General features: G+C 46.8%; 43 protein-coding genes, 1 pseudogene, 2 riboswitches and 1 other annotated feature (1 of these 47 cut by a window edge). Of the genes and pseudogenes, 30 read left to right on the top strand and 14 right to left on the bottom strand.

Going from position 1 to position 47,103, the window contains the following annotated elements:
* Nucleotides 1-8 precede the first annotated feature (8 nt).
* From arsC to GBH70_RS03165, 3 genes are read left to right on the top strand one after another with little or no spacing between them, the layout of a single operon-like run.
* Nucleotides 9-428, top strand: a complete 420-nt coding sequence (gene arsC / locus GBH70_RS03175) for an arsenate reductase (thioredoxin) (protein WP_151679676.1) — start codon at nt 9-11, stop codon at nt 426-428.
* 48 nt (nt 429-476) lie between these two features.
* Nucleotides 477-1,283 (top strand): arsenite methyltransferase, encoded by an 807-nt coding sequence (locus tag GBH70_RS03170; protein WP_151679668.1) that lies wholly within the window; start codon nt 477-479, stop codon nt 1,281-1,283.
* Nucleotides 1,284-1,333: 50 nt separating this feature from the next.
* Nucleotides 1,334-1,831 (top strand): arsinothricin resistance N-acetyltransferase ArsN1 family A, encoded by a 498-nt coding sequence (locus GBH70_RS03165; protein WP_151679667.1) that lies wholly within the window; start codon nt 1,334-1,336, stop codon nt 1,829-1,831.
* 302 nt (nt 1,832-2,133) lie between these two features.
* Here GBH70_RS03165 and GBH70_RS03160 read toward each other — a convergent pair whose 3' ends face one another.
* The 3 genes from GBH70_RS03160 to GBH70_RS03150 form a co-directional block, all read right to left on the bottom strand.
* Nucleotides 2,134-2,541: an SRPBCC family protein gene (locus GBH70_RS03160; protein WP_151679666.1), complete on the bottom strand. Its 408-nt coding sequence runs from the start codon at nt 2,539-2,541 to the stop codon at nt 2,134-2,136.
* Between the two features lie 79 nt (nt 2,542-2,620).
* Nucleotides 2,621-3,304 carry a DUF1129 family protein gene (locus tag GBH70_RS03155; protein ID WP_151679665.1) on the bottom strand — a complete coding sequence of 228 codons (684 nt, stop codon included), beginning with the start codon at nt 3,302-3,304 and terminating at the stop codon, nt 2,621-2,623.
* Nucleotides 3,279-3,629, bottom strand: a complete 351-nt coding sequence (locus GBH70_RS03150; RefSeq protein WP_151679664.1) for a PadR family transcriptional regulator — start codon at nt 3,627-3,629, stop codon at nt 3,279-3,281. Before GBH70_RS03150 ends, GBH70_RS03155 begins: the two co-directional genes overlap by 26 nt.
* Nucleotides 3,630-3,776: 147 nt before the next feature.
* Between GBH70_RS03150 and GBH70_RS16620 the strand changes: the two genes are divergently transcribed.
* The 10 genes from GBH70_RS16620 (at nt 3,777) to GBH70_RS03100 (ending at nt 17,485) form a co-directional block, all read left to right on the top strand.
* Nucleotides 3,777-4,070, top strand: coding sequence for a hypothetical protein (locus tag GBH70_RS16620; protein ID WP_172967544.1), 294 nt, complete (start codon nt 3,777-3,779; stop codon nt 4,068-4,070).
* 344 nt (nt 4,071-4,414) lie between these two features.
* A riboswitch (PreQ1 riboswitch) is annotated at nt 4,415-4,458 on the top strand.
* Between the two features lie 48 nt (nt 4,459-4,506).
* Nucleotides 4,507-5,178, top strand: coding sequence for a 7-cyano-7-deazaguanine synthase QueC (gene queC / locus GBH70_RS03140; protein ID WP_151679662.1), 672 nt, complete (start codon nt 4,507-4,509; stop codon nt 5,176-5,178).
* Between the two features lie 62 nt (nt 5,179-5,240).
* Nucleotides 5,241-6,173 carry a ketopantoate reductase family protein gene (locus tag GBH70_RS03135; protein ID WP_151679661.1) on the top strand — a complete coding sequence of 311 codons (933 nt, stop codon included), beginning with the start codon at nt 5,241-5,243 and terminating at the stop codon, nt 6,171-6,173.
* 247 nt (nt 6,174-6,420) lie between these two features.
* Complete coding sequence (locus GBH70_RS03130; protein WP_503827267.1) at nt 6,421-7,149, top strand: amino acid ABC transporter substrate-binding protein; 729 nt, start codon at nt 6,421-6,423, stop codon at nt 7,147-7,149.
* Between the two features lie 60 nt (nt 7,150-7,209).
* Nucleotides 7,210-7,869, top strand: coding sequence for an amino acid ABC transporter permease (locus tag GBH70_RS03125; protein WP_151679659.1), 660 nt, complete (start codon nt 7,210-7,212; stop codon nt 7,867-7,869).
* A gap of 56 nt (nt 7,870-7,925) precedes the next feature.
* The gene (locus tag GBH70_RS03120) at nt 7,926-8,672 is read left to right on the top strand and encodes an amino acid ABC transporter ATP-binding protein (protein WP_151679658.1); all 747 of its coding nucleotides are present in this window, start codon (nt 7,926-7,928) and stop codon (nt 8,670-8,672) included.
* A gap of 501 nt (nt 8,673-9,173) precedes the next feature.
* Nucleotides 9,174-10,664, top strand: coding sequence for a TIGR02677 family protein (locus tag GBH70_RS03115; protein WP_151679657.1), 1,491 nt, complete (start codon nt 9,174-9,176; stop codon nt 10,662-10,664).
* Nucleotides 10,664-11,827: a TIGR02678 family protein gene (locus tag GBH70_RS03110; RefSeq protein WP_151679656.1), complete on the top strand. Its 1,164-nt coding sequence runs from the start codon at nt 10,664-10,666 to the stop codon at nt 11,825-11,827. The genes GBH70_RS03115 and GBH70_RS03110 overlap by 1 nt, the downstream gene beginning before the upstream one ends.
* Nucleotides 11,824-15,930, top strand: a complete 4,107-nt coding sequence (locus tag GBH70_RS03105) for a TIGR02680 family protein (RefSeq protein ID WP_151679655.1) — start codon at nt 11,824-11,826, stop codon at nt 15,928-15,930. Before GBH70_RS03110 ends, GBH70_RS03105 begins: the two co-directional genes overlap by 4 nt.
* A 259-nt stretch (nt 15,931-16,189) precedes the next feature.
* Nucleotides 16,190-17,485, top strand: coding sequence for a TIGR02679 family protein (locus tag GBH70_RS03100; RefSeq protein ID WP_151679654.1), 1,296 nt, complete (start codon nt 16,190-16,192; stop codon nt 17,483-17,485).
* 505 nt (nt 17,486-17,990) lie between these two features.
* Here GBH70_RS03100 and GBH70_RS17070 read toward each other — a convergent pair.
* The 5 genes from GBH70_RS17070 to GBH70_RS03085 form a co-directional block, all read right to left on the bottom strand.
* On the bottom strand, nt 17,991-18,824 hold the full coding sequence (locus GBH70_RS17070) for a YhgE/Pip family protein (protein ID WP_371862193.1): 834 nt from the start codon (nt 18,822-18,824) through the stop codon (nt 17,991-17,993).
* Nucleotides 18,716-19,693 (bottom strand): hypothetical protein, encoded by a 978-nt coding sequence (locus GBH70_RS17065; RefSeq protein ID WP_253693397.1) that lies wholly within the window; start codon nt 19,691-19,693, stop codon nt 18,716-18,718. The genes GBH70_RS17070 and GBH70_RS17065 overlap by 109 nt, the downstream gene beginning before the upstream one ends.
* A gap of 8 nt (nt 19,694-19,701) precedes the next feature.
* Complete coding sequence (locus GBH70_RS17060; RefSeq protein WP_253693393.1) at nt 19,702-20,916, bottom strand: YhgE/Pip domain-containing protein; 1,215 nt, start codon at nt 20,914-20,916, stop codon at nt 19,702-19,704.
* Nucleotides 20,917-20,994: 78 nt separating this feature from the next.
* Nucleotides 20,995-21,570: a TetR/AcrR family transcriptional regulator gene (locus tag GBH70_RS03090; RefSeq protein WP_151679653.1), complete on the bottom strand. Its 576-nt coding sequence runs from the start codon at nt 21,568-21,570 to the stop codon at nt 20,995-20,997.
* 193 nt (nt 21,571-21,763) lie between these two features.
* Complete coding sequence (locus tag GBH70_RS03085; protein WP_151679652.1) at nt 21,764-23,311, bottom strand: multicopper oxidase family protein; 1,548 nt, start codon at nt 23,309-23,311, stop codon at nt 21,764-21,766.
* 120 nt (nt 23,312-23,431) lie between these two features.
* On the opposite strand from GBH70_RS03085, the gene GBH70_RS17765 reads away from it, so the two are divergent.
* The 4 genes and pseudogenes from GBH70_RS17765 (at nt 23,432) to GBH70_RS03065 (ending at nt 26,376) form a co-directional block, all read left to right on the top strand.
* A complete protein-coding gene (locus GBH70_RS17765; RefSeq protein ID WP_151679675.1) occupies nt 23,432-23,512 on the top strand; it encodes a hypothetical protein in 81 nt (26 codons plus the stop codon).
* 130 nt (nt 23,513-23,642) lie between these two features.
* A complete protein-coding gene (locus GBH70_RS03075; protein ID WP_151679651.1) occupies nt 23,643-23,897 on the top strand; it encodes a hypothetical protein in 255 nt (84 codons plus the stop codon).
* Nucleotides 23,898-23,998: 101 nt separating this feature from the next.
* Nucleotides 23,999-24,309: pseudogene (locus GBH70_RS17955) on the top strand (IS1380 family transposase); the annotation flags it as partial.
* A 1,047-nt stretch (nt 24,310-25,356) separates the two neighbouring features.
* Nucleotides 25,357-26,376 (top strand): asparaginase, encoded by a 1,020-nt coding sequence (locus tag GBH70_RS03065; RefSeq protein WP_151679649.1) that lies wholly within the window; start codon nt 25,357-25,359, stop codon nt 26,374-26,376.
* A 190-nt stretch (nt 26,377-26,566) separates the two neighbouring features.
* On the opposite strand, the gene GBH70_RS03060 is transcribed toward GBH70_RS03065, so the two are convergent.
* The 3 genes from GBH70_RS03060 to GBH70_RS03050 form a co-directional block, all read right to left on the bottom strand.
* Nucleotides 26,567-26,725, bottom strand: coding sequence for a PTS lactose/cellobiose transporter subunit IIA (locus GBH70_RS03060; RefSeq protein WP_216643734.1), 159 nt, complete (start codon nt 26,723-26,725; stop codon nt 26,567-26,569).
* Nucleotides 26,726-26,918: 193 nt separating this feature from the next.
* A complete protein-coding gene (locus tag GBH70_RS03055) occupies nt 26,919-27,884 on the bottom strand; it encodes a 2-hydroxyacid dehydrogenase (RefSeq protein ID WP_151679648.1) in 966 nt (321 codons plus the stop codon).
* 92 nt (nt 27,885-27,976) lie between these two features.
* Nucleotides 27,977-29,083, bottom strand: coding sequence for a 5-methyltetrahydropteroyltriglutamate--homocysteine S-methyltransferase (locus tag GBH70_RS03050; protein ID WP_151679647.1), 1,107 nt, complete (start codon nt 29,081-29,083; stop codon nt 27,977-27,979).
* Between the two features lie 137 nt (nt 29,084-29,220).
* Nucleotides 29,221-29,323, bottom strand: a riboswitch (SAM riboswitch).
* Nucleotides 29,324-29,491: 168 nt separating this feature from the next.
* Between GBH70_RS03050 and GBH70_RS03045 the strand changes: the two genes are divergently transcribed.
* The gene (locus GBH70_RS03045; RefSeq protein WP_151679646.1) at nt 29,492-30,133 is read left to right on the top strand and encodes a Bax inhibitor-1/YccA family protein; all 642 of its coding nucleotides are present in this window, start codon (nt 29,492-29,494) and stop codon (nt 30,131-30,133) included.
* A gap of 30 nt (nt 30,134-30,163) precedes the next feature.
* Here GBH70_RS03045 and cypC read toward each other — a convergent pair whose 3' ends face one another.
* Nucleotides 30,164-31,426, bottom strand: a complete 1,263-nt coding sequence (cypC, locus tag GBH70_RS03040) for a CYP152 family fatty-acid peroxygenase CypC (RefSeq protein WP_151679645.1) — start codon at nt 31,424-31,426, stop codon at nt 30,164-30,166.
* Between the two features lie 172 nt (nt 31,427-31,598).
* Here cypC and GBH70_RS03035 point away from each other — a divergent pair, with 172 nt between their 5' ends.
* Nucleotides 31,599-32,858: a hypothetical protein gene (locus GBH70_RS03035; RefSeq protein ID WP_151679644.1), complete on the top strand. Its 1,260-nt coding sequence runs from the start codon at nt 31,599-31,601 to the stop codon at nt 32,856-32,858.
* A gap of 31 nt (nt 32,859-32,889) precedes the next feature.
* Here the strand turns inward: GBH70_RS03035 and GBH70_RS03030 are convergent, their stop codons facing one another.
* Nucleotides 32,890-33,180 carry a hypothetical protein gene (locus GBH70_RS03030; protein ID WP_151679643.1) on the bottom strand — a complete coding sequence of 97 codons (291 nt, stop codon included), beginning with the start codon at nt 33,178-33,180 and terminating at the stop codon, nt 32,890-32,892.
* A 175-nt stretch (nt 33,181-33,355) separates the two neighbouring features.
* Here GBH70_RS03030 and GBH70_RS03025 point away from each other — a divergent pair, with 175 nt between their 5' ends.
* Together GBH70_RS03025 and GBH70_RS17055 are read left to right on the top strand one after the other, a co-directional pair.
* Complete coding sequence (locus tag GBH70_RS03025; RefSeq protein WP_151679642.1) at nt 33,356-33,784, top strand: DUF4395 domain-containing protein; 429 nt, start codon at nt 33,356-33,358, stop codon at nt 33,782-33,784.
* A 29-nt stretch (nt 33,785-33,813) separates the two neighbouring features.
* Nucleotides 33,814-33,984 carry an STAS domain-containing protein gene (locus tag GBH70_RS17055; RefSeq protein WP_253693388.1) on the top strand — a complete coding sequence of 57 codons (171 nt, stop codon included), beginning with the start codon at nt 33,814-33,816 and terminating at the stop codon, nt 33,982-33,984.
* 221 nt (nt 33,985-34,205) lie between these two features.
* On the opposite strand, the gene brnQ is transcribed toward GBH70_RS17055, so the two are convergent.
* The gene (brnQ, locus tag GBH70_RS03015) at nt 34,206-35,558 is read right to left on the bottom strand and encodes a branched-chain amino acid transport system II carrier protein (RefSeq protein ID WP_151679641.1); all 1,353 of its coding nucleotides are present in this window, start codon (nt 35,556-35,558) and stop codon (nt 34,206-34,208) included.
* 56 nt (nt 35,559-35,614) lie between these two features.
* Nucleotides 35,615-35,854 (bottom strand) — a binding site (T-box leader).
* Nucleotides 35,855-36,219: 365 nt separating this feature from the next.
* Here brnQ and ilvD point away from each other — a divergent pair.
* The 9 genes from ilvD to ilvA all read left to right on the top strand — a co-directional run.
* Nucleotides 36,220-37,920 (top strand): dihydroxy-acid dehydratase, encoded by a 1,701-nt coding sequence (ilvD, locus tag GBH70_RS03010; protein WP_151679640.1) that lies wholly within the window; start codon nt 36,220-36,222, stop codon nt 37,918-37,920.
* A 352-nt stretch (nt 37,921-38,272) separates the two neighbouring features.
* On the top strand, nt 38,273-39,988 hold the full coding sequence (gene ilvB, locus GBH70_RS03005) for an acetolactate synthase large subunit (RefSeq protein WP_151679639.1): 1,716 nt from the start codon (nt 38,273-38,275) through the stop codon (nt 39,986-39,988).
* Complete coding sequence (ilvN, locus tag GBH70_RS03000) at nt 39,985-40,506, top strand: acetolactate synthase small subunit (protein WP_151679638.1); 522 nt, start codon at nt 39,985-39,987, stop codon at nt 40,504-40,506. The genes ilvB and ilvN overlap by 4 nt, the downstream gene beginning before the upstream one ends.
* 27 nt (nt 40,507-40,533) lie before the next feature.
* Nucleotides 40,534-41,562 (top strand): ketol-acid reductoisomerase, encoded by a 1,029-nt coding sequence (ilvC, locus tag GBH70_RS02995; RefSeq protein WP_151679637.1) that lies wholly within the window; start codon nt 40,534-40,536, stop codon nt 41,560-41,562.
* Nucleotides 41,549-43,090 (top strand): 2-isopropylmalate synthase, encoded by a 1,542-nt coding sequence (locus GBH70_RS02990; protein WP_151679636.1) that lies wholly within the window; start codon nt 41,549-41,551, stop codon nt 43,088-43,090. The genes ilvC and GBH70_RS02990 overlap by 14 nt, the downstream gene beginning before the upstream one ends.
* A gap of 20 nt (nt 43,091-43,110) precedes the next feature.
* On the top strand, nt 43,111-44,211 hold the full coding sequence (gene leuB, locus GBH70_RS02985; protein ID WP_151679635.1) for a 3-isopropylmalate dehydrogenase: 1,101 nt from the start codon (nt 43,111-43,113) through the stop codon (nt 44,209-44,211).
* Between the two features lie 75 nt (nt 44,212-44,286).
* On the top strand, nt 44,287-45,705 hold the full coding sequence (gene leuC / locus GBH70_RS02980) for a 3-isopropylmalate dehydratase large subunit (protein ID WP_151679634.1): 1,419 nt from the start codon (nt 44,287-44,289) through the stop codon (nt 45,703-45,705).
* A gap of 15 nt (nt 45,706-45,720) precedes the next feature.
* Complete coding sequence (leuD, locus tag GBH70_RS02975) at nt 45,721-46,311, top strand: 3-isopropylmalate dehydratase small subunit (RefSeq protein ID WP_151679633.1); 591 nt, start codon at nt 45,721-45,723, stop codon at nt 46,309-46,311.
* Nucleotides 46,312-46,348: 37 nt separating this feature from the next.
* Nucleotides 46,349-47,103, top strand: the 5' portion of a protein-coding gene (ilvA, locus tag GBH70_RS02970; RefSeq protein WP_371862166.1) for a threonine ammonia-lyase. The gene runs 217 nt beyond the window's last position; 755 of the gene's 972 nt are visible here — the first part of the coding sequence; its start codon is at nt 46,349-46,351; its stop codon lies beyond the right edge, outside the window.

The following is a 47,103-nucleotide window of genomic DNA, read 5'->3' as shown; positions in this document are numbered from 1 at the left end:
TTTTGTTTATGACAAAGAAAAAAATTTACTTTTTATGCACGGGAAATTCATGCAGAAGCCAAATGGCAGAAGGATGGGCAAAAAAATATCTCGGGGATCAGTGGGAAGTTCGGAGTGCGGGCATTGAAGCACACGGTTTAAATCCGAATGCCGTCAAAGTAATGGAAGAAGTGGGCATTGATATTTCAAACCACAAGTCAAAACTGATTGATCCGGACTATTTGAACCATGCCGATCTTGTTGTTACGCTTTGCGGGGATGCAGATGAGAGATGCCCAATGACGCCTCCCGAGGTAAAACGGGTCCACTGGGGTTTTGACGATCCGGCAAAGGCTGAAGGGACGCCTGAAGAAGTTTGGAATGTATTCCGGCGAGTCCGTGATGAAATTGGCGAAAGAATTAAACGTTTTGCGGAAACCGGGAAATGAGAGCTATTCGTTTTCGGTTTTATATTGAAGTTGGAGTGAAGTTTAGATATGTGTGAAGTAAATGATGACCAAATTAGAAATCATGTTCGAAATCACTATCAAAAGATTGCTTTAAGCGTTGTAGGTTCTAATAGCTGTTGCGGTGGAGCCAATTGTTGTTCCCCTGAAGGAAATGGCCAACCTTTTGCAGAAGAAATTTCGCAAAAAATGGGCTACTCTCTTGAAGAATTAAAAAATATTCCCAATGGAGCAAATATGGGTCTGGGCTGCGGAAATCCACAAGCAATCGCCGATTTAAAAGAGGGAGAAACAGTCCTTGATCTTGGAAGCGGGGGAGGATTTGACTGTTTTCTGGCTTCCAAAAAAGTGGGGAGTAACGGAAAAGTGATCGGAGTTGATATGACGCCCGAAATGATTAGCAAAGCACGGAGTCTTGCCGAAAAGAATGATTACCGTAATGTAGAATTCCGTTTGGGTGAAATTGAAAATTTGCCGGTAGCAGATGGTATCGTTGATGTCATTATCTCAAACTGCGTGATTAACTTGTCTCCAAACAAAAAGAGAGTCTTTGAAGAAGCATATCGTGTATTGAAAAGTGGGGGAAGACTGGCGATTTCCGATATTGTATTGACAGCAGGCTTGCCGGAAGAGTTTAAATCAGACATGCAATTATACTCCGGCTGTGTTTCGGGTGCTTCCACCATAGAACAATTATATAAGCTGATGGAGCAAGCCGGGTTTAAAAATATAATCATTGTCTCGAAAGATGAGTCAAAAGAATTTATTAAAGAATGGGACTCTGAACGCAGACTGGAAGAATACATTGTTTCAGCAATCATTCGGGCAGAGAAGTGAAATCGGCCGTAGTACCGGGGTAGCTAAATATTGAACGTGGAGGAATAAGGATGAAAACAGGGTACAAAATAAGGCCGGCTGTAACGGGCGACCTCGAATCGATTTTATTGATTTACAATCAAGGGATCGAAGACAGGATTGCAACATTGGAAGAAGAGAAAAAGGATCTTGAATATATGAGAGCGTGGTTCAACAGCCACACCGGGCGTTTTGCCGTCATGGTTGCTGAAAAGGATGATGAAGTAGTCGGATGGGCGTCACTAAACCCATATTCAAGCCGTTGTGCTTATGCCGGGGTAGCAGAATTATCCATTTATATCAGAAGAGACCAACGGGGCAAAGGAATTGGCACCTTATTATTACAGGAAATTGAGCAAGTTGCAATTCATCATGCTTTCAATAAAATTGTTTTATTTACATTTCCTTTTAACCAGTTGGGGCAAGGGCTTTATAGAAAAAACGGATACCGGGAAGTTGGAGTATTTAAGAACCAAGGGAAATTAGATGGTAAATTTGTAGATGTAATGATAATGGAAAAGGTTTTTTGATGTTAAACTTCCATTACAATCACATCCTTCTGATTACGAAAAGTTAAAACGATATTAAACAGGCACATTATTCCAGGTACCTTTTTTCAAATGAATTCAGGTACATCTCCGGAATAATGTGCTTATTTTATTTCCTTATTGTTCACGGGCCCTTTGTCCGATTTGGACCGGCCTTTGAGATGCTGCGCCGCGAATCGAAGACAAAATGATGAGGATCGGGATACGATCACTATGCTCGTGAAAAAAACGGAAGCATGAACAACAAAAATCAAAGGCTCCTTGCCAAGAGGAGCCATACCGTTTTATACGAATAATTTTTTCAGGCGCGTGTTCACAATATTCATCCAGCCTTGTTCCATGCGTGCGCGGATGACGGAAGTTTTTTCACGGGCTTTTTCGATGATGTGGTCCGGTTCTTTCCAGCCCCCGTGTGTTAGTGTGAATTCAGTCTGATCATCGGCGCCTTTTAATGCGATCGGCAAAAACCAGCCGTCTTCATCCCATGCAAATGAAAGGAACCGCGGGGGATCCGCTTCCAGCACCTTGCAGGTTGATGGGCCAAAAGGCGACTGCAAAGAAAATTCGTATCCAGGTTCTGCTTTTAAATTGTTTGGCATAAACCATGCTGAAAGCCCTTCTGGTGTGGAGACGGTTTCCCACACTTGTTCGATCGGGGCAGGTAAGGTGGCAGTCACAATAATATCTTCCATACGTAAACCTCATTTCATTTATGTTGTCCGTTTTGACTGTATTAAAATTTTACCGCGTATTCAAGTGGTCTCACACATATCAAGTTTTCGCAGCTTTTCCCCATAAATAATAAATGCCCAAGCACAAAACGCCGGAAATGAGCGGCAGCCACCACGGGTAAGAGAAGGACGGTCCGATTTTCGGCATAAATTTATCGGTTAATATGGAGATTGCAAGAAAAAGGCATACGCCCAGATAAATTTTTAAGTAAAAAATGATATTGTTTCTTTTCGTATCCCCGGAGAATAAAGTTTTTTTCAAAGACAGGAGAACATACCACATAGCAAAGGCAATATACAGCAAAGAAATGCAAAAATTGATGGCAGCAGTTACCGGGTAAAAGTCTGGAATTGGTTTTTGAAAATGGATCCATAATGGTAAACCAATACCGTTGATAACAAGTTGAATCCCCGCCAGCATGATAACAATCCTGGTGATAAATGGAATCATATTGCGTTTTTCTTCTTTTGGCAATTGCCGGATGATTTCATCGGCAAAGGCTTTCGGGTCGCCGCCGAACATTTCTTCTGCCGTCTTGTTTTCTTTTTGTCCCTCCAGTAAATGGTCGAGCAGTTCCATCAGTACTTCCTCAGACTGCTGTTCGGATAACGTCAACTGCAAGCGGATGTAAATGAGTAGGTCCCCATAATATTTTTCGTTTTCCGGCGTTAATTCTTCCCGCTTGCGATTATTTTCTTCAATTAGCTGTTTCGCGGATACCATCCGAATTCCTTCCTTTCAATAAAAGATTGACAGGCTCAGAGATTTGCTGCCACTCGGCTGTGATCTCGTCCAGTGCGGCTTTTCCGGTTTCGGTTAGTTCGTAATATTTTCGGCTCGGGCCGGTATCGGACGGCCGCATCTCACCGCGTATCCAGCCATTTTTCTGCAGCCGTAACAGCACCGGGTAAAGCGTGCCTTCGCTGATATCCAGCAGGCCGGTTTCCTGGAGTTTTTTCGAAAGGATATAGCCGTATACCGGTTCTTTTTCTATCACAGCCAACACGCAGCCGTCCAAGATGCCTTTTAACAGTTGGCTTCGCGACATATGCATTTCTCCGTTTCAACTACTTTGTTATACAAGATAGTTTAGCAAAGAATCGGCTATTTTGCAATACAAAGTAGTAAGCAATCAATAGATCTGTGCGTTTTTCAAAGGAAAAAATAAAAACAACCAAAATGAGAGGTTTTTCATATGAAAAATTCGCAGGACGGCTACCGCTTAAACAACAGCGTTGAAATTCCCGGATTGCTGGGAGTGGACGTGCAGGCGGAACAATCCATCAGTTTTGCGATCATTATGAAAAAAAACAGCGGCTGGATGGGCAGACCGCTGGTTTTGCTTAAGATTGCTTTTTGCGTTTTGAAAAATAATGGAGGAAGAAGGACAGAATCATGTAGGCAAGAATCAAAAATACAAAATAGTTCGCCCAGAAGTTATCAAGATTTAGAAGTTCAAGTGTGCTTAACCCTTTTTGGATCCCCATGACAATCAGCACTGTTGCGGCAAACATAAAGAAAAGTTGGATATACCGTTTCACTTTTACACCTCCCCGATTGTTTTATGAGGGCAGCATCAGATAACCACTATATTTATCTTAAAAAGTGTTTTTTGAGAATACTGTGATGTAGATCATAAAAAATACATCATTTTGTGTCGGATTTGTGAAAGTTTTCAGGCGTGAAAACAAAGTTATCCATAGGTGTGGAAAAGGTTGTGTATAAATATATGAATTTTTCAACTTTTCCACAAGATAGCAGTTAGCTTGGCGCCCGCTTATCCACAGCCGCGGACAGTTTCATGCTATAATCAAATATAAATTCGGAAGCTATCCGGTGGAGGTTCTTAGCAACCCTCCCAAAAAAACTAAGAAAACAGCGGCTGCTTTTTTAGGTTGCTGTTTTTGATTGAAAGGAAGATCCCATTGAAAAAAGAAAAAGCACTCGTCGTTTTCAGCGGCGGCCAGGACAGTACGACCTGCTTGTTTTGGGCGAGGAAACAATTTTCGGAAGTGGAGACGGTGACATTCGATTACCGCCAGCGGCACCGTTTGGAGATTGATTGTGCGAAAAATATTGCGGCTGAGCTTGGCGTGAAGCATCATGTCTTCGATATGCGTTTGTTGAACCAGTTGGCCCCGAATGCACTGACAAGGGATGATATTGCGGTGAAAGAAGGGGAAAACGGGGAACTGCCGAATACGTTCGTGCCGGGGCGCAATTTGCTGTTTCTGTCTTTTGCCGGGGTGCTCGCAAGCCAAATCGGCGCCAAACATATCGTCACCGGCGTTTGCGAAACGGATTTCAGCGGCTATCCGGACTGCCGTGATATGTTTGTCAAGTCATTGAATGTGACGCTGAATCTTTCAATGGACCAGCAGTTTGTCATTCATACGCCGTTGATGTGGCTTAACAAAGCGGAAACATGGCGGCTTGCAGATGAACTCGGTGCATTTGATTTTGTCCGTGAAAAAACCTTGACATGCTATAACGGCATCATTGCGGACGGCTGTGGTGAATGCCCGGCCTGCAAATTGCGGAAAAAAGGGTTGGAAGAATATTTGGCCATCAGAAATGGGGAAAAGCAGCCATATTGATGCGGCTGCTTTTTTTATCCGAATTGTGGTAAAATAATGGAAAAAGAAAGGAGCAGGGGGATATGGCGGAAATCAAAACGGTATCCATCATTGGCCTCGGTGCACTTGGTATTTTATTTGGGAACCATTTATCAAAAAAGATGCCGGAGGGAAATTTGAGGATCATTGCAGACCGCAAGCGGATTGAAAGGTATGAGAAGAATGGCGTTTACTGCAACGGAGAGCGCTGCAGCTTCCATTATGTTACGCCGGAAGAAATAGTCGAACCTGCGGATTTGTTAATCTTTACCGTAAAATTTAACGGTTTGGAAGATGCGATTCAGGCGGTGAAACATCATGTCGGGCCGAATACGATTATTTTGTCGGCTTTAAACGGCATCTCAAGCGAAGAAATCATCGGCAGTACATACGGAATGGACAAAATATTATTCTGTGTCGCCCAAGGGATGGATGCCGTAAAGGCCGGAAACCGCCTGACATACGATCATATGGGCATGCTTTGTTTCGGTGAAAAAGAACCAGGGCTTTTTTCTGAAAAAATGAAAAGGGTTGCGCGATTTTTTGACAAAGCAGGTTTTCCGTATGAAGCCGACACCAATATGATGAAAAGGCTTTGGGGCAAGTTCATGCTCAATGTCGGCGTCAATCAAACCGTCGCTGTATATAAAAGCAATTACGGTGAAATCCAGAAAGAAGGGCCGGCCAGGGAGATGATGATTGCCGCCATGCGTGAAGTCATGGCCTTATCCGAGAAAGAAGGGTTCCCGCTGGGGGAGGAGGATCTCCGGTACTGGCTCAAAGTAGTCGGAGCGTTAAGTCCGGGCGGCAAGCCGTCGATGGTGCAGGATGTCGAAGCCAAACGGTATAGCGAAGTCGGTCTGTTTTCAGGTACGGTTATCGAACTCGGCAAAAAATACGGTGTCCCGGTACCTGTCAACGAAGAATTGTACAGGCGGATCCGGGAAATCGAAAGCACATATGCCGTAGCGGATTGATGTAAGTAAAGCTGTGGAATCAACCGGATTTCATGGCTTTTTTTCATGCGTATGGACTGTAAAATCTTAACAGCCCATTTTCAACAAAAAATTTCATTTCCCATCTTGTCTTTTATGCTCTTTCAGTATTATAATTTGGTAGTACGATAATATGGTAACGTACTAAAGTAAATTGATAAAAGGCAGGTTATTTTCTATGAAACGCTTTGTATCCGTGATGATCATCATTGCGGCAGTCCTTTCCGTCATGGCAGGATGTTCTTCGGGCAAATCTCCGGAGAAAAAAAACGATACGCTTGTAATCGGCATTGATGACAAATTCGCCCCAATGGGTTTCCGGGATAAAAATAACAACATTGTCGGATTTGATATTGATATGGCAAAAGCAGCCGCAAAGAAAATGGGGAAAAAAGTAAAATTCCAGCCGATTGACTGGAGCACGAAAGAACAGGAATTAAACAGCGGCCGCATTGACCTGATTTGGAACGGCTATACTATTACGCCGGAGCGGAAGAAAAAAGTGCTGTTCACGAAACCTTATTTGAAAAATTCCCAGGTTGTCGTCACACTTGCTGATTCGAAAATCACGAAGCTTAGTGATTTGCAAGGCAAGGTGGTCGGCCTGCAGTCACTTTCTTCGGCAGCCGATGCTTTAGACGCCAACCCGATCAAATCAAAAATCAAAAAAGTAACAGAGTACTCCGATAATGTCCAAGCCTTAAACGATTTAAAAACGGGCCGTCTCGATGCGGTTGTCATTGATGAAGTTGTGATCAATTATTATATGACGAAAGAGAAAAATACGTTTAAAGTCCTGAAAGAATCGCTTGCGCCGGAAAAATACGGGGTCGGCGTGAAGAAAGGCAATACAGAACTTTTGAAAGAACTGCAAAAAGCAATGGATGAAATGAACAAAGATGGTACATCCGCCAAAATTTCGAAAAAATGGTTCGGCGCAAATAAAGTATTGGATTAAAATGGGGGCAAAACAGGATTTCCGCGGGAAACCCTGTTTTGCTGTTGGAGGATATGCAACATGTCAACCGATTATATGCAAACGATCCTAAAGCCGATGCTCTCCGGCGCGCAAATGACGGTGCTTTTGTTTTTCATCGCCATCATTGCATCGCTTCCGCTTGGTTTTTTGCTGACATTGGCGGTGAGAAGCCGGTTTAAGCCGTTGTCATGGCTTGCACAGGCTTATATTTATGTGATGCGGGGCACACCGCTCCTGCTGCAGCTGATGTTTATTTGTTTCGGGCTCCCGCTGTTGCCGGTTATCGGGCAGTATTTGGTTCTGGACCGGTTTATTGCCGCAAGTTTAGGGTTCATTTTAAATTACGCCGCGTATTTTGCGGAAATTTTCCGCGGCGGGCTTTTGGCGATTGACAGAGGCCAGTACGAGGCGGCCCAGGTGCTCGGCTTAAACAAATGGCAAACAACAACGAAAGTCATTTTGCCGCAAATGTTCCGCATCGCGATACCGGCTGTGGCGAATGAATCGGTTACGCTTGTAAAAGACACGGCGCTGCTATACGCCGTCGCAGTTCCGGAACTGCTCCACTATGCCGAAACAGCCGTGAACCGTGATTTTACAGTAGTGCCGTTCTTCGTGGCGGCTGTGATTTACTTGCTGATGACGATGGTTTTAACGTTGTTTTTCAAATGGCTGGAGCGCAGGTTTACGTTTGAATAGGTTTGGCGGGGAATATCAGGAAGAATGAAAGCCTTTGAGAAGAGGAGGCGGACGAAGTGGCTGTCATTGAAATTTCAAATTTGAGGAAATCTTTCGGTAAATTGGAAGTATTGAAACAAATTACATTTGATGTTCATAAAAATGATGTTGTTGCCGTGATCGGCCCGTCCGGATCGGGAAAAAGCACAATGCTGCGCAGCCTTGTCCACCTTGAGGAAGTGGACGGTGGCACAATCCGGGTGCTCGGCAGCCGGCTCGTGGAGGACGGGGTGTATGCCAAACCGCAGGACATTAAGAAAATTACAATGAAAATGGGCATGGTGTTTCAGCATTATAATCTTTTTCCGCATTTGACGGTCCGGGAAAATCTCGAACTGGCGCCGAAAATGGTAAAGAAGGAGCCGGCTGATGCACTTCGCCAAAGAAGCAGCGAACTTTTGACGAAAATCGGGCTGGCTGATCGTGCGGACGCTTATCCTGCAAATTTGTCGGGCGGGCAGAAGCAGCGTGTGGCCATTGCGCGTGCCCTGATGATGAATCCGGAAATTATGCTGTTTGACGAACCGACTTCGGCACTCGATCCGGAACTGACAGGCGAAGTGCTGAAAGTTATGAAGGATTTAGCGGAAGAAAATATGACAATGATTGTCGTAACGCACGAAATGGGATTTGCTAAAGAGGCCGCCAACCGGGTGATTTTTATGGATAATGGCGAAATTATTGAGATGGGGTCGCCGGCTGAGGTTTTTGAAAATCCCCGAAACGAACGGACAAAGGCGTTTTTGAATAGGAGTTACAAATAGAATGATGGGTGCATGAATATGGTGCCCCCTTTTTTATTGTCTGTCAAATGATTGACAAATTTTGATATGAGTAAAATGTTTACGGGGAGCGGATAGTGATAATAATATTCAGACATAACCAAGAATAAAGAAAAGAAGCGCTCACCTTTGATAAAATGATTTTTGTGGAAAAACAAATGAAAGGTAGAGTTTCCATGTCTAAGAATACCGTTGAATTTCACGCGAGGCCTTGTCGACCATTGCCCGGTACTTCTTCGTTCCCATGTCTAACATGTCTAAGAATACCATTGAATGGACAAATTTAAAAACAATTGAAAAAGCTTGATTTAAACAACTACAAAATATCTTTCGTGGCCTTTATAAGGCGTCAAAAGACCATCCCGATGTAAAAATTTTGTCAAAATAGTCTTTAGTTAAAGCGGCGATTAGCCGCTTTTTCCATGTTCAAAGTTCTACAAATCTTATACAATAAAGTTACCAAATAAAACGTGGTGAAGCGAATTGGACCAAATCATGAAGAAAGTTGTCGAAGCAAGTTACTTGACGGCGGATTCAGCAGCCCAGTACCGGGTGATTTTGCGTTTTTTCTACCGGCAGCATGAGCGGATGCGCGATTTTATTGCCCCTGAAGAAGTGCTCGAATATCTGCGCTCGATCCCGGAGTTTCACGATTATCAAGAAGAACAGCTGCATCAGCAGTTGGCGCAGCTCGTGAAATGGAATAATCTCGTTGCCCGCCAGGATATGACGAACGCAAAAACGATCGAAGAATATAAGAAAAAAAGGTTCCGCTACCAGTGCACACCGTACACTGTTGAAATCGAGCGGATGCTAATCCAGCTGGAAAAATTGGGCGACCAGTTCCAAGGTTCTTTGGAACGTTCGCAGTTTGACCGGCTGCTTCAGGCTTTGGTAAAACTTGAAACCGAATTGAAAACGCCGCTGGTTAAGCCTGCTGAAGATTATATGCATATTTGGGAAGATATTTTCCATTTCTTCCAGACGATCCGGACGAACACGGCGGATTATATTGCTTATATCAACAGCGAAAAGACGACGCAGCGCATGCAGACAGAAGCCTTTCTTGTTTACAAAAACCAATTTACCGCGTATTTGCGCGATTTTATCGTGTCGCTGCAAAAAACATCTTTGCAAATCCAGGAACGGCTGCGCGAACTCGATTTCGAGGCAATGGCGCCGTTTTTTGAAAAATTGGTTGAGCACAGACAGTCAATCCCGCGCTTGGAAGATGCAGCACTGTCCACAAAAGACTGGCTGCAGGAGTTTCAGGAATATTGGGGATCCTTGCGCCAATGGTTTTTGGGGAGCGGCACGGCGCAGAGCGAACTGGAGATGCTGCAGCTGCAGACGAATGAAATGATCCGGAGAATGGCGCGCTACGTGCAGCGGATCGGAGAGCGGCAGCAGCATTTCCGGAGCCGCAAGAAAGATTATTTGCATCTTGCCAAATGGTTTGTCGAATGCCGGACGTTTGAAGAAGCGCATAGATTATCGTCCGTCGTGTTCGGCGCGATGACGGTGCGGCATTTGCAGTTGGAAGAGGCAACGACCGATAACCTTCATGTCGAGACGTGGGAAGAGACGCCGGAAATGCGGGAGATCAAGCCGCGCACGAACCGGTATCGCGAGAAAACAAAACCGGGTGCCTTCCGGTCCAATCGCGAACAGAAACAAAAGCAGCGGCTCGCGTATTTAAAGGAGCGCGAACAGGAAAAACAGCTGATCGAAAAATATATGAAAGACGGCGAAATCCGGATTGCCGATGTTGGTATGGTCGAACCGTTTGTCAGGAAAGTGCTACTCGGTTGGATCGGAAAATCGATGGCGGCAAAAAACCACGAAGTGAAGACGGATTACGGGATGGTGGTGAAGGTCTCCATCAATAAGGACAAAATGATCATACTGGAATCGGAAGACGGAAAACTGACGATGCCGGATGCTGTCTTTCAGTTCGTGGGGGGAGGCAGTTGATGGAACCGATACAGATTTTTGATGAAAAAGCGATACAGGGGATGGATCTGTTATTCCATCATTACTGGATTTTGCGCTCCGAACATCCCGACTGGTACCAGCTCATCCGCGAACGCGAAAAAGTGCTGCGCCGCTACATCGGTGAAAAATTTGGGCTCAGGCTGATTATCCACCAGCATTTTATCAAGCTGGAAAAAATTCCAGTTGAACCCGAGGCGTGGATGGGGATCCAAAATTTTCAGGAGCCGATGGACTATGCGATTTTTTGCTGCGCCCTCTCCTTTTTGGAAGGGAAGGCGGTAGATGAACAGTTTCTTTTATCCGAGCTGTGCCAGGAAATTCAAAGCAATTATCCGTTGGAAGACGGCCTTGACTGGACGCTTTATACGCACCGCAAGTCTCTAATCCGGGCGGTTCAAGTGTTGATGGAATTCCGGTTGATCCGCACGATTGACGGCGATATTTCTAGGTTTGACACGTACGAAGAACAGGAAGTTTTATACGAAGCGACAACATACAGCCGCTATTTTTTAAGAAGCTTTCCGGATGATTTTACGAGCTACCGGGATTGGACAGAACTGCTTGAAGAAGACTGGAAGCTGAACCAGGAAGACGAGCGCCGCAAACGGGTGTACCGAAAATTGTTTTTCTCGCCGGGGGTGTACCGGACGGATTCGCAGGATTTGGATTTTCTTTATATCCGCAACTTCCGCAACCGGCTTTCTGAAGACATTGAGCAGCACAGCAATTACAAGCTCCATGTCTTTAAAAATACGGCGTTTTTGTCGACCGCCGAACCGCGCAGTTATCATCAAGTTTATCCGAATACAAAGGGATCAACGGATTTGATGCTGCAGCTGTCGAAAGAATTGCACGACCACCCGGAAAAATATGTGCCGAACGAGTCTGGAGAAATTTTGCTGACAGACGGCGAATTTGAAGCGCTGATCGATGGAATGCGCGCCCGCCTTGAAGGCGGGTGGGCAAAGCATTTCCGCGACGCCGGCACAAAGGCGGTCTGCACGGAACTAGTCGAAACGATGAAAGAATGGATGATGGCCGAAACGGATGAAGCGGCATCCTTGATCCGCATCAAACCGCTTTTAGGGGTGATTGCGGGCGAGTATCCGGCAGATTTTGAGAAAGGGGATGCGAAAAAATGACAGAAGGAAAATGGGTGATGAACCGCGCTGGCCTGCTGAATTTCTGGTATTACGACGATGAAATTTTCCATTTTGCGGACGGCAAGCTGCTGCTGCGCGGCACAAACGGTTCAGGGAAATCGGTGACGATGCAAAGCATTTTGCCGGTTTTGCTCGACGGGAAAAAAACTCCTGACCGGCTTGATCCGTTTGGGTCAAAAGCAAGGAAAATGGAAGACTACCTGCTAGGGGAAAAAGAAGTCTCCGGCCATGATGAGCGGACAGGCTATTTGTTCTTGGAATATAAAAAGAAAGGGACAAAACAGTATATCACAACAGGCATCGGCATGCAGGCAAAACGCAATAAGACATTGAAATCGTGGTATTTTGTGCTGGCCGATAACCGACGGATCGGCTATGATTTTGAATTGGCGCACAACCGCCAGTCTGAACGCATTCCACTGTCGGCGAAGGAGCTCGAGAACCGGATCGGGCTCGGGGGGCATGTTGTCCATTCGCAAAGAGAATACATGGAGCTTGTCAATAAATATATTTTCGGGTTCCAGTCAATGGAAGCTTTTGAAGATTTGATTAAGCTATTGATCCAGCTTAGAAGCCCGAAGCTGTCGAAAGATTTCAAGCCGACCGTCATCTATGAAATTCTGGAGTCCGCGCTGCCGCCGCTGACAGATGACGAGCTCCGCCATTTGTCCGACACAATTGAAAGCATGGACGAAACACAGCAGCAGTTGGAGCAGCTGGAGCGGGAACATGAATCAACGAAAAAACTTGTCCAGCAGTACCATCTATACAACCAGTATATTTTAGCGGAGCGTGCCCAAAAATGGCATTCGGCGGGCGGGAGGCTTAAGGAAACAAAGCAGCAAGTGGAAACATTAAAAACCAGCCGTGAAGCACTCCGGCAGGCGATTGAAAAGATGGAGGCAGAAAAGCAGCATTACGAGCAGAAGCAGGATGTGCTGAAGGCGGAACAAGAACGGCTGCAGCACCATGAAGTATGGCGGCTAGAGAAGGAAAAAAGCGAGAAGCAGGACAGAGCCACAAAACTCAAAACGGCAATTGCCGAGCTGGAGAAAAAATGGGATGCCAAAAAAGACCAGCTTCGGCGCGACAGGCTCGAACAGGATCGGGCCGAAGCAGAATTACGGCAGCATGAACATGGCATTCGGGAAATGTTGGATGAACTCGCGCTGGATGCCGAAGAAGCTGCATTCAGCCAGCATGAAGTGAATGCGGGGGATTTTGGACGCCATCAGGAAGAAGCTTTTGATTTTGCCGTTTGGAAGCGGGAGGCAAAGCAGCATTCGGAAATTTTGCGCGAACTTAGGCGGCTTGCAGGGGAAGAAGAACGCCTCGGCGAAGAGCATGTCCGCCTGCAGCGCCAATCGTCGGAGAAAAAACAAGTAATCGATGAATTGCGTAAAAATCTGGACCATTTAGAAAAATGGTTTACAGAGCAAAAGCAGGAACTGGAAGATGCTGTATTTTCATGGATTGAACAGCACCCGGCCCTTAACATTACGGATGAGCGCCTGCAGCTTATTGCCCGTGCGCTTGACGGGCTGTATGATGAAAACCGTTATGAAGCGGTCCGTGAAGAAATCGTGAAGGCGATTCATGACTATATTTTAAACGTGCGCACGGAAATTTCGAAGGCTGAGCAGGAAAAACAGGTAAAACAGCAGGAATTGGAGGAAGCGGAAGAAGAACGGGAATACTGGAAAAACTTGAAGCTCGCCAACCCGGAACGCGCGGAGGATACGGAAGCTTTCCGCAAAAGCCTGGATGAAGCGGGGAAACGCTTTATGCCGTTTTATGCCGCGGTTGAATTCCAGGACCATGTTACGGATGGGCAAAAAGCGCGCATTGAAGCGGCGCTCAAGCAAACGGGGATTTTAGACAGCTTAATCATGGAAGAAGCGGTTGCACCTGTCCATGACCGTATCATCCGGCCGAATCCGCAGATTTTGGGATACACGCTTGCTGATTATTTGCGCCCTGATTTGGATGAAGACAGCCCAGTATCAGCCGAACGCATTGATGAAGTACTGCGGAGCATTTCACTGGAACCGTCGGATGGCGGCTTCCATATTGATGTGGACGGTTCGTTTTCGATCGGCTGCATTGTTGGGCATGCCCCGGATGAAGGACCGTCAAAATTTATTGGCAGGACATCCCGAAAACGGTACCAGCAAGAGAAAATCAGGGAAGCGGAACAACGGATGGCCGAAACCCGCTTTGCCCTCGTGCAGATCGAAAGCCGGCAGTTGAAACTGGAGAATGATGTCCGGGAAGCGGAGCGCTGGAAAGGGGAAATTCCCAATGACAAAGATTTGCGCGATATTGAGGAGCAAATTGAAAAAACGTCGCGCAGCTTAAAGAACGAGCAGGAATTTTTAAATGCAGTAGATCGGCAGTGGAAAGAAGTGTACACAAAGATGCAAAACATCCGCGTGGAACTTCATCAAAAAGGTGCCGGGATCAATCTTACGCTCAAGTGCGGGCCGCTCGATGAAGCGCTGATGGCGGCGAAAAACTACGAGGACCATCTCTACAGCCTGGAACTCATTTTTGAAAGGTGGCAGTCTGCCCGAAAAATGATTGAGCGGCTGATTGACAGTATCTGGGAGAAAGAACAGGAACTCGATGAGATTCGCGGCGAGCAGAACGTCCGGCAGTCGGAATGGGAAAAAACAATGGCCGATATCGAAGCAATTGAACAGCAGCTGAAACTGCAGGGGATTGAGGAGGTCCGCGCCCGTGTCCAGGAAGTCCAGCATGAACTGAAAGAGGCGGAAGAAAAAGTTTCGTATTTTTATAAAGCGCAGCCGAAAAAAGAATCGGATCTCGAAAAGTGTGCGGAGGAACTTTTGCAGGCAGAACAGAGCGCGGCATTCTGGGCCAATATGGCGGCGGAATGGGAGAAACTCGTAAAAGAAGAGGCGGCGCTCCGTTTTGTTGAAGTCGAAAAAGTGGAACCGGGGCAGATTTTGGCGCAACTTTCCGGTATCCTTGAAAAATACGACCGTGCAAAACTGAACGAACAGCTGACGAAAATTTTTATTAATGAGCAATCCAATTTGACGGAATACCGCATGTTTGAGTTTACAAAAGAATCGGACGAGCCGGATTGGTTTTCGGAAAAACTCGATGACTACTACGAAACGTTTAAACATGAGTGGGAAAGTTTACGGGGCAGGCGCCTGATCCAGATGGAATACCGCGGCCAGCGGGTGAGCCCGTATACCGTGCTCGAGTTGCTTGAAAAAGAACTTTTAAATTTGCAAAGTTACTTGGATGAGCAGGACCGCCAGTTGTATGAGGATATCATTGTTAATACAGTTGGCGTCATTTTGCGGAACCGGATCCAGCGGGCTTCCAAATGGGTGAAAGAAATGGACCACATTATGAAAAGCCGCGACAATTCATCAGGGTTAACTTTTTCAATTGCCTGGAAACCAAAAACAGCGGATTCTGAAGACGAGCTCGACACAGAAGAACTTGTTGCCCTGCTGCAGCGGAACAGCAAATTTTTAAACGAGGATGATTTAAACCGGATAACAAAACATTTCCGCTCGCGGATTGCGGCTGCCAAGGAATTGATCCAGTTGCGCAATGAAGGTTCGACATTGCACCAAGTGTTAAAAGAAGTGCTCGATTACCGGAAATGGTTCCAGTTTGTGTTGTCGTACAAGCGTGCCGGGGAACCAAAACGCGAGCTGACCAATACTGCATTTTTCAAATTCAGCGGCGGGGAAAAAGCAATGGCGATGTATATCCCGCTCTTTACCGCAGCGTATTCGCGCTATTTGGAAGCCGGGGATATGGCGCCGTATATCATCTCCCTTGATGAAGCATTTGCCGGCGTCGATGAAAACAATATACGCGACATGTTTGAAGTTGTCGAACAGCTCGGATTCAATTACATTATGAATTCGCAGGCGCTGTGGGGCGATTACGACACGATTTCAAGCCTTGCCATCTGCGAACTTGTTCGCCCGAAAAATGCCGATTATGTAACGGTCATCCGCTACCAGTGGGACGGCCATAAACGTTCTCTCGTATTGGATCCGGAGGAAGAGGAACTTGCTTTGCAGGAATGAGCAGTTGGAATGCTTATGGAAGGACCCAGAGCTTTTCCGGCTTTTTTAAGAATTGTTTTGTTAGATTTCATTGTTGATGATCGCTCATTTCTGAGACTCCTGCGTACGGGATTGGCGGAAAAGCGGATTTCGCTGTCATTATAAACATAGCCTTACGAAAATTGTTCTTGAATCCTTATGGGTGACAAGATTGAATTTCCGTCCAATAAGCTGCTTTTTAGATTTATTAAGAATGATCATGATGGAGGAGTTTGCTTTTATGAATGACCCGATTGAAATGCTAAGGAAGGAACCGGGGATGCTGAAACTTTTCCGCCTCTTTAAAGAAAAATACCGTTCGCTCGGCCATGTCGGAGGCACGGTCAGCCTTTCCGGTTTTTCACAGAAGGAACTGGAGGCGGTTGCCGGGCTGATCGGCACTTCCCCTGATTCGCTATCGGAAAAAAAGAAAATTTCTCTGCGTACGTTTGAAAAAGCGCTGGCACCGACCGTTTTCGGGCAGTACCGCTTCGTGGACTTGCTTGGAGCGGTGTTACAGGAGAAAATTTTTTCAAAAGCGGAAGAAGGGGAGATGGAAAGACTAAAAGAGGAGCAATTTATTGAAACGCTTGCCGGAATAATGCCGGATGGAAAATGGTGGTGGGACCGGATTGCCAAAAAGTCTGCCGATACACGGTTTATTTGGAGTGCGTACAAGCAGGATCAGGATGCGCTTTTAGGACAGTTGAAGACCGTTTTCGAAGCTTACAAGGCGCTTCCTGCAGAAGACGCGTATGAACGCATTCCCTTGTTTGCCCAGCGCGTAACGGGCAACCCGCATTTCTTTGACAATAATCGGTTTGAAGGCAGGCTGCTCGTCCATTGTTTGTACGTGGACCAGCTCCGGAAAGGTCTGATTGACGCGATGCCGAAAACGACGGAAGAACTGAATGAATTGTTTGGAAATTCCGGGCTGATGCGCGATGATTTGTGGAGTTTTGTGACGTGCCGCGGGTTTTTGGCGGAAACGGAAAAAGGGATGCACCCGGTTTGGCAGGCAGCAGCGGAGACGGGTACGGTAATGAATGTGCCGGTAAAAGAATTGCTGCATGTTTCAAGAATTTGGCCGCATGTGGGCAGGAAAGTTTGGATCATCGAGAATTCCAGCGTGTGCTCGACACTGTTGGATGCAGTGCCCGATGCGCCTGTCATCTGTACGCACGGCCAGTTTCGAACAGCGGCCTGGATCGTGCTGCAGCTTCTTGCCGCGTCCAACTGCACGTTTTATTATTCCGGCGACCTTGATCCGGAAGGTGTGGCAATGGCGCAGCGACTGCACGACCGTTTCCCGGGTCGTACGATTTTTTGGCGGATGGATGCGGATGCTTATGGGCAGATTTTATCGGATGAAGACATTTCCGGCCGGCTTTCCAAATTGGATGTTGTAAGTTCCCCTGAGCTGCTGCGGCTGGCTGATGAAATGCGGGCAAAGAAAAAAGCCGGCTACCAGGAAGGGTTGGTGGACATGCTCGTGGAGGATCTGAAAAAAGCATTGGTGAACGAAAACGGAATTTGAGGAAACGGAAAAGCGGAAATGGCCGGGTGCGGAATCAGCAGAGTGTCCTGGAAATAAGTGGGGATTTTGAAAGCTTCAAACCGGGATTTGCTTTCCCCTTGTCCTTGCGCTCTGTTCTGTTTTACGGAATCGGCGAAACAGCTTAAAATATCAGCGGAGTGCCAGGGAAAATCGGCGAACACCCCAAAAAAATCGGCGGAAAGTCCCCGGAAATCGGTGAAACGGCATAAATGCAGACAGAAGAGAAGCAAGAGCCATCCCGGAACGCCTAAAAAATGGCCGAATGCTCCGTAAATGCGGCCGGCCGCCCCGTTCTGTTTTACGGAATCGGCGAAACAGCTTAAAATATCAGCGGAGTGCCAGGGAAAATCGGCGAACACCCCAAAAAAATCGGCGGAAAGTCCCCGGAAATCGGCGGAACAGCAAATTCCGGTATGAATACAGCTTTTTCGCTTAAAAAAAGTAAGACTGCCTGACATTTATTGCCAGGTAGCAACAATTGTCTTTAAACTTCAGCTGGAATCGCATGTTCATGCAGCTGCCTGTACTGGCGGTGATAATGGATCAGAAAATACAGAAGTGTGAGCAGTTCGGCGGCTATAATGTAAATCAACAAGATGCCGGCATTTTGCCACATGGCGCAGTAATCGCCGCTTGAAATAACGGCTTTAAATCCGCGCACACTGTACGTCATCGGCCGCAGCGGGTTAAACCACTGGATAAATTTTGGAATCACTTCCAATGGAAAAGTTCCGGCACTGCTCGTCAGCTGCAGGATTAAAATCACGATCGCAAGGAATCTGCCAGGATTCTGCAAATAAGTAACCAAAAATTGGATCAGCGCCATAAATGTTAAACTTGTTAAGATCGAGAACAAGATAAACAACGGAACATTTTTAACATGGATGCCGACACCAGCCAGAATGATCGTATCCGCAATAACGGATTGCAGGATGCTGACCATCAACAGGACGTTCAATTTACTGAAAAACCAGCTGAAGCCGTTCTTCGGAATGCCTGCTGATTCAACGAGCGGGTAGACGATCGTCAAAATCAGCGCCCCGACAAAGAGCCCCAGAGACAAAAAGTAAGGTGTAAAGCCGGTTCCGTAATTCGGCACCCGGTCGTAATGCGTTGTGTTGAGGCTGACAGGATCAGCCATCATGTTGTAAGTTTTGTTGTTTGCCTGAACGGCGCTTGCCGTGTTGGCAGCGTCTCCTAATTTATTTTTTAACTCCTTTGTGCCGTTTTTAGTTGTTTCGCCCCGTTCGACAAACTGCCGGAACCGCCGGCCAGTTGTTTCGTTCCGGAAACAAGATGTGAAGCTCCGGTTGCTAATTTTTCGGTTCCGGACGCCAGCGTTCCGGTTCCGTTTGCAAGCTTGGCCGTTCCGCCGGCCAGTCGGGTTGAACTGGATTGTAACTGTTTCGTGCCGGAAGCGAGGGCATCAGCTCCGTTTTTAAGATCCGAGGAACCGCTCACAAGCTGTGAAGACCCGGATTGCAATTGGCTCGTGCCTTCTGCCAGTGCCGTTGATCCGTCAGCCAGTTCCCCTGCTCCGTTTGCAAGTTTTCCCGAACTGCTGTCGATCTGTTCCAATCCGCTTGCCAGTTTCACTGCGCCCGTATTCACATCGGCTGCCCCCTCGCTTGCTTTTGCCAGATTCGGGATCAAATCTTGCTGCAATCCGGCAATATACGTCTGTTCTCCATCATTCAGTTTTGCAGCCCCGCTGTTTAATGCGGCAGCCCCTGCGTAAAGCTGGCTTAAGCTGCTTTTGACAGTCGTTTTGGAGGCATCCTGGCCGTTTTCAATATTGGCGTTCAGCTTTGAAATGCCCGCACTGAGCTGATCAAAAGCCGGATCGGTTTGGATTGAAATGTTTGAAGCAATCGTATCCTCAGATGGAATTGCACTTGCAGCTGCTTGTTTAATCTGGTTAAACGAATCGCTTAATCCGGCGCTGATTTGAGCTTGTAATTGTTCCTGCAATGTTTGCTGCTGGCTTTTGATTCTATTTTCGGCGGATTGCTGCAACTGTTTGATTTGATCATCAGATATAGTTGGATTCGCCTGTTTAGCAACTTTTTCCACAAGGTCATCTGCTTGTTGGACTTGTGTGTCAATCATCGCCGAGGCAAGATTCTCTGCCAGGCCGGCGCTGATTTGGGACTGTGCCGTTGTAAGCTGGCTGCTCATTTTTTCCATGGTTGAATTCAGCTGGCTGGACAGATTTTTTGTCCTGCCGGCAAATCTGTTTTCATCTGCGTGACGCCTGCCTTCAGTTGGAATGTCCCTTCTAAAAATTGCGCCGGGATTTCAGTCTCTGCTTTTTCCAGTTCCGACTTTAATTCGCTGCTGCCGGATTCCAGGCCAGCCGCCCCGCTTTGCAGCTGCTTGGCGCCTGCCAGCAAAGACTGGCTGCCAGATGTGGCCAGTTGATTTAACCCGGTTTTTAATACAGATGTCCCGGAAGCGAGTTTCTCTGCGCCTGCTGTTGCGTCGGAAATGCCTTTTGTAAAAGTGATGGAACCGGAAGCGATTTTTTCAAGATTCTCTTTTAGGGCTTGTGCGCCGGCATTGACCTGTCCGGCCCCGCTGTTTAAAGAAACCGCACCTGCATATAATCTGCCTGCACCAGTGTTCAAATCTTTTGCTCCGTTATTTGTTTTCACAATGCCTGCCTGCAGACTGCGCATGCCGCTGTCTAAAGAGGCGGCACCAGTGTCCGCTGCCTTCGCCCCGTTGTTTACTTTTGCGATCCCGTTGTTTAAAGAAACTGCGCCGGAAAACAATTGGCCGGCACCTTGTTTTAAAACGGTTACACCATTATTGAGTTTTACAGCCCCTTTATTGAGTTTCGAGGCGCCCGTGCAAGCAGTTTTAAAACCATCTGCCATTTTTTCGGCAGTTTTGAACATCGTTTCCGCATATGTTTTTGAAATTTCGTCTGCCATCTTGTCTTTCACTTTCAACATCGCGGTTTCACCGATTTGGCTGGACAGGAAGTTATAGCTGTCGTTAGGCAAATATTGGAGCTGGAGTTTCTTCGGATTCTTGTCCATTAAAGTGGTTGCGTTTTTGGAAAAATTCTCCGGGATTTTCACAACCATATAATACTTCCGTCCGTCTATCCCGTCCATGGCCTTTTTTTCCGAAACAAAGTGAAAATCAAAGGCATCGCTTTTCTTTAAATTTTTCACTAAGTCATTTCCGAGGGTGAGCGTTTTCCCATCCATCTTTGCCCCCGTATCCTGATTGATGACCGCAACCGGCAGCTTGTCCATTTTTACGTATGGATCTTTAAAAGCCCAGAGAAACATGCCGGCATATAAAATCGGCGCTAAAATAACGGCAATGAGTGGAATAAGGATTTTCGGGTCATGAAAGATTTGTTTTAGCTCTTTTCCAAATAAAGTAAAGCCATTCATTTTGAATGCCTCCATAAATAATTGACTAAAATAGTCATTTGGTCATTTGTGGGTAAAAATAAGAAATCATGAGCAAAGCTAATGGTTGTCCATTGATAAACCTTTGAAAATGTAAAGTTCAAACAGCTTTGAAATTTCTTCTTTTGTCAGGGGAGGATGATTTTTCTCCCAATCAAAAATCAGTGCGATATACATTTTTAGTATAATGAAAGCAGTTAGTTTTGGATCGCACGGCAAAATATCCTGTTTTCGTATCGCCTCTTCAATGTACTGACTGATGTAGTTGAGAATGGATTCTTCCACATAGCGCAGCGCCTCCACCACTTCCGGCGTGCCAAGCTTTACCTCCTCATACAATTTGATTGCCAATTGGTGTTTGAACCGGTACTCCAGCATTTTATAAAGCGCGCGGTGGACATTTTCATTAAATGTAAGGCGCTCATCTATTGTTTCTTCAGCTGAATGCTTCATTTCGGCAATCAGGCTTTCCATAATATACTGGAGCAGATCCTCTTTGTTTTTAAAAAAAGTATAAATGGTGCCTTTCCCGACGCCCGCCCGTCTTGCTACCTGATCCATCGTGGTAGCTTTATAACCAAATTCAGAAAATGATTTTGCTGCTGCTTCAATGATCAGCTTTTTCCTGTCTGCCATAGGACCCCCCTCTCTTTCTCGACTGAATGAATATTTAAGTCAAACCGTTTTTGTGTTGTAAAAAAAACAGTGGTATGAAACCGATTTCCGATTTCAGTATAGCAGAGAATGGAAGAAAAATGATATTACAATTTATTTAACATTAATATAAAAGCCGGGCAAATGTTTGGACTTGCCCGGAACTCGATTGCCGTTACCCGGCGCTTTCTGGATCAGTAATTTTTAACGGCCGCATCATATCGTTGTCTTCGTGTTCCAGAATATGGCAGTGCCACACATAATCGCCGGCAAACGGGGCAAACCGCATCACGACCCGCGTGATCTGTCCAGACGGTGCAGCCACAGTATCTTTCCAACCTCGCTCATTCGGTTCGGGCGACACGGCAGGGCCAGTGTACACGATGTGGCCGGTTTCATTATATAAATCCAAATCAAACGGGCGGCGGTCCAAAATCTGGAACTGGACAAGATGGATATGGATCGGATGCGTGAAAGCCATTGGATTCACCAACGACCAAATTTCCGTTGTACCGAGGCGTGGCGTTTCCGTTACCGGATCCATCCATCTTTTGTTGTCCAGAAGCAGTAATGGCCGGCCGTATTCATCGGCGGAACCGGCCAGCTTTAAATGCCGGATTGCCTGAATATTACTGTATGAAGGGGACGGGATAGAAGATAAAGACTGCGGGATTTTGCTTGTATCTTTTTCGGAAAGCGGAAGGGTGACCCTGAACTGCATGACGTCGTCGGTTTGGTCGGATGGGTCGGCGTTCGGGCCAAGGTCATTTTTTAGTGTAATCATTTGGCCGGAATATTTCGAAAAGTCGATAATGAGATCAGCTCGCTCAGCTGGTTCAAGTGTCAATTTCTCCAATCGGGCCGGCCGCCTGAGTAGACCGCCGTCCGTACCAATTTGGAATAATGGCTGCCCGGCATCCAAATATAATTGGTAAGCGCGCGTGTTGGACGCATTCACAACCCTGAACCGGTATTTCCGCGGCTCTACTTCCAAATATGGCCATACTTTTCCGTTAACAAGAATCGTATCGCCGAGGAAAAACGGAACAACAGACGGATTTGGCGTTTCCGGCGTCGGATTGGCCGGCTGCTGCGGGTAGAACAGGGAACCATCATTGTTAAACGTCCGGTCTGTGATCATGAGTGGAATCTCATAAGCGCCTGATGGCAGATTGAGAGATTTTTCTTCCTGATCGCGGATCAAGTACATGCCCACAAGTCCCGCATAGACATTGAGACGCGTTATTCCGATTGCATGGTCATGGTACCATAAAGTGGCGGCGCGCTGTTGGTTGTTGTATTCGTATATTTCCTTTTTAAAATATGGGCCGGTTTCTCTGAAATTGGGGGTAAACCAGGCTTCCGGGTAACCGTCGCTGTCCGGCTCGGTTTCACCTCCATGCAGGTGCACGACCGTCCGCACTTCGGGAAGGTTTGTTTCCATGCCGTTTAAGATCGTTGTATCAACCGGGAGAATATGTCTCCGCGGCAGGCGGTTCATCCATTTGACCCGGATTTTTTCCCCGCGCGCGACATCGAACAACGGCCCAGGAAAACTGCGGTTATATCCCCATAATCTTGTCGGCCTTAAGTCACGGTGCAGCTTTTGCCAGAATTCATCCATTGTTACCTCATAATAAGCAATCCCTTCTTCTTTTCGTATCGGCTGGATGGTTTTAAGCAGCGGCAGATGGTCAACAAACTTCTTCAGATTTGGGCTCAAACTTCCCACTCCCATTCGGTTAAATTATACATTTACAGTAGACTATGAATCATGGAGGCTTTTGGATAGGGACAGATGCAGTATGCTATAATAAAAAAATAGCGGAATGGAAATCCGGACATGGTGATTGAAATCGTTTTGCCATCCACTGCAAAGAATGATAAGGTCGAAAAGTTTAATCTGTATGAACGGGCTGGTTGAAAAAAATTGTGAGCGTCTTTATTTTTGCAAAGTGAACCATAGATACGGCCGGGGCTGTGTACACGGAAGAATAACCGGTTGAATGTTCGGTGCTGGTTGATTTGTGAAAAGTGTTTAAGGGGATTCCTGGATGAAAACGAAAAAACGAAATCCATATACATTATTCGATCACATATTTGCAATCGCCATTGTTGCTTGTATGGTACTTTTGTTATTTGCCGTTCCGTTTTTGTGTTTTTATTTTCTGCTGCAGTTTGTTTCCCTGACTCTTTATGTGGAAATGAATGCTGCACATATTTGGGGTAAGATGGCCATTGCAGCCAAATTCTTCATTTTTGCTTGCGCAGCTGCTGTCATTGCAGATGTTATTTTTACAAAAACCTGAATCCGTGACGAAATTTTCACACAAAGTCATACAATTCGCTTAAAATCTAGTATAATATGGGCACAAATCCAATTTAACCAATTCCACAATCAGGTGATCTTGTGAAAAAGTTTATTATAGAATATACAAATGAACGGATTGTTGCCCAATCTGGATTATTGTAGGAAATTTACTAGATCAAACAAATTTAGCTTCAAAGTTAAATGCCTATAAACTGCCGCGGATTTCCAGAAATCGCAGCTGCTCCAATGGCGATGTAGCCAAATCCTATATCGGCCTGCTTTGTCAGGGGAAAAGCGATTTTGATCATATTGAAACATTCCGGGATGATGCCTTCTTTCAACTGGCTTTGGATATCCAAAGGGTTCCTTCCAGCCCGACTTTAAGGCAGCGTCTAGACCAGGCTGCCTTGACGAAAAAGTGGAAAGAGATCCTGCATGAAGAATCACTGAATCTCATCCGCCGGACAAATGCTGAAATCAGCCCTGTTTACACCAAAGACAAGGCATATATACCGGTTGACCTAGATGTCTCCCCATTTGACAATTCCAAGACGAAAAAGGAAGGCGTGGAAAGAACCTATAAAGGCTGTGACGGTTACGCCCCCATGTTCGCTTACATCGGGCAGGAAGGTTTGAGAGAACAGGATGCCCCTCTGAAAAAGAGAGCCACGAGGAGGAGAATTAGAACCGTCATCCAGAACATGATCATCATGGCTTCGAAGCTGGTTACCAGGGGCGCCAATGGAAACTAAAAGTCAGCTTAACCAACAAATGGCGTCCAACCTTTGAGCGCCTTTATTATGCTTTTTTCTAATGCCGGCATGAAATTCGGAGTTGACAGAAAAACTTGCAAAAAATGGAAACGGCAAGTTTATTTGGCATGCCATAAAACTGCTCAAATAGTGTACATTCATAACTTACCAATGAAGCAAAATACAATAGAACAAAAAATCAGTTATTTTTCGAAATTCAGCTTGGAAAACCTACCTACGAAAACCATTCATTAGGTTTTCGTCACGGATTCAGGAAAAATTATAAAAATCCGTTCGGGAAAAGGCATAAAAGGTGTCGTTTCGGAAATGACCCTTATGTTTTTGTATTTCTATTTATTTGTAAAAATCTATTGTTTGCGGGTGAACGGCATTTCCGTTCAGCAAAAAGGAACCTTATTTCTTTCGTTTATTTTGCTGTTTTTCTATTTAATGATCAATGTAATAGCTTTTGCGGCGAAAAAGCAATATAAACATCACGGTAGAAGCAAACATTGGGAGAAAATTTTTAATCATTTCAAAACGGGAACCCCTTAAGTTGCAAGTTTAGAGCAGCTTAAGGGGTTCCAATGTAGAGGAATTTAATGGTAGACACATAAAAAGAAATTGATGTTCCTATTGAAACAATTTATAATACATGTATTACATTGAGGTTTACATACAAACGAAAATGAAGGTGTGACATGGGTGAAGAAAATTTTATTGTTGGCAACGGGTGGGACCATTGCTTCGGTTGAAGGGGATGAAGGGTTGAAACCGGGCCTTTCGGGTGAGGATCTGCTGAAGTATTTTGAAAATACATTGTTGTCTGTGGATGTGACGGCCCGGATTTTAATGAATCGCGATAGCACGAACATGCAGCCGGAGCACTGGGTGGAAATGGCGGAGGCCATCGCGGAAAACTACGGACAGTATGACGGTTTTCTCATTACCCACGGTACGGATACATTGGGGTATACCGCGGCGGCTTTATCATATATGCTGCAGGGTCTTCAGAAACCGGTCGTGCTTACGGGTTCGCAGGTGCCGATCAGCTTTAAAAAAACGGATGCGAAGAAAAATTTAACCGATGCGCTCCGGTTTGCATGCGAGGATATTGGCGGGGTATTTGTCGTTTTTGACGGGCGTGTCATCATTGGCACGAGGGCAGTGAAAATGCGGACAAAAAGCTATGATGCGTTTGAAAGCATTAACCATCCATATGTCGCTTACATCGATGGGGAAGAAGTGCGATATATTTGGAAACCGGCGCCGGCGCAGCAGGAATTTAAGGTGGAAACAAGCCTCTGCACGGATGTGTTTTTATTAAAATTGCATCCCGGCACAAAGCCGGAGATTTTTGATTTTTTGAAAGACCATTATAAAGGCATTATTATTGAGAGCTTCGGGAACGGCGGTGTGCCGTTTGAAGGGCGGAATTTGCTGCCGAAAATCAAGGAACTGACGGATGCGGGCATTGCTGTTATGATTTCAACGCAATGTCTGGAAGAAGGGCATGATTTGTATCTGTATGAAGTTGGGAGAAAAGTCGCACAGTACCCTGTCATCGTTTCCGGCGACATAAACACGGAAGCAATCGTGCCGAAATTGATGTGGGCCCTCGGGAAAACGAAGGATCCCGCACAAGTGAAAAACATCATTGAAACGCCGATCGCTTATGATTTATCGGCAGAATGGGGTAGAAGCGGAATGAAAATACAGCAATAGCCGGCTGTAATAAAAAATATCCGCGAATCCGAGGCATTTATCTGCGAATTCTCCAAGCTTACTCGTTTATCTGTTCAAGTGAAAAAACGCGGCCAGGCTTTAAGCCATAGGCCGCGGATCTTTTTCCAGATGGTGGATACGTTCTCTTCCAGTTTGTGGATGACTTTATATTCGCTATGAGACGTTTGATTCATTGCAATTCAGACTGAGCTGTCATCACATGGTCCTGGGCGTGGATCATCAGAAGATTCGGCGCATTTTGGCCGGCCAAAGTTTCTTTCTCTGCCAGTTTCAGATGGCGTCCGGCTTTATCAAAGTCAAAATTGCTCGGCGGTATCCAACGCTTCATATGTTCCACCTCTTGCGTTGCCACCATGTTAAATCAATGAAATACCGCTTCTTCATTATCCAACAACGTTCACCTTCCTCTTTTTATAGACGTAAGCGGAAGGGCGGGCGGTGATTACAGCCTGTTTTACTGGTGAAGGTACCGCCCGGGTTTTGCAGGAATGGGTCAAAAATTTTTTGGGCCGGTCGTCTTTTCAAATTTGAAAGATTTCCCGGTTAATCAAACTCGGCGGGCATTGTCCGAGCAGCCCTTTTGTTAAATTTTCAACGGCCAGTTTTGCCATCGCATAGCGCGTTTCGTGCGTGGCCGAGCCGATATGCGGCAGTGTGACGACATTTTCCATTTTTAAAAGCGGGTTATCGGGTGAAACGGGTTCCTGTTCGAAAACATCCATCCCTGCGGCATAGATTGTTTTACGCTCAAGCGCCCTGATTAAAGCAGCTTCATCAACGGTCTGGCCCCTTGACCCGTTCACGAAGACGGCCGTTTTTTTCATAAGCCTGAATTCGCGTTCCCCGATGAGATGGCGGGTTTCAGGCGTAAGTGGCGTCATGAGGCAGACAAAATCGGACTTTTGCAAAAGCTCATCCAGCCCGCAGTATGTTGCGCCATATCTATTTTCTGCCTCCATATTCCGTGAACGGTTATGGTACAAAATGTTCATGTCAAAGCCGAAATGTGCCCGCTTTGCGATTTTGCCCCCGATTCTGCCCATGCCGATGATGCCGAGCGTTTTATGGTGGACGTCGATGCCGTACTCGGCCTGCGAAACCGGCGCTTTCCATCTTCCTTCTTTGACAAACCGGTCGAGTTCCGTAAATCTCCTTGCGGCGGCAAGCATCATACCGAAGATGGTGTCCGCCGTCGTATCGTCCAGGACGCCAGGTGTGTTTGTTGCCATAATGCCGCGTTTTGTCAGCTCGGGGATGTCCAGATTATCATAGCCGACTGAAATATTGCTTACAATTTTTAAGTTGGGCGCGTGGTCCAGCAGCCCGCTGTCCACCCGGAGTCCGGACCCGAGCAGCCCTTCCGCTTCCTTTAAATCGGGCAGAAGATCCGTATATGTATGGCAGTCCGGTATATGTTTGATTTCAAAATGCTCCCGCAGAGATTCAATAAGGTCTTCTGGCATTGCGCTGTATACGATAACTTTCATGATAACCCCCCTCTGTTTCTGATCGTGAATATGGAATATTCTTATTTTACCATAAAAAACAAAGCCTGGTTCTCAGGCTTTGTCAAAATCAGTTACCCCCAAATTTCTTTTGCGGTCTCCACGATGTATTTTAACTTTTCCCACTGCTGCGCTTCTGTTAAAAGATTGCCGTGGTGGGTGGAGGCAAATCCGCACTGGGTACTGATGCAGAGCTGTTCAAGCGGAACGTATTTGGCAGCTTCCTGAATTCTGGCTTTGATGGTTTCTTTGTCTTCAAGTTCGCCTTTTTTGGAGGTGAAAATCCCGAGCACGACTCTCGGGCCGCCTTCCGGAACATATTTTAACGGTTCAAAGCCGCCGGAACGTTCATCATCGTATTCAAGGAAGAACCCGTCCACTTTTTCTTTTGCAAAGAAACTGGGAGCAATCTTATCATATGGTCCTTCAAAAGCCCAAGTCGATTGGTAGTTTCCGCGGCATAGATGGGTTGTAACAACCAGGTCTGCCGGTTTGCCTTCAAGAACACCATTTGCAACCCGTAAAGCCAGGTCGATTAATTTTTCTCTTTCCAATTCACTGTCGGAAAATGGAAGTTTTGGTGAACAAAGGCCGGCAACATAGACATCATCAAGCTGCAAGTAACGGCAACCGGCATCATAAAAAGCTTTGATTGCATCCCGGTAAGCTTGAATGATATCTTTTGCATATTCTTCAATATCCGGATAAATTTCTTCATTGCGAATGCCTGCATTGAAAAATTGGTTTGGACTTGGGATGGTCATTTTTGCAATCGCTCGATCACCAACAATTTCTTTAAACTCTATAAAGTCTTTCAAATGTGGATGATCAGGATTAAAGGAAACTTTTCCGGTTACACGGACATCATATGCTTCTGTTTCAACACCGACAAATCGATAACCATGTTCAGGGATGTAACCTTCTACCCCGTTTAAATGTTCCATGAAATCCGTATGCCAAAATCTCCGTCTAAACTCGCCATCGGTAACAGCTTTTAGTCCAATTTCAATTTGTTTATCAACAATTCGTTTAATTTCTTCCGTTTCAATTGTTCTTAATTCCGCCGCAGTAATGGTTCCTTCTTGAAATTTTTTTCTGGCCTCATGGATTCTTTGTGGCCGAAGTAAACTCCCTACATGGTCTGCTTTAAATGGTGCTTTCGCAATGGTTTTTGTTGTCATTGTTTTTCCCTCTTTCTGCAAATTTTTTAAACCGGCTGCTGTGCGCAGAAAGAAATTGCTTTTATGTACGGCCGTGCAATAAAAAAACCTCTTCTTGGCATAAGAAGAGGTTAGGATGCGAAATGAAACCGATACTCTTCTTATCTTCAAGCAATTTGCTTTCTGGAATTGGCACAGTTCTTCAAAAAGACCGCTGCCGAGGCTTCAAAGGGCCAGTCCCTCCACCTCTCTGGATAAGAATTTTTTTAAAATTATTTAATTTACTATCATTTTAAATGTTTTAAGTGATTTTGTCAAGATGAAAATTAGTTTAATTTTAAAAATATAGGCGGTAAAATTGGGTACAAAAGATTGAAATATAGGGCCGGTTAAAAATATAATAAATAGTAAGTAAAGAGGAGGGATTTTATGGAGGCCTTACAAACAAGGCAAAGGTCGATGTTCCAGAAAGTGCTCTGGGTATTTGCCGTTTCGCTGCTGTTTGCGACAGCAGGTTTATATACGGGAAGATTCGTGCCGCCGGGGTTAATGATGCCGCTGATGGTTGCGGAAGTGGCCATGATCATTGCCGCTTTTTGGCTGAGAAGGCGGAAGAGCGTCGGCTATTTATTTGTCTATGCGTTTACGTTTATATCCGGCATTACGACGTACCCTGTCGTTGCTTATTATGCATCCGTGGCCGGAGCTGAAGTGGTACTGCTCGCTTTCGGTTCCACCTTTGGCATTTTTGCCGTCATGGGTACAATCGGCGCGGTTACAAAAAGGGACCTCGGCTTTTTAAGCACGGCATTGCTCGTTGCATTGCTGGCGCTCATTTTCATCGGGATTTTCAGCATTTTCAGCCCGCTTACTCCAACCGGCCTGCTGGCGTGTTCCTTTATTGGTGCAATTGTTTTTTCCTTGTATATTGTATATGACTTTAACCAAATGAAGCACCACAGTATAACGGAGGAAATGGTTCCGCTTTTGGCTTTAAATTTGTATTTGGATTTTGTAAACCTGTTTATTAACATTTTGCAAATCCTCGGCATTTGGGGAAGCGACGACTAAACTGGACGGATTTAAAGAAAGCGCCCGCCATTAAACGGCAGGCGTTTTCTTTTTCACATTTTGTATGATAAAACCGCTTTCCGGCAATGTCGGGATTTTATTCAGCGGAATGTTTAAATTTTGCGCCGGGACATCATAATCAATTTTATTGACAAGAAAATCAAGGGTAGCTTTCATGATTTCCAGCGTAATCCCTTCGCCTGGGCAGCGGTGGCCTCTCGACGGATCCGAACCGCCGTGGGGAATAAAATTAAACAGGCTGCCGTTCCAGTCCCGGAAACGTTCCGGCCGAAACACATCAGGATCCCCCCAAATCTTTTCATCATGGTTCGTGCCGTACATATCGAGCAGCACAAGCAGCCCTTTTTTAAACTCATAGCCGTTCCATGTAAAATTTTTGCGGACTTTTGCGCCTAAGAAAGGGCCGAATGGGTAAAAACGCCTGACTTCCTGGGCAAACCATTCGATGCGTTGTTCGTCCCCGCCTTCTAACCACCCTTTATAGCGGGGATGCTCAAGTAAGGAAAGGGCTGCAAAGGTAATGAAGGTGGCAATTGCGGTGATCGGGCGGAGCACATTGATCAGTTCCACGGCTGCTATTTGCGCATCGAGCTGCCGGCCGTCTTTATCCCGGTACAGTGCCATTTCCTTTAAAACAGAACCATCTTCGGCTTTTATTTTGTCTGCACGGACATCTTCAATAATGCCGCGTACCCAGTCTTCCGCGCTCGTTCTTGCCATTCTTCCTTTCCAATGCCGCGGCCCAACAGCCCCGAAAGCGTACACCATATCCATAAATTCCTGTGCCCGTTTCCCGGTCTCCTCTTCCCGGAGCGGCACACCGGCCCAGCGGCATGCGGCCCGGCAAAGAAGGTTTTTTGCTTCATCAAATAATACGATCCTGACGGCTTTTTCCCATTTTGGGATGCAGGCTTCCCATTCCGCTGCTGCCATTTGTGCGAGTCGCTGCTGTGCATCAGGCCCCATTAGCGACAAAAACAAAGCTTTTCGGCGGATATGTTCTTTCCCGTCCAATGTCTGGATCGCATTTTCCCCGAACAATGTTTTCTGTACACGTTTCGGGGCAGCTCCGTTCCGCTTGAATTTTTCCGGATCGTAAAAAATTTTTACCGCTTCTTCGCCGCTGATGCAGACAGCTTTTTGTCCAAGCAGGCGCGTTTCAAACAAATTTATCCGATACTCATCCGTCCGGTTTTTAATATAGAGGTAGCCTTCCTTCAAAAGGTCAATTGTATCATCTATTGTTTTTTCATTTGGGATTTGTTCAGCCATCGTATTTCTCCTTTTTTCCATTTTTCACTTTTGTTCCATAAGCCCGGATCCAATCACATTCGAAGTTTACCCACAATCCGGGAAAGTTATGTCAGGTTTTGTTTCACTTTGCAATGGGGTATAAGGGAAAGAGAGTGTTTTTCACATTTCAGGACAGGAAAGGAAATGAGCAATGGCAGAGGGAATCAAAGTTGGTATTGGATTTGCAACAGGAAGGAAAAGTTTTAAGAATGTTTTAAGAACCTATATGTATAATTTAAAAGAATCCGAACTGACGGAAATAGACCGCATCCGTCTGCGCCTGTTTGTTGCGTACGACTTAAACTATGAAAATGCCGAACCGGAGGATTTTATACATATAGATACAGATATAATGGAAGAAATTGATCATGCCTGTTTTATCGGGGAAGAGGAAACACGGAAAGAAATGGAAGACCTTGTTTTACGCGGCATCATCTCGGAAAAAGAAGGCGGCTTGTTGTTTGGGGATGGATATGCTTCAAAACGGAATATCGTCGTTTACGAAGCATTAAAAAACGGGATCGACTATCTGATTTTTCTGGATGACGATGAATATCCAGTTGCCGTTACAAAAAGCAGGAAATATGCTGTTTGGGGAGGCCAGCAGGTGCTGCGGACCCATTTGGAGCACATCAGAGAGGCGGATATTACAAATGGTTACCACTGCGGCTATATTTCCCCGATCCCTTTCATTGCCTTCAACGAAGATTTGAATGAACAAGATCTCCGAACCTTTATCGAAGCCTTGAGCAATGATATTGTAAATTGGAATACAATTAAAAGCGTGATGGAAAACGGCGGGGTAACGTATGCCGATACAAGCATCCTTATCAGTGACGAAGCGGAAGAAGTGGAGGAAGTGAACCGGGCAAAATTCATTTCGGGTTCGAACTTGACACTGAATTTAACGGACCCTTCCCGCGTGCTTCCGTTTTACAATCCCCCGAATGCGCGCGGCGAAGATACTTTTTTAAGTACATGCCTGGGTGAACGGAAAGTTTTGCGTGTCCCCGCCTATACATTCCATGACGGGTTCGGCGCTTACCAGCATCTGCTGCTCGGGGTGCTGCCGACAAATTTAAACTATATAAAAGCGGACACAAAGCAGGTTGTCGAACGTTTTTATAAAGCGTGCGTCGGCTGGATCCGGTATAAGCCGCTTTACCTGTACATTACCCAGCCGGAAACGTATGAAGAAAAAATTGAAAAAGTGCGCGCCCGGCTCGAAGCGACGCTGCCAAAAATTTGCCGGTATTTTGGGCGCAGTGATTTTATGGACGTGCTTCGGGAATTTGAACATTACCACAGCCAAGTAAAGCAGCATTACAGTGATTTTTTGGCAACGCAGGAAGCGTGGGGAAAAATTACAGCCTATATAGCCGAACAATCGGAAAGCAAAACAGCCATTTAAAAAGCCGCTCTCTATAAGCGACTTTTTCGTATTAGGTGTTTCGCAGTCCTTGGGTAAAGACGGTCAATCCGATGCAAATGTGTAAAATCATGCCTAAAACCGGAATAAAAGCCAGCACGTTTCCAATGATGCCGAATACATGTCCCCAAACCGCTTTTCCGCCTGCATAAGCAAACACAGCACCGACGATATGGAGCAGAATCAACCCGCCTAACGGGGCCCACAGATGAGCGAGAATAATCGCCCCGCCCAAAAAAGGGATGCCGAAAAACAATTCCGTTAAGCCAAGCAGTAACTTGTATACTTGTGACAAAGATGACATCATATTTGTCTCCTTTACCAGCAAAAATATAAATGTACCTTCTTCTCTTTATACGAATCATAAAACAAAAGGTTTCAATTGTCGAAGCTGGTGAAATCAAAAGAGTATACAAAACACAAAAAATCCCTTAATATAGCATTAAATAAATTAATTATATTGGAAAGGTTGGGTTTAAATGGCGGAAATGGTGCGTTCGATACCTCGCCCATTGGTAAGGGCAAACCAATGGGTGATTGTGCTGAGTGTAGTTTTAACCTGGGTGTCCGGGCGGGAGTGGTTTTTGTTGATTCCGCTCGTTGCGGGCCTGGCAGGGTTATTGTTCCACTTCAATCCGGTGATGAAACTGGCAAAGCTGTTTTTGCGGAAAGACCCGAAAGCCTACATACCGGAAGATTGGGAGCAGCAGCAATTTAACCAAAAAATTGCCGTAACATGCCTGGCGCTCGGGTTTATCAGTTTTCGCCTCGGGTGGAACGTTGCAGGCTATGTGTTTACTGCTCTCGTCGCACTTGCTGCATTCATTGCGATCCTCGGTTTCTGCATCGGGTGCTTTATCCACTATCAGTGGAAACAATATCAATACAGGCGGACGCATTCTTCGTAAAGAAGAAAGGGGCTCATAGGGAAGAGAAAGTGCTGCTGGAAGTTGGCAGGTTGCATATTCAAACGCTGATTATGGATTTTTCCGGGATTTCGGAAATGGAAATGCATGTCATTGACCATATTTTTAAAATCATTGACGGCAATTCAATGATGAGCTGCAAAATGGTCATTACCGGATTGCGCCCGGAAATTGTGCAATAAATGGTTATGAGGGAGCTTTCCTTTGATAACAGGGCTGAAATGAAGGGAACTTTGCAGCAGGCATAAAAGACTATTTCAAATATGATGAATTAAAGAAGGAAATCCAACTGTTATAAGATATATATATTATAGAAGAAACTGGGTATTAAAACCCCCGCGGCCATTTTGGAGTGGCCCGGGGGTTTTAAAATTCTATAAATGCAGCAGCCGTTTGCGGCATGTTACAAGCTTTGTTCCGTTGCTTTTGAATGGACCGGCTGTGCCTCGGGTGCATGGTGCCCCAGCCTGCTTAGCAGAAGCCCGGCGGCAGCTCCAATAAGTGCCGGTACGACCCATTCCAGCCCAGCAGAGGCAAGCGGAAGTTTTTGCGCGAAAGCCTGTACAAAGCCAAGCGGGATACCGAACCCTTCCAGCCCTTCGATGACGGCAAAGACGCCAGTAAATAACAATGTGCAGCCGTACACTTTTTTCGAACCGTGGAAAAGCTTATGGAAAAACGTCAGGACAACAAGCACGATCGTCATCGGATAGGCCATTTCCAAAAAAGGTACGGAAAATTTTAAAATCAAATTCAGGCCTAAATTCGAGAGTGTAAAACCAACAAGGGTGACGGCAATGACCACCTGATGATAGCTGAGTTTCGGCATTAAATTTGAAAAATACTCCCCGCATGCTGTTGTTAATCCAACTACTGTTGTGAAGCAGGCCAGCATAAAGATAAATCCGAGCAGCGCTTTTCCGGCTTCCCCGAAAAGTAGTGTGGAAACTGCGGTTAATACGTCCGTGCCGTTTTGAAAAGTGCCGGCGGATGCCATTTTTGCCCCGATAAATCCAAGGGCGACATACACTAAAGCAAGGATTGCGCCGGCGATAAACCCGGCTTTTAATGTATAAGCTGTCATCTGTTTTCTATTGGACACACCACGGTGTTTGACCGCTGTTAAAATGACGATGCCGAAGGCCAGAGAAGCCAGTGCATCCATCGTGGAGTACCCGTTAATAAACCCTTTAAAGAAAGAACCAGTTTGATAATCCACAGCCGGTGCCTGGAGTGGGTGCCCCGCGAGTTTAAAGAAGCCGACAGCGCAAAGGACCACCATGGCTACAAGCAATACCGGCGTAATCCAGCGTCCGAGGTATTTTGACATTTTTTCCGGATTTAAACTGACCAGGTAGACAAGCAGGAAAAATACTACGCTGAACAACAGCAAAGCAACAGGCGAACTTTGGACGGAAGCGGGAAGGAACGGTTTAACACCCATTTCGTAAGCAACGTTTGCATTGCGCGGGATCGCCAAAAACGGCCCGATGCATAAATAGACAATGACAGTAAAAACGGTACTGAAAAGCGGGTGGACACGGTTCCCGATCGCCTGGATGCCGCCGTCAACAACCGATACCGTAGCGATAACCAGAACCGGAAGCCCGACGCCGGTTACAATAAAGCCCGCCATCGCCGGCCAATAGGATGTTCCCGACTGGACGCCGAGAAATGGAGGGAAGATTAAATTCCCGGCCCCGAAAAACATGGAAAATAACATAAAGCCGATAAATAATGTTTCGTTTCGTTTCATATCTGTCTACTCCTTTTGATGTGAAATGTATTGGAAAATAAAAAAACCCGCCCCGATAAAGGGACGAGTTTACTCGCGTTACCACCCTCATTCCGCATTACAATATGCGGCACCTCATCAACGTACAATCATACGTGTTCCTCAACTAACGGGGGAATTGCCGTCAAAGCTTACTGCAATTTCAGCTTTGCATCTCGGGGATGATCTTCGGAATGGGCTTGAACATTGGCTTTCAGCAATATGCCAACTCTCTGGGGAACAAGTCCCAAACTTACTCTTCCCGTCCTCGACTTTGTTTTTTGTATTGTTTGAAAATAAGATTATCACTGAACATTCCTTCTGTCAACAGCGTAAGAGAAATTTTTTCTGTTAAATTTTTTTGGTTGATCGCGCCATTTGCCGGGCGTAAGCGGGAGAGCGGTGGCGCGGGATCTCTCGGGCAGGAGTGGATTTCATGCTCATCAATATTTAATGGGAAAATGAATTTTTAAATCAAAATTGTCAAAAAAGTTCACGGAAAAGGGTTGACCTCTGCGCCTAAAAGTCGTATGATTGACAACAATTAAAGAATATTAAAAATTCGCTCAAGCACAATATCGCAGAAACTTGGCGCAGCGGGCGGAAAAAAGCCCCCTGAAGGTGATGGAATGGGAGTGATGGAATGCGAAGCGACATGATCAAAAAAGGGATCGACCGGGCCCCGCATCGCAGTTTGCTGTATGCGGCAGGACTGAAAACGGAAGATTTTGATAAACCTTTCATCGGGGTGTGCAATTCCTATATTGATATTATCCCGGGGCATAAGCATCTAAACAAGTTTGCAGAAGTCGTAAAAGAGGCGATCAGGGAAGCGGGTGGCGTCCCGTTTGAATTCAACACAATCGGGGTTGATGACGGCATTGCGATGGGGCATATCGGGATGCGGTATTCGCTGCCAAGCCGCGAGTTGATTGCCGACAGTGCCGAAACAGTCATCAACGCGCACTGGTTTGACGGGGTATTTTTTATTCCAAACTGCGATAAAATTACGCCGGGTATGTTGATGGCGGCAGTAAGGACGAATGTTCCCGCGGTATTTGTCTCGGGAGGCCCGATGGAAGCGGGGGTCTCACCGGATGGAAGACAGCTTTCCCTGACGTCGGTTTTCGAAGGCGTCGGTGCCCATAAATCCGGAAAAATCAGTTACGATGAATTGAGAATGCTGGAAACGAGCGCCTGCCCGACTTGCGGGTCGTGTTCAGGGATGTTCACGGCAAACTCAATGAATTCTTTAATGGAAATGCTTGGGCTTACTCCACCGGGCAATGCAACGATCGTTGCCACGTCGGAAGAACGGCACCGCATCATCCGGGAAGCTGTCCAGTATTTAATGAATTGCATTAAAAATGATATCCGCCCGCGCGATATTGTGACAGAAGAAGCAATTGACGATGCGTTCGCGCTTGATATGGCGATGGGCGGTTCAACCAATACAGTGCTACATACGCTGGCAATTGCCCATGAAGCAGGGATTGACTATGATTTGGAACGCATCAACGAAGTGGCCAAAAGGGTACCGTACCTGGCAAAAATTATGCCGGCCTCGGATTATTCGATGCATGACGTGCATCTCGCAGGCGGCATTAGCGCCATTATCCATGAACTTTGCAAAATTGAAGGCGCCATTCATCCGGATCGGCTGACCATTACGGGAAAATCCATCTATGAAAATGTGAAAGATGCGAAAATTTTAAACTTGGAAGTGATCAGGCCAAAAGAAAATCCGTACAGCCCTGTCGGCGGCTTGTCGATCCTGTACGGAAACTTGGCTCCGGATGGAGCAGTTATCAAAGTTGGTGCCGTTGATCCGTCCATTAAAACCTTTACCGGGGAGGCGATTGTATTCGACTCCCAGGAAGAAGCCCAGGCCGGGATCGACAGCGGGATGGTCCGTGAAGGGCATGTCGTTGTCATCCGTTATGAAGGGCCTAAAGGCGGGCCGGGTATGCCGGAAATGCTTGCGCCAACTTCATCCATTATGGGCCGGGGACTTGGTAAGACAGTTGCTTTGATTACGGACGGGAGATTTTCCGGGGCGACGCGCGGAATCTGCGTCGGGCATATTTCTCCGGAAGCGGCAGAAGGCGGCCCGATCGCTTATGTCGAAAACGGCGACCAAATCACCATTGATTTAATCAACAGAAGCATTGAACTGCATGTGCCTGAAGAAGTGCTACAGCGGAGAAGACAAAATTGGGTGCAGCCGGATCCGAAAATTACTCGCGGATATTTGGCTAGGTATTCTGCATTGGTTACTTCCGCCAATACGGGCGGGGTTTTGAAAATTGGATTACCGCAAAAAACGTTGACGGGGACAAAGTGATTGGATCAGGTATTTTCAGAGAGCCGGGGATGCTGGGAGCCCGGCAATACCCCAATCATGACATCGCCTCTGAGTGCGGATCTGAACGGCTTTTTGCCTATTAGGGTTTGCCGAGTCGGCTGCCGGGTGTGGGCGACTTGTTACAAAAAGCAACATTCTGTAAGGAATGCTGCATGAGGCGGCGTTTGCAAGAACGCCGTGAAGTTGGGTGGTACCATGAAAAGTTGCCTTTTCATCCCTGCAAAACCGGCAAAATCCGATTTGCCGGTTTCAAGGAGAAAAGGCATTTTTTATTGGGATAGATCACAGTAAAGCGAATGAGCCTGCGTATTTCAGAATAGGAGGTTAAATTGTGTGTGCGAAAGCAAGAATGGATGGCAATGTGAAAACAGCGGAATGTAGTGGTGCTGAAGCGCTTGTCCAGTTACTGATCAATGAAGGGGTCGAAGTGATGTTCGGTTATCCGGGGGGTGCGGTATTGCCGATCTACGATGCGCTTTACGATAAACCGATCAGGCATATCCTTACCCGGCACGAGCAGGGCGCCATTCATGCGGCGGAAGGCTACGCGCGTGTTACCGGAAAACCGGGTGTCGTCATTGCAACGTCAGGGCCGGGGGCAACAAACTTAATTACCGGCATTGCGGATGCCATGATGGATTCGCTTCCGCTTGTTGTATTTACCGGACAGGTTGCAACTTCCGTTATCGGATCCGACGCTTTCCAGGAAGCCGATGTCATCGGCATGACGGCGCCGATTACAAAACATAATTACCAGGTGCGCGATTTGCGGGATTTGCCCCGTGTCGTGAAAGAAGCTTTTCATATTGCGAAATCCGGAAGGCCGGGCCCGGTTGTCGTCGATATTCCGAAAAATATCCAGCAGGGAACGGTGGAATTAGGCGAAGGCCCGGAAGTCTACTTGCCGGGATACCAGCCGAATTTTTACCCGAATCCGCTCCAAATTAAAAAGCTGATGGAAGCCGTCTCTTATTCCAGCAAACCGGTCATTTTGGCAGGCGCGGGAATCCTGCATGCGAAGGCGTCCGATCTTTTAATCAAATTTGCGGAAAAATGCCATATTCCGGTTGTCAATACGCTGCTCGGCCTTGGAAGTTTTCCGTTTAGCCATCCGCTCTTTCTCGGAATGGGCGGCATGCACGGGACATACGCGGCAAATATGGCGATATGCGAATGCGACCTCTTGATTAATATCGGGGCCAGATTCGATGACAGGCTTACCGGTAATTTAGCCCATTTTGCCCCGAATGCAAGGGTGGTCCACATTGATATCGACCCGGCTGAAATCGGCAAAAACGTAAAAACAGACATCCCGATCGTATCGGATGCAAAAGAAGCACTACTGAAAATTTGTGCTGAAGATCTGCAAAACAACGGCACAGATGAATGGGTCCAACATGTGAAGGAATACGCCGAAAATTACCCGCTTTGGTATGAAGATAACGATGAGGAGCTGTCCCCACAACATGTCATTAAAAGAATCCATCATTATACAAACGGAGATGCGATTGTTTCCACTGATGTCGGCCAGCACCAAATGTGGGCAGCGCAATACTACGGTTTTGAAAAGCCGCACAAATGGATTACATCAGGCGGGCTCGGCACGATGGGATTCGGGTTCCCGGCAGCGATCGGCGCACAAATTGCCTGTCCGGACGAAAAAGTTGTTGCAATTGTCGGAGACGGCGGTTTCCAAATGACGCTGCAGGAGCTTGCGGTTGTAAAAGAATTGAATCTGCCGCTTAAAATTTTCATTGTCAACAATCAATATCTCGGGATGGTGCGCCAATGGCAGAAATCGTTTTATGAAGAACGGTATTCATACTCGACCATTCCGGTACAGCCCGACTTTGTAAAGCTTGCAGAAAGTTACGGCATCGGGGGCATCCGCGCCACAAACAATGAAGAACTTGAGCTTGCGCTTAAAAAGGTGCTGCAGGATGATGAAGCCGTACTTGTCGACTGCCGGGTGAAAAGGCTTGAAGCGGTGTTTCCGATGGTGGCGCCGGGCAAAGGGCTGCATGAAATGATGGGGGTGAAGCCATGAAAAGAATTGTTGTAGCCACCGTGTTAAACCAGAGCGGCGTGCTGAATAAAATTACAGGTGTGCTCGCAAAGCGGCAGTTTAACATCGACAGCATCACGGTGGGCCGCACTGAAATGGAAGGCATTTCCCGGATGACAATCGTCGTCAATGTTGAAGACGACAGGCAGGCTGAACAGCTGACAAAACAGCTGAACAAGCTCATTGATGTCATCAAGGTTCAGGATATTACGGACCAGGCGATTGTCTCGCGGGAGCTTGCCCTCATTAAAGTATTAAGCACCGCACAGACAAGAAGCGAAATCGGCGGACTGGTCGAACCTTTCCGGGCATCGATCATTGATGTGAGCCGTGAAAGCGTCACGATCCAGGTGACCGGAGACAGCGAAAAAGTGGAGGCGCTTGTTGATTTATTGAAACCATACGGCATCAAGGAAATGGTCCGCACCGGCCTGACCGCATTCCTACGTGGCTCGCAAAAACAAGTAACAGATCTCAGCTCTTATTCACTATTAAAATAAAAAATTTTCAAAAAGGAGAGATTCACAATGGCAAAAGTTTATTACGACAAAGATATCCAGGAAGCCGTTTTAAAGGGAAAGAAAATCGCGGTTATCGGCTATGGTTCGCAAGGCCATGCCCATGCGCAAAACCTGCGTGATAACGGCTTTGATGTTGTAGTGGGCGTAAGACCTGGCAGATCATTTGAACGTGCCGCACAGGATGGTTTTTCCGTAAAATCTGTTAAAGAAGCAGCTAAAGAAGCAGATGTGATCATGATGCTCTTGCCGGATGAGCAGCAAACGAAAGTGTATAAAGAAGAGGTGGAAGTAGGACTTGAGGCGGGCAATGCACTGGCATTCGCACACGGATTCAATATCCATTTTACCCAAATTATCCCTCCTGAAAATGTAGATGTCTTTATGGTTGCGCCTAAAGGACCGGGGCATCTGGTCAGGCGTACATTTGAAGAAGGGGCCGGGGTGCCTGCGCTTGTCGCTGTCCATCAGGATGTAACCGGTGATGCAAAAGACCTGGCATTTGCTTATTCAAAAGGGATCGGGTCTGCCCGTGCCGGTGTGCTTGAAACAACCTTCAAAGAAGAAACGGAAACCGATTTGTTTGGCGAACAGGCTGTGCTGTGCGGCGGTTTGACCTCATTGATCAAAGCCGGCTTTGAAACGTTAACAGAAGCCGGATATCAGCCGGAACTTGCCTATTTTGAAGTCTGCCATGAAATGAAGCTGATTGTCGATCTGATCTACGAAGGCGGCTTAAAAAACATGCGCTATTCCATCTCCGACACGGCGCAGTGGGGCGATTTTGTCTCCGGGCCAAGGGTCGTAAACGAAGAAACGAAACAGCGCATGAAAGAAGTATTGAAAGATATCCAGAATGGCACGTTTGCAAAGGGTTGGCTCCTTGAAAACCAGGCGAACAGGCCGATGTTCAATGCCATCAATGCCCGCGAGCAAAATCATCCGCTCGAAAAAGTAGGCGAAGAACTGCGTGAATTAATGCCTTTTGTCAAAAATCCGATTAAGCAAAAGGAAGTGGTCGTGAATGCGAAAGGTTAATATTTTTGACACGACTTTAAGGGATGGGGAACAATCCGCAGGCGTCAATCTGAATATGGCGGAAAAGCTCGAAATCGCAAAGCAGTTGGAAAGGCTTGGAGTAGACATTATTGAGGCGGGGTTTCCTGCCTCTTCCAAAGGGGATTTCCAAGCGGTTGAAGCGATCGCAAAAACGGTGAAAAACAGCTCTGTTACGGGACTGGCAAGGGCAAACCAACGCGATATTGATGCGGCCTGGGACGCTTTAAAGCACTCTGCTGAACCGAGAATCCATGTCTTTTTGGCAACTTCGCCCATCCATATGACGTACAAACTGAGAAAAACCCCGGATGAAGTCGTTTACGATTCAGTCGAAGCCGTAAAATATGCAAAACAAAAATTTCCGGTTGTGCAATGGTCGGCGGAAGATGCAACGAGGTCTGATAAAGATTTTCTCGTCCGCATCATTACGGAAGTGATCAATGCCGGCGCAAATGTTATCAATCTTCCGGATACAGTCGGCTATACGACGCCGAAAGAGTATGGCGCGCTGTACGACTATGTGCGCGAGCATGTCCCGAATATTGACAAAGTCATTTTATCGGCCCATTGCCATGACGATCTTGGGATGGCCACAGCCAATACGCTTTCGGCAGTAGAACACGGCGTCCTCCAGGTGGAAGGGACAATCAACGGCATCGGTGAACGGGCCGGTAATGTGGCGCTCGAAGAAGTCGCAGTTGCCCTTCACATCCGCCAAGACTATTACAAGGCAACAACCGGCCTGAAATTAAACGAAATCAAACGCACGAGCCAGCTGGTCAGCAAATTAACGGGTATGGTCGTTCCGGGCAATAAAGCGGTTGTCGGAGCCAATGCATTTGCCCACGAATCCGGTATTCACCAGGACGGCGTGTTAAAAGAAGCTTCGACTTATGAAATCATTACGCCGGAACTGGTCGGTTTCTCCAGCAACAGGCTAGTGCTCGGCAAGCATTCCGGCCGCCATGCCTTCAAAGAACGGGCGACGGAGCTCGGCTTTGACCTTGACCAGGAAAAACTGAACGAAGCGTTTAAAGCTTTCAAAGCGTTAACGGACAAGAAAAAAGAAGTCACCGACGATGATTTGTTTGCGATTTTAGCCGATAAACAAACCGATGTGGCGGATACGCCGCAATATGAACTGGAAAACGTGCAGGTACAGTACGGCACGCTGAACATCCCGACGGCAACTGTCCGGATCAAAACGCCTGAAGGGGAACTGGCAGAAGAAGCCGGAACAGGATCGGGCAGCGTTGAAGCCATTTACCACACAATCAGCAAGATGTTTGAAGGCCCGATCGAATTGAAGGACTATAAACTGCAGTCGGTCGGCTCCGGGCAGGATGCGCTGGCTGACGCATTTGTCAAAGTCAAATACGGGCAGTTTGAATCCGGAGGCCGCGGATCTGCCCAGGACGTTTTGGAAGCTTCGGCAAAAGCTTTCTTAAATGCGATTAATCGGGCGATTGCCATGGAACAGCAAACGAGAAACAAAGTACAGGTATGATCACACGGGGAGGAAATACAATGGAAATGAAAATGGCTGTTCTGCCCGGCGATGGAATCGGGCCGGAAGTCATGGACGCAGCGATCCGCGTTTTAAAAAATGTGTTGGGCCGTTACGGCCATGAAGCTGTTTTTGAAAAAGGGCTGATCGGCGGCGCGGCAATTGATGAAACGGGCACGCCCCTCCCTGAAGAAACACTTGAAATTTGCCGCAGGAGCGATGCGATTCTGCTCGGTGCGGTAGGCGGGCCGAAGTGGGACCATAATCCGGCCTCCCTCCGCCCGGAAAAAGGGCTGCTCGGTCTCCGAAAAGAAATGGGGCTGTTTGCAAATTTGCGCCCGGTAAAAGCATACGCGCCTCTCCTTTCGGCATCGCCGTTAAAACGGGAATTTGTGGAAAATGTGGATCTTGTCATTGTCAGGGAACTGACCGGCGGCTTATATTTCGGGCGCCCTAGCGAAAGGCGCGGCCCGGCACAGCATGAGGTTGTGGATACGCTGCAATATACGAGAGAAGAGATTGAAAGGATCGTAGACAAAGCATTTCAGCTTGCGCGCATCAGAAGAAAAAAACTGGCATCTGTAGATAAGGCAAATGTGCTGGAATCGAGCAGAATGTGGCGGGAAATTGTTGAGGAGACGTCAGCGAAATATCCGGATGTGGAAGTACGCAATATGCTTGTTGACTCAACGTCGATGCAGCTCATTGCAAATCCGGGCCAATTCGATGTCATTGTCACTGAAAATATGTTTGGCGATATTTTAAGCGATGAAGCTTCAATGATTACCGGCAGCCTTGGCATGCTTCCTTCAGCAAGCCTCCGTTCCGACCGGTTCGGCATGTATGAACCGGTCCACGGTTCGGCGCCGGATATTGCCGGCCAGGGAAAAGCCAACCCGCTTGGCACAGTGTTATCGGCCGCGATGATGCTGCGTTACTCGTTCGGGCTTGAAAAAGAAGCCGAGGCAATTGAAAAAGCGGTGGATGGCGTGCTTAGAGCCGGATATTGTACAGGTGACCTGCAAGTTCCGAACGGCAAAATCGTCGGCACGGATGAACTGGCCGGCAGGCTGATAGAAAAATTGGGCGAAAGTGAAGCCGCGTCCAGCGTTTCCAATTGATTTCCGGAGTTTAATGGGGCGTCATCTGCGGATGACATATGGAGACAATAAAAAGCAACGGATGGGAGTGATACGATGGCACCGAAAACGATTATCGACAAAATTTGGGAAAACCATTTGGTCCACCGAGAAGAAGGGAAGCCGGACCTCCTCTATATCGACCTTCATTTGGTCCATGAGGTTACTTCCCCGCAGGCGTTCGAAGGGCTGAGAATGAATAACCGCAAAGTGAGAAGGCCGGATTTGACGTTTGCAACGGTTGACCACAATGTTGCCACAACAAGGGGCAGGATCTCAAAAGACCCGATTTCGAAAAAACAAATGTCAACTTTGGAAAAAAACTGCCAGGAATTTGGCATTCCTCTCGCTGGGATCAATCATCCGGATCAGGGGATTGTCCATGTCATCGGGCCTGAACTCGGGCTGACACAGCCGGGGAAAACGATTGTATGCGGGGACAGCCATACATCAACGCACGGCGCGTTTGGCGCGATCGCGTTCGGCATAGGTACAAGCGAAGTCGAGCATGTTTTGGCGACACAGACACTTTGGCAAAAGCGGCCGAAAACGATGCAAATTAAAATCAACGGCAAGCTCGGTCCGGGCGTCACGGCAAAAGACTTAATCCTCGCCATTATTGCAAAATTCGGCATCGGCGTCGGAACCGGTTATATTGTCGAATACACCGGGGAGGCAATCCGTAATTTATCAATGGAAGAGCGGATGACCGTCTGCAATATGTCGATTGAAGCCGGTGCCAGGGCAGGTCTCATCAGCCCGGATGAAACGACCATTTCGTTTTTGCGAGGGAGAAAATACGCGCCGAAAGAAGATTTTGAAGAAAAAGCGGCTTACTGGCTTTCGCTTGCATCGGATGAAGGGGCGGTTTACGACCGCACGCTTGAAATGGATGCAAGCGAAATCGAACCGCAAGTGACATGGGGAACGAACCCGTCGATGTGCCTGCCGGTCAGCGAAAAACTGCCGGATCCGGCGGAAATCGATGATCCGGGTGAACGCCAGGCGGTTGAAAAAGCATTGCGCTATATGGGCCTCGAACCGGGGACAAAAATTACCGATATTCCCGTCCAGCATGTGTTTATCGGATCGTGCACAAACTCACGCCTTGCCGATTTGAGGGCGGCTGCAGAAATTGTAAAGGGCCGGCACGTCAGAGAAGGGGTCCGCGCTTTAGTTGTACCTGGTTCGCAAAGCGTGAAAGCCCGAGCGGAAGAAGAAGGGCTGGATAAAATTTTTATAGAAGCCGGGTTTGAATGGCGCGAATCCGGATGCAGCATGTGCCTGGCCATGAATGATGATATCGTTCCGGCCGGGGAAAGATGCGCCTCCACATCGAACCGGAATTTTGAAGGCAGGCAGGGGGCCGGCGCAAGAACGCATCTCGTTAGCCCGGCCATGGCAGCGGCTGCTGCGATTTACGGCAAATTTGTCGATGTCAGGAAACTGGATCAAGCCGGCGCATTAATCATGTAAAGGGGGCAAAAGCAAATGGAGCCATTTCAAACTTTTTCTGGCCTCGTATTCCCTTTGGACAGGAAAAATGTTGATACCGACCAAATTATCCCAAAACAATTTTTAAAAAGAATTGAGCGGCAAGGGTTCGGGAAATGCTTGTTTTATAATTGGCGCTTTGATGAGAACGGGGAAAAACGGGGTGATTTTCCTTTAAACGACCCGAAATACACCGGCGCATCTATTCTGATTGCGGGAGAAAATTTCGGATGCGGGTCCTCGCGCGAGCATGCGCCGTGGGCCCTGCAGGACTACGGATTTAAAGTGATCATCGCGCCGAGTTTTGCCGATATTTTTTACAACAACTGCCTGAAAAACGGGATATTAACGGTTATGCTACCGGAAGAAGAAGTTAAGCAGCTGATGGAGGCTGCAGAGGCGCAATCGCTGTATGTGACGGTGGATCTTGAAAAACAAGTGGTATTAAATGGGGAAAAAGCCATTCATTTTGACATTGATCCGTACCAGAAGAATATGCTGTTAAAGGGACTGGATGAAATCGGGCTGACATTGCTGCTTGAAGATGAAATTTCAAAATATGAAGCGTCAGCACAAGTAGGAGTGTGAAAAGGACAATGGGGATTCTTTACAAACGAAAGACGTTATAGAAGCGTTTGAAAATTTATTGCCGATCGTGCACCGGACGCCGTTGAACCAATCGGCGACATTCAATGAAATGGCGGGAACGAGATTATATTTTAAAATGGAAAACTTGCAGCGCACCGGTTCTTTTAAGATCAGGGGCGCGCTGAATAAGATTACGAACCTGTCCGGTGCGGCGAGGAAAAACGGCGTGATTGCTGCGTCCGCCGGCAACCATGCGCAGGGGGTGGCTTTTTCGGCAACGAAGCAGGGTATTAAAGCGAAAATTTATATGCCAGAAAAAACGCCGCTCGCGAAAGTCATGGCGACAAAAGCGTATGGCGCGGAAGTCGTGTTGACCGGCGAATCTTTTCAAGAAGCTTATGAAGCTGCTGTTTTAGACCAGCAAATCAGCGGTGCAACGTTTATTCACCCTTTTGACGATTATGAAGTGATGGCCGGCCAGGGTACGATTGCACTTGAAATGATCCAGCAGTGCGCCGACCTCGACACCGTGGTCATTCCTGTCGGTGGTGGTGGTTTGATTGCCGGCATGGCCTGCATGCTGAAAAATTATGATTCAAAAATCCGGGTCATCGGGGTGCAATCGGAAGGGGCTCCGTCTGCCTACAACCTTTTTAAAGGAATGGGAAGCGGGCGGCTTGCCCATGTCTCGGGCATCGCGGACGGCATACTCGTCAAAGAAACTGGGGAGCTTACTTTTCCGCTGATCAGCCGGTATGTGGATGATATTGTCATCGTAAGCGACGAAGAGAT

Origin of the sequence: Weizmannia acidilactici (genome assembly GCF_008974225.1) — a bacterium.
GTDB classification, from domain to species: Bacteria; Bacillota; Bacilli; order Bacillales; family Bacillaceae_C; genus Weizmannia; species Weizmannia acidilactici.
This window is presented reverse-complemented; position numbering and strand designations above follow the sequence as displayed.

Coding starts and splice junctions, on each gene's coding strand:
- arsC (WP_151679676.1), top strand. CDS start 9: ATGACAAAGAAAAAAATTTACTTTTTATGCACGGGAAATTCATGCAGA.
- GBH70_RS03170 (WP_151679668.1), top strand. CDS start 477: ATGTGTGAAGTAAATGATGACCAAATTAGAAATCATGTTCGAAATCAC.
- GBH70_RS03165 (WP_151679667.1), top strand. CDS start 1,334: ATGAAAACAGGGTACAAAATAAGGCCGGCTGTAACGGGCGACCTCGAA.
- GBH70_RS03160 (WP_151679666.1), bottom strand. CDS start 2,541: ATGGAAGATATTATTGTGACTGCCACCTTACCTGCCCCGATCGAACAA.
- GBH70_RS03155 (WP_151679665.1), bottom strand. CDS start 3,304: ATGGTATCCGCGAAACAGCTAATTGAAGAAAATAATCGCAAGCGGGAA.
- GBH70_RS03150 (WP_151679664.1), bottom strand. CDS start 3,629: ATGTCGCGAAGCCAACTGTTAAAAGGCATCTTGGACGGCTGCGTGTTG.
- GBH70_RS16620 (WP_172967544.1), top strand. CDS start 3,777: ATGAAAAATTCGCAGGACGGCTACCGCTTAAACAACAGCGTTGAAATT.
- GBH70_RS03135 (WP_151679661.1), top strand. CDS start 5,241: ATGGCGGAAATCAAAACGGTATCCATCATTGGCCTCGGTGCACTTGGT.
- GBH70_RS03130 (WP_503827267.1), top strand. CDS start 6,421: ATGGCAGGATGTTCTTCGGGCAAATCTCCGGAGAAAAAAAACGATACG.
- GBH70_RS03125 (WP_151679659.1), top strand. CDS start 7,210: ATGTCAACCGATTATATGCAAACGATCCTAAAGCCGATGCTCTCCGGC.
- GBH70_RS03110 (WP_151679656.1), top strand. CDS start 10,664: ATGGAACCGATACAGATTTTTGATGAAAAAGCGATACAGGGGATGGAT.
- GBH70_RS03105 (WP_151679655.1), top strand. CDS start 11,824: ATGACAGAAGGAAAATGGGTGATGAACCGCGCTGGCCTGCTGAATTTC.
- GBH70_RS03100 (WP_151679654.1), top strand. CDS start 16,190: ATGAATGACCCGATTGAAATGCTAAGGAAGGAACCGGGGATGCTGAAA.
- GBH70_RS17065 (WP_253693397.1), bottom strand. CDS start 19,693: ATGGAAAAAATGAGCAGCCAGCTTACAACGGCACAGTCCCAAATCAGC.
- GBH70_RS17060 (WP_253693393.1), bottom strand. CDS start 20,916: ATGAATGGCTTTACTTTATTTGGAAAAGAGCTAAAACAAATCTTTCAT.
- GBH70_RS03090 (WP_151679653.1), bottom strand. CDS start 21,570: ATGGCAGACAGGAAAAAGCTGATCATTGAAGCAGCAGCAAAATCATTT.
- GBH70_RS17765 (WP_151679675.1), top strand. CDS start 23,432: ATGGTGATTGAAATCGTTTTGCCATCCACTGCAAAGAATGATAAGGTC.
- GBH70_RS03075 (WP_151679651.1), top strand. CDS start 23,643: ATGAAAACGAAAAAACGAAATCCATATACATTATTCGATCACATATTT.
- GBH70_RS03060 (WP_216643734.1), bottom strand. CDS start 26,725: ATGAAGCGTTGGATACCGCCGAGCAATTTTGACTTTGATAAAGCCGGA.
- GBH70_RS03055 (WP_151679648.1), bottom strand. CDS start 27,884: ATGAAAGTTATCGTATACAGCGCAATGCCAGAAGACCTTATTGAATCT.
- GBH70_RS03050 (WP_151679647.1), bottom strand. CDS start 29,083: ATGACAACAAAAACCATTGCGAAAGCACCATTTAAAGCAGACCATGTA.
- GBH70_RS03045 (WP_151679646.1), top strand. CDS start 29,492: ATGGAGGCCTTACAAACAAGGCAAAGGTCGATGTTCCAGAAAGTGCTC.
- cypC (WP_151679645.1), bottom strand. CDS start 31,426: ATGGCTGAACAAATCCCAAATGAAAAAACAATAGATGATACAATTGAC.
- GBH70_RS03035 (WP_151679644.1), top strand. CDS start 31,599: ATGGCAGAGGGAATCAAAGTTGGTATTGGATTTGCAACAGGAAGGAAA.
- GBH70_RS03030 (WP_151679643.1), bottom strand. CDS start 33,180: ATGTCATCTTTGTCACAAGTATACAAGTTACTGCTTGGCTTAACGGAA.
- GBH70_RS03025 (WP_151679642.1), top strand. CDS start 33,356: ATGGCGGAAATGGTGCGTTCGATACCTCGCCCATTGGTAAGGGCAAAC.
- brnQ (WP_151679641.1), bottom strand. CDS start 35,558: ATGAAACGAAACGAAACATTATTTATCGGCTTTATGTTATTTTCCATG.
- ilvD (WP_151679640.1), top strand. CDS start 36,220: ATGCGAAGCGACATGATCAAAAAAGGGATCGACCGGGCCCCGCATCGC.
- ilvN (WP_151679638.1), top strand. CDS start 39,985: ATGAAAAGAATTGTTGTAGCCACCGTGTTAAACCAGAGCGGCGTGCTG.
- ilvC (WP_151679637.1), top strand. CDS start 40,534: ATGGCAAAAGTTTATTACGACAAAGATATCCAGGAAGCCGTTTTAAAG.
- GBH70_RS02990 (WP_151679636.1), top strand. CDS start 41,549: ATGCGAAAGGTTAATATTTTTGACACGACTTTAAGGGATGGGGAACAA.
- leuB (WP_151679635.1), top strand. CDS start 43,111: ATGGAAATGAAAATGGCTGTTCTGCCCGGCGATGGAATCGGGCCGGAA.
- leuC (WP_151679634.1), top strand. CDS start 44,287: ATGGCACCGAAAACGATTATCGACAAAATTTGGGAAAACCATTTGGTC.
- leuD (WP_151679633.1), top strand. CDS start 45,721: ATGGAGCCATTTCAAACTTTTTCTGGCCTCGTATTCCCTTTGGACAGG.